The 54,100-nt window shown below is 63.5% G+C and carries 65 protein-coding genes (2 of these 65 running past the window's edge); 7 read left to right on the forward strand and 58 right to left on the reverse strand.

The annotated features are described in order from the left end of the window. The 8 genes from aroB to ACZY0R_RS35100 form a co-directional block, all read right to left on the reverse strand. On the reverse strand, positions 1–384 hold the start of the coding sequence (gene aroB, locus ACZY0R_RS35065; RefSeq protein WP_045238788.1) for a 3-dehydroquinate synthase. The gene continues 723 nt to the left of window position 1, outside the view; only the first 384 of its 1,107 coding nucleotides appear in the window; its start codon is at positions 382–384; its stop codon lies beyond the left edge, outside the window. Continuing rightward, positions 371–946 (reverse strand): shikimate kinase, encoded by a 576-nt coding sequence (locus ACZY0R_RS35070; RefSeq protein ID WP_488866359.1) that lies wholly within the window; start codon positions 944–946, stop codon positions 371–373. Before ACZY0R_RS35070 ends, aroB begins: the two co-directional genes overlap by 14 nt. Before the next feature lie 278 nt (positions 947–1,224). Further along, positions 1,225–3,417, reverse strand: coding sequence for a type IV pilus secretin PilQ (locus ACZY0R_RS35075; RefSeq protein WP_488864977.1), 2,193 nt, complete (start codon positions 3,415–3,417; stop codon positions 1,225–1,227). Further along, positions 3,414–3,944: a pilus assembly protein PilP gene (locus ACZY0R_RS35080; RefSeq protein WP_488866361.1), complete on the reverse strand. Its 531-nt coding sequence runs from the start codon at positions 3,942–3,944 to the stop codon at positions 3,414–3,416. Before ACZY0R_RS35080 ends, ACZY0R_RS35075 begins: the two co-directional genes overlap by 4 nt. Further along, entirely contained in the window at positions 3,944–4,624 is a 681-nt protein-coding gene (locus ACZY0R_RS35085; RefSeq protein WP_488864979.1) for a type IV pilus inner membrane component PilO, read from the reverse strand. The genes ACZY0R_RS35080 and ACZY0R_RS35085 overlap by 1 nt, the downstream gene beginning before the upstream one ends. Positions 4,625–4,626: 2 nt before the next feature. Beyond that, positions 4,627–5,271 (reverse strand): PilN domain-containing protein, encoded by a 645-nt coding sequence (locus ACZY0R_RS35090; RefSeq protein ID WP_488864981.1) that lies wholly within the window; start codon positions 5,269–5,271, stop codon positions 4,627–4,629. Between the two features lie 18 nt (positions 5,272–5,289). Next, positions 5,290–6,360, reverse strand: a complete 1,071-nt coding sequence (gene pilM / locus ACZY0R_RS35095) for a type IV pilus assembly protein PilM (RefSeq protein ID WP_488864983.1) — start codon at positions 6,358–6,360, stop codon at positions 5,290–5,292. A gap of 72 nt (positions 6,361–6,432) precedes the next feature. After that, positions 6,433–6,612 (reverse strand): hypothetical protein, encoded by a 180-nt coding sequence (locus tag ACZY0R_RS35100; protein WP_488864985.1) that lies wholly within the window; start codon positions 6,610–6,612, stop codon positions 6,433–6,435. Positions 6,613–6,732: 120 nt separating this feature from the next. Between ACZY0R_RS35100 and ACZY0R_RS35105 the strand changes: the two genes are divergently transcribed. Further along, the gene (locus tag ACZY0R_RS35105) at positions 6,733–9,105 is read left to right on the forward strand and encodes a penicillin-binding protein 1A (protein ID WP_488864987.1); all 2,373 of its coding nucleotides are present in this window, start codon (positions 6,733–6,735) and stop codon (positions 9,103–9,105) included. Positions 9,106–9,180: 75 nt separating this feature from the next. On the opposite strand, the gene cyaY is transcribed toward ACZY0R_RS35105, so the two are convergent. Further along, a complete protein-coding gene (gene cyaY, locus ACZY0R_RS35110; protein WP_488864989.1) occupies positions 9,181–9,516 on the reverse strand; it encodes an iron donor protein CyaY in 336 nt (111 codons plus the stop codon). A gap of 197 nt (positions 9,517–9,713) precedes the next feature. On the opposite strand from cyaY, the gene lptM reads away from it, so the two are divergent. Then, on the forward strand, positions 9,714–9,965 hold the full coding sequence (gene lptM / locus ACZY0R_RS35115; RefSeq protein ID WP_045238781.1) for an LPS translocon maturation chaperone LptM: 252 nt from the start codon (positions 9,714–9,716) through the stop codon (positions 9,963–9,965). Positions 9,966–9,967: 2 nt separating this feature from the next. Beyond that, positions 9,968–11,236 carry a diaminopimelate decarboxylase gene (gene lysA, locus ACZY0R_RS35120; protein WP_488864991.1) on the forward strand — a complete coding sequence of 423 codons (1,269 nt, stop codon included), beginning with the start codon at positions 9,968–9,970 and terminating at the stop codon, positions 11,234–11,236. A gap of 105 nt (positions 11,237–11,341) precedes the next feature. Here the strand turns inward: lysA and msrQ are convergent, their stop codons facing one another. The 8 genes from msrQ to ACZY0R_RS35160 form a co-directional block, all read right to left on the reverse strand. Further along, positions 11,342–12,052, reverse strand: coding sequence for a protein-methionine-sulfoxide reductase heme-binding subunit MsrQ (msrQ, locus tag ACZY0R_RS35125; RefSeq protein ID WP_488864993.1), 711 nt, complete (start codon positions 12,050–12,052; stop codon positions 11,342–11,344). Then, positions 12,052–13,053, reverse strand: a complete 1,002-nt coding sequence (gene msrP, locus ACZY0R_RS35130; RefSeq protein ID WP_488864995.1) for a protein-methionine-sulfoxide reductase catalytic subunit MsrP — start codon at positions 13,051–13,053, stop codon at positions 12,052–12,054. The genes msrQ and msrP overlap by 1 nt, the downstream gene beginning before the upstream one ends. A gap of 208 nt (positions 13,054–13,261) precedes the next feature. Further along, complete coding sequence (locus ACZY0R_RS35135; RefSeq protein WP_488864997.1) at positions 13,262–14,086, reverse strand: anti-sigma factor family protein; 825 nt, start codon at positions 14,084–14,086, stop codon at positions 13,262–13,264. Further along, the gene (locus ACZY0R_RS35140; protein ID WP_488864999.1) at positions 14,083–14,628 is read right to left on the reverse strand and encodes an RNA polymerase sigma factor; all 546 of its coding nucleotides are present in this window, start codon (positions 14,626–14,628) and stop codon (positions 14,083–14,085) included. The genes ACZY0R_RS35135 and ACZY0R_RS35140 overlap by 4 nt, the downstream gene beginning before the upstream one ends. Positions 14,629–14,652: 24 nt before the next feature. Next, positions 14,653–15,096: a COG4315 family predicted lipoprotein gene (locus tag ACZY0R_RS35145; RefSeq protein WP_035870803.1), complete on the reverse strand. Its 444-nt coding sequence runs from the start codon at positions 15,094–15,096 to the stop codon at positions 14,653–14,655. A gap of 151 nt (positions 15,097–15,247) precedes the next feature. After that, the gene (ccsB, locus tag ACZY0R_RS35150; protein WP_045238776.1) at positions 15,248–16,456 is read right to left on the reverse strand and encodes a c-type cytochrome biogenesis protein CcsB; all 1,209 of its coding nucleotides are present in this window, start codon (positions 16,454–16,456) and stop codon (positions 15,248–15,250) included. A 29-nt stretch (positions 16,457–16,485) separates the two neighbouring features. Beyond that, positions 16,486–18,690, reverse strand: coding sequence for a cytochrome c biogenesis protein ResB (locus ACZY0R_RS35155; RefSeq protein ID WP_488865000.1), 2,205 nt, complete (start codon positions 18,688–18,690; stop codon positions 16,486–16,488). Between the two features lie 157 nt (positions 18,691–18,847). Beyond that, entirely contained in the window at positions 18,848–19,507 is a 660-nt protein-coding gene (locus ACZY0R_RS35160; RefSeq protein WP_045238774.1) for a c-type cytochrome, read from the reverse strand. Between the two features lie 570 nt (positions 19,508–20,077). Here ACZY0R_RS35160 and yihA point away from each other — a divergent pair. From yihA to ACZY0R_RS35175, 3 genes are all read left to right on the forward strand, one after another. Continuing rightward, positions 20,078–20,824, forward strand: coding sequence for a ribosome biogenesis GTP-binding protein YihA/YsxC (gene yihA, locus ACZY0R_RS35165; RefSeq protein WP_045238773.1), 747 nt, complete (start codon positions 20,078–20,080; stop codon positions 20,822–20,824). 331 nt (positions 20,825–21,155) lie between these two features. Next, positions 21,156–22,148, forward strand: a complete 993-nt coding sequence (hemB, locus tag ACZY0R_RS35170; protein ID WP_488865002.1) for a porphobilinogen synthase — start codon at positions 21,156–21,158, stop codon at positions 22,146–22,148. A 10-nt stretch (positions 22,149–22,158) separates the two neighbouring features. Continuing rightward, complete coding sequence (locus ACZY0R_RS35175; protein WP_488865004.1) at positions 22,159–23,502, forward strand: magnesium transporter CorA family protein; 1,344 nt, start codon at positions 22,159–22,161, stop codon at positions 23,500–23,502. 25 nt (positions 23,503–23,527) lie between these two features. On the opposite strand, the gene dsbD is transcribed toward ACZY0R_RS35175, so the two are convergent. The 34 genes from dsbD to ACZY0R_RS35345 all read right to left on the reverse strand — a co-directional run bounded on the left by dsbD (position 23,528) and on the right by ACZY0R_RS35345 (position 44,696). Next, positions 23,528–25,474, reverse strand: a complete 1,947-nt coding sequence (gene dsbD, locus ACZY0R_RS35180; protein ID WP_488866363.1) for a protein-disulfide reductase DsbD — start codon at positions 25,472–25,474, stop codon at positions 23,528–23,530. 125 nt (positions 25,475–25,599) lie between these two features. Next, positions 25,600–25,944 (reverse strand): divalent-cation tolerance protein CutA, encoded by a 345-nt coding sequence (gene cutA / locus ACZY0R_RS35185; RefSeq protein WP_035870744.1) that lies wholly within the window; start codon positions 25,942–25,944, stop codon positions 25,600–25,602. Between the two features lie 126 nt (positions 25,945–26,070). After that, positions 26,071–26,466 (reverse strand): 50S ribosomal protein L17, encoded by a 396-nt coding sequence (gene rplQ / locus ACZY0R_RS35190; protein WP_006160427.1) that lies wholly within the window; start codon positions 26,464–26,466, stop codon positions 26,071–26,073. Positions 26,467–26,627: 161 nt separating this feature from the next. Continuing rightward, a complete protein-coding gene (locus tag ACZY0R_RS35195) occupies positions 26,628–27,608 on the reverse strand; it encodes a DNA-directed RNA polymerase subunit alpha (protein ID WP_006160428.1) in 981 nt (326 codons plus the stop codon). Between the two features lie 182 nt (positions 27,609–27,790). After that, positions 27,791–28,414, reverse strand: a complete 624-nt coding sequence (rpsD, locus tag ACZY0R_RS35200; protein ID WP_035870746.1) for a 30S ribosomal protein S4 — start codon at positions 28,412–28,414, stop codon at positions 27,791–27,793. Between the two features lie 298 nt (positions 28,415–28,712). Continuing rightward, positions 28,713–29,114 (reverse strand): 30S ribosomal protein S11, encoded by a 402-nt coding sequence (rpsK, locus tag ACZY0R_RS35205; protein WP_006160430.1) that lies wholly within the window; start codon positions 29,112–29,114, stop codon positions 28,713–28,715. A 24-nt stretch (positions 29,115–29,138) separates the two neighbouring features. Continuing rightward, complete coding sequence (gene rpsM, locus ACZY0R_RS35210) at positions 29,139–29,504, reverse strand: 30S ribosomal protein S13 (RefSeq protein ID WP_006160431.1); 366 nt, start codon at positions 29,502–29,504, stop codon at positions 29,139–29,141. 19 nt (positions 29,505–29,523) lie between these two features. Beyond that, positions 29,524–29,640, reverse strand: a complete 117-nt coding sequence (gene rpmJ / locus ACZY0R_RS35215; RefSeq protein ID WP_006160433.1) for a 50S ribosomal protein L36 — start codon at positions 29,638–29,640, stop codon at positions 29,524–29,526. 31 nt (positions 29,641–29,671) lie between these two features. Beyond that, a complete protein-coding gene (infA, locus tag ACZY0R_RS35220; RefSeq protein WP_006160436.1) occupies positions 29,672–29,890 on the reverse strand; it encodes a translation initiation factor IF-1 in 219 nt (72 codons plus the stop codon). Positions 29,891–29,913: 23 nt separating this feature from the next. Beyond that, positions 29,914–31,257: a preprotein translocase subunit SecY gene (gene secY, locus ACZY0R_RS35225; RefSeq protein WP_006160437.1), complete on the reverse strand. Its 1,344-nt coding sequence runs from the start codon at positions 31,255–31,257 to the stop codon at positions 29,914–29,916. A gap of 48 nt (positions 31,258–31,305) precedes the next feature. Next, positions 31,306–31,740 (reverse strand): 50S ribosomal protein L15, encoded by a 435-nt coding sequence (gene rplO, locus ACZY0R_RS35230; RefSeq protein WP_488865010.1) that lies wholly within the window; start codon positions 31,738–31,740, stop codon positions 31,306–31,308. A gap of 22 nt (positions 31,741–31,762) precedes the next feature. Continuing rightward, positions 31,763–31,945 carry a 50S ribosomal protein L30 gene (rpmD, locus tag ACZY0R_RS35235; RefSeq protein WP_006160440.1) on the reverse strand — a complete coding sequence of 61 codons (183 nt, stop codon included), beginning with the start codon at positions 31,943–31,945 and terminating at the stop codon, positions 31,763–31,765. 13 nt (positions 31,946–31,958) lie between these two features. After that, complete coding sequence (rpsE, locus tag ACZY0R_RS35240; protein WP_006160449.1) at positions 31,959–32,477, reverse strand: 30S ribosomal protein S5; 519 nt, start codon at positions 32,475–32,477, stop codon at positions 31,959–31,961. A 21-nt stretch (positions 32,478–32,498) separates the two neighbouring features. Further along, positions 32,499–32,855 carry a 50S ribosomal protein L18 gene (gene rplR / locus ACZY0R_RS35245; RefSeq protein ID WP_043350338.1) on the reverse strand — a complete coding sequence of 119 codons (357 nt, stop codon included), beginning with the start codon at positions 32,853–32,855 and terminating at the stop codon, positions 32,499–32,501. Between the two features lie 11 nt (positions 32,856–32,866). Further along, positions 32,867–33,400 (reverse strand): 50S ribosomal protein L6, encoded by a 534-nt coding sequence (gene rplF, locus ACZY0R_RS35250; protein ID WP_035870753.1) that lies wholly within the window; start codon positions 33,398–33,400, stop codon positions 32,867–32,869. 10 nt (positions 33,401–33,410) lie between these two features. Continuing rightward, a complete protein-coding gene (gene rpsH / locus ACZY0R_RS35255) occupies positions 33,411–33,806 on the reverse strand; it encodes a 30S ribosomal protein S8 (protein ID WP_006160454.1) in 396 nt (131 codons plus the stop codon). A gap of 27 nt (positions 33,807–33,833) precedes the next feature. Continuing rightward, positions 33,834–34,139, reverse strand: a complete 306-nt coding sequence (rpsN, locus tag ACZY0R_RS35260) for a 30S ribosomal protein S14 (protein WP_006160456.1) — start codon at positions 34,137–34,139, stop codon at positions 33,834–33,836. Positions 34,140–34,148: 9 nt separating this feature from the next. Next, positions 34,149–34,691 carry a 50S ribosomal protein L5 gene (gene rplE / locus ACZY0R_RS35265; RefSeq protein ID WP_006160458.1) on the reverse strand — a complete coding sequence of 181 codons (543 nt, stop codon included), beginning with the start codon at positions 34,689–34,691 and terminating at the stop codon, positions 34,149–34,151. 25 nt (positions 34,692–34,716) lie between these two features. Further along, entirely contained in the window at positions 34,717–35,025 is a 309-nt protein-coding gene (gene rplX / locus ACZY0R_RS35270; RefSeq protein ID WP_035870755.1) for a 50S ribosomal protein L24, read from the reverse strand. Positions 35,026–35,034: 9 nt separating this feature from the next. Next, entirely contained in the window at positions 35,035–35,403 is a 369-nt protein-coding gene (gene rplN, locus ACZY0R_RS35275) for a 50S ribosomal protein L14 (RefSeq protein WP_017225233.1), read from the reverse strand. 276 nt (positions 35,404–35,679) lie between these two features. Then, positions 35,680–35,958, reverse strand: coding sequence for a 30S ribosomal protein S17 (gene rpsQ / locus ACZY0R_RS35280; RefSeq protein WP_006160462.1), 279 nt, complete (start codon positions 35,956–35,958; stop codon positions 35,680–35,682). Continuing rightward, positions 35,955–36,149 (reverse strand): 50S ribosomal protein L29, encoded by a 195-nt coding sequence (gene rpmC / locus ACZY0R_RS35285; RefSeq protein WP_020203850.1) that lies wholly within the window; start codon positions 36,147–36,149, stop codon positions 35,955–35,957. The genes rpsQ and rpmC overlap by 4 nt, the downstream gene beginning before the upstream one ends. 11 nt (positions 36,150–36,160) lie before the next feature. After that, positions 36,161–36,577 (reverse strand): 50S ribosomal protein L16, encoded by a 417-nt coding sequence (gene rplP, locus ACZY0R_RS35290; RefSeq protein ID WP_006160465.1) that lies wholly within the window; start codon positions 36,575–36,577, stop codon positions 36,161–36,163. A 2-nt stretch (positions 36,578–36,579) separates the two neighbouring features. Further along, a complete protein-coding gene (gene rpsC / locus ACZY0R_RS35295) occupies positions 36,580–37,386 on the reverse strand; it encodes a 30S ribosomal protein S3 (protein ID WP_035870762.1) in 807 nt (268 codons plus the stop codon). Positions 37,387–37,395: 9 nt separating this feature from the next. Continuing rightward, positions 37,396–37,725: a 50S ribosomal protein L22 gene (rplV, locus tag ACZY0R_RS35300; RefSeq protein ID WP_006160469.1), complete on the reverse strand. Its 330-nt coding sequence runs from the start codon at positions 37,723–37,725 to the stop codon at positions 37,396–37,398. Positions 37,726–37,734: 9 nt separating this feature from the next. Then, on the reverse strand, positions 37,735–38,010 hold the full coding sequence (gene rpsS / locus ACZY0R_RS35305; protein WP_035870763.1) for a 30S ribosomal protein S19: 276 nt from the start codon (positions 38,008–38,010) through the stop codon (positions 37,735–37,737). Between the two features lie 21 nt (positions 38,011–38,031). After that, positions 38,032–38,862 carry a 50S ribosomal protein L2 gene (gene rplB, locus ACZY0R_RS35310; RefSeq protein WP_035870766.1) on the reverse strand — a complete coding sequence of 277 codons (831 nt, stop codon included), beginning with the start codon at positions 38,860–38,862 and terminating at the stop codon, positions 38,032–38,034. A gap of 2 nt (positions 38,863–38,864) precedes the next feature. Further along, on the reverse strand, positions 38,865–39,179 hold the full coding sequence (rplW, locus tag ACZY0R_RS35315; RefSeq protein WP_006160473.1) for a 50S ribosomal protein L23: 315 nt from the start codon (positions 39,177–39,179) through the stop codon (positions 38,865–38,867). Beyond that, positions 39,176–39,796, reverse strand: coding sequence for a 50S ribosomal protein L4 (gene rplD, locus ACZY0R_RS35320; protein WP_010812396.1), 621 nt, complete (start codon positions 39,794–39,796; stop codon positions 39,176–39,178). Before rplD ends, rplW begins: the two co-directional genes overlap by 4 nt. Positions 39,797–39,807: 11 nt before the next feature. Next, on the reverse strand, positions 39,808–40,458 hold the full coding sequence (gene rplC / locus ACZY0R_RS35325) for a 50S ribosomal protein L3 (protein WP_035870770.1): 651 nt from the start codon (positions 40,456–40,458) through the stop codon (positions 39,808–39,810). Positions 40,459–40,758: 300 nt separating this feature from the next. Further along, a complete protein-coding gene (locus ACZY0R_RS35330; protein ID WP_488865020.1) occupies positions 40,759–41,250 on the reverse strand; it encodes a flavin reductase family protein in 492 nt (163 codons plus the stop codon). Between the two features lies 1 nt (position 41,251). After that, positions 41,252–42,493 (reverse strand): styrene monooxygenase/indole monooxygenase family protein, encoded by a 1,242-nt coding sequence (locus ACZY0R_RS35335; RefSeq protein WP_488865022.1) that lies wholly within the window; start codon positions 42,491–42,493, stop codon positions 41,252–41,254. Between the two features lie 54 nt (positions 42,494–42,547). Continuing rightward, on the reverse strand, positions 42,548–43,336 hold the full coding sequence (locus ACZY0R_RS35340; RefSeq protein WP_488865024.1) for an SDR family oxidoreductase: 789 nt from the start codon (positions 43,334–43,336) through the stop codon (positions 42,548–42,550). A gap of 124 nt (positions 43,337–43,460) precedes the next feature. Next, a complete protein-coding gene (locus ACZY0R_RS35345) occupies positions 43,461–44,696 on the reverse strand; it encodes a dienelactone hydrolase family protein (RefSeq protein ID WP_488865026.1) in 1,236 nt (411 codons plus the stop codon). Positions 44,697–44,978: 282 nt separating this feature from the next. Here ACZY0R_RS35345 and ACZY0R_RS35350 point away from each other — a divergent pair, with 282 nt between their 5' ends. Beyond that, positions 44,979–45,992 (forward strand): AraC family transcriptional regulator, encoded by a 1,014-nt coding sequence (locus tag ACZY0R_RS35350; RefSeq protein WP_488865028.1) that lies wholly within the window; start codon positions 44,979–44,981, stop codon positions 45,990–45,992. A 106-nt stretch (positions 45,993–46,098) separates the two neighbouring features. On the opposite strand, the gene rpsJ is transcribed toward ACZY0R_RS35350, so the two are convergent. The 7 genes from rpsJ to ACZY0R_RS35385 all read right to left on the reverse strand — a co-directional run. Then, on the reverse strand, positions 46,099–46,407 hold the full coding sequence (gene rpsJ / locus ACZY0R_RS35355; protein WP_006160488.1) for a 30S ribosomal protein S10: 309 nt from the start codon (positions 46,405–46,407) through the stop codon (positions 46,099–46,101). 94 nt (positions 46,408–46,501) lie between these two features. Beyond that, positions 46,502–47,692 carry an elongation factor Tu gene (gene tuf, locus ACZY0R_RS35360; RefSeq protein WP_488865032.1) on the reverse strand — a complete coding sequence of 397 codons (1,191 nt, stop codon included), beginning with the start codon at positions 47,690–47,692 and terminating at the stop codon, positions 46,502–46,504. A 77-nt stretch (positions 47,693–47,769) separates the two neighbouring features. Next, the gene (gene fusA / locus ACZY0R_RS35365) at positions 47,770–49,872 is read right to left on the reverse strand and encodes an elongation factor G (protein WP_045243150.1); all 2,103 of its coding nucleotides are present in this window, start codon (positions 49,870–49,872) and stop codon (positions 47,770–47,772) included. 117 nt (positions 49,873–49,989) lie between these two features. Next, positions 49,990–50,460, reverse strand: a complete 471-nt coding sequence (gene rpsG, locus ACZY0R_RS35370) for a 30S ribosomal protein S7 (RefSeq protein WP_035876146.1) — start codon at positions 50,458–50,460, stop codon at positions 49,990–49,992. Positions 50,461–50,683: 223 nt separating this feature from the next. After that, positions 50,684–51,061, reverse strand: coding sequence for a 30S ribosomal protein S12 (gene rpsL / locus ACZY0R_RS35375; protein WP_006162330.1), 378 nt, complete (start codon positions 51,059–51,061; stop codon positions 50,684–50,686). Between the two features lie 339 nt (positions 51,062–51,400). Then, a complete protein-coding gene (gene recQ / locus ACZY0R_RS35380; RefSeq protein WP_488865035.1) occupies positions 51,401–53,263 on the reverse strand; it encodes a DNA helicase RecQ in 1,863 nt (620 codons plus the stop codon). A gap of 180 nt (positions 53,264–53,443) precedes the next feature. After that, a protein-coding gene (locus ACZY0R_RS35385) for an IS1595 family transposase (RefSeq protein ID WP_488865037.1) crosses the window boundary here: on the reverse strand, positions 53,444–54,100 show its 3' portion. It continues 369 nt past the right edge of the window; only the last 657 of its 1,026 coding nucleotides appear in the window; the start codon falls outside the window, past its right edge — the gene reads right to left on this strand; the stop codon is at positions 53,444–53,446.

Consider the following 54,100-nt stretch of genomic DNA (forward strand, 5'->3'; position numbering starts at 1 on the left):
GGGCACCTGCACGAAAGGCACGCCACGCATGTAGCAGGCCGCGGCAAACCCGGTCATATCGCCCACCACGCCGCCGCCAAGGGCGATCAGCGTGGTCTTGCGGTCGGCGCCCGCCGTCAGCAGCGCGTCGAAGATCAGGTTGAGCGTTTCCCACTGCTTGAAGGCTTCGCCGTCGGGCAGGGTGACGGTGCGCACGGTCTTGCCAAGCGCCGCCAGGGTGGCCTGGACCCGGGTGGCATAAAGCGGCCCCACCGTCTCATTGGTGACGATAACAGCGTGCTGGCCACGCACATGGGGACGGAACAATTCGACCTGATCGAGCAGGCCGGTACCGATATGGATGGGGTAGCTGCGCTCCCCAAGGCTGACTTCAAGGGTGATCATCGTGTTTCTGGTCCTGCGCCGGAAGATTGTCCGCGCACGCACCGTCGCCCTCTTCGGGTTCCTCGGCGGCAACGGCAAAACCGGCCATCTCAAGTTGCATCAACACCATATTAGCAAGCTGCGCCACCGAAGGCTTGCCGGTTTCGATGATGAAATCCGCCACCTCGCGGTAAAGCGGGTCGCGCTCGCCATAGAGCGCTTCAAGCCGCCCCTTGGGGTCTTCGGTCTGCAGCAGCGGGCGATTGCGGTCGTGCCTGGTGCGCAGCCACAGGTCGTGCGGGCTGGCGCGCAGGTAGACCACGGTGCCGCGGGCCTTCAGGTGGGCCCGGTTCTCGGGCCGCAGCACCGCGCCGCCGCCCGTCGCCAGCACAATGCCGCGCCGCTGGGTCAGCTCGTCGATCATCAACGCCTCGCGGTCCCGGAAGCCGGACTCGCCCTCATGTTCGAAGATGATCGGAATACGCACGCCGCAACGCGCCTCGAGTTCGTGGTCCGAATCGAAGAACGGGTAGTTCAGGCGCCGGGCCACGGTGCGGCCAACGGTGGTCTTGCCGGCACCCATCAGGCCAACAAAGAAAAGGTTCGGGCGGGTGAATGTCACTGGCGTGTCGGGCGGGAGCCGGGTCTCTGGCCGGTCCTCGCGGTAGGAAACTGCATCATCTTCTTATGTTGGGGCGCTGCGGGCAAGTGGCGCGGCGCAATCGGCACAAGGCAACCCGCCTCGCGACCCGCCTTGCGCGCCTGCCATGCACCCTCGCGCCTGCTCGCCCGCCTGGGCAATAAAAAAGCCGCATCGGATCGATGCGGCCTGTCAGTCTACTGCATCCGGCGCGGCCGGGGCTATTTCAGCGACATGCTGTCGTTCAGCACGCGCGGCGTCAGGAACACCAGCAACTCGGTCCGGTTATTGACCTTGGCATTGTCCTTGAAGAAGTTGCCGAGTATCGGGATGTCGCCCAGCAGGGGCACCTTGTTCACATTGTTGGACTCGGTCTGGCTGTAAATGCCGCCGATCACCACGGTGCCGCCGTTCTCGACCAGCACCTGCGTCTGCACGTGCTTGGTGTCGATGGCGAACCCCGACGTGGTCTGGATACCCACGCTGTCCTTGTTGACGTCGACGTCCAGCAGGACGTTGCCCTCCGGCGTGATCTGCGGCGTCACTTCCAGCTTCAGGTTGGCCTTGCGGAACTGCACCGAGGTGGCGCCGCTGGACGTGGCAGCCTGGTAGGGCAGTTCCGTGCCTTGCTCGATCAGCGCCTTGATATTGTTGGCAGTGACCACGCGCGGGCTGGAAATGATCTTGCCCCGCCCGTCGGCCTCAAGCGCCGACAACTCCAGCGCCAGGAAACGGCCGGCCGTGTTGCTGAACAAGCTGACCGCGACCGAGCCCGGATTGACGCCGTTGATCGCAGCGGCCGGCAGGCTCAGTGCCGGGCTGCTATCCCAGGTGCCGCCCGTGAGCGGGTTCGTGATCGGGCTGACCACATTGGTGTAGTTGTTGCCGTAGCCGGCGCCAGCCGTCTTGGAGGCAAAGCCCAGCCTGACGCCCAGATTGCGGCTGAAGGTGTCGTTAGCCTCGACGATGCGCGCCTCGATGATCACCTGGCGCACCGGGATGTCGATCTTGCCGAGGAAGCTCTGCACCTCTTCCAGCTTGGTCGCGATATCGGAGACGAACAGCTGGTTGGTACGGGGGTCGGCTGTCAGCGAGCCGCGCTTGGACAGCATGCGCGTGTTGCTGGCCGCCGCGCCGCCCACTCCACCCACTCCACCCACCCCACCGACCCCACCGACCGCACCCACGCCGCCCAGCGCCCCGCCACCGACGCCGCCTGCGGCCAGCCCGAGCAGCATGCGCCGCACGTCCTCGGCGCGCTGGTAGTTGAGCTGGAACACCTGGCTGCGGATCGGCTCGAGGTCGTTGATCTGCTGCTGCGATTCGAGCTCGAGTTTTTCCTTGGTGGCCAGCTCCGCCTTGGGCGCAACCAGCAGCACATTGCCATTGCGGCGCGAGGCAAGGCCCTTGGCGTCGAGCACAATCTGCAGCGCCTGGTCCCATGGCACATCCTTCAGCCGCAGCGTCAGATTGCCCTGCACGCTTTCGCTGGTGATGATGTTGAGGTTGGTGAAATCGGCAAACACCTGGAGCAGAGAGCGGATGTCGATGTTCTGGAAGTTCAGCGAGAGCCGGTCGCCGCGGAAGCCCGTGCCGCTGATCAGCTTGGCCGGATCTTCCTTGACCGGGCGCACCTCCACCACGAACTGCGTATCGGTCTGGTAGGAACTATATTCCCAGTTTCCGCGCGGCTCGATGGTGAGGCGGGTGTTGCCGCTGTTTTCACTCGCCCGCATGCCCTGCACGGGGGTGCCGAAATCGGTCACGTCATAGCGCCGCCGCAGGCTATCGGGCAATGTCGTATTGAGGAAATCGACCACGACGTTCTGGCCCTGCTGCGCGATATTGATGCCGGAATCCCGCGACGACAGGTCCACCACGATCCTGCCCGCGCCATCCTGGCCGCGGCGGAAGTCGATATTGCGCACGGTCGACCGGTTCGACGGCGCCAGCGGCGCTTGCGCCGAACTTGGGGCGAACGTCGGCACCGCCGCCCGTGCCGTCTGGGCGACGTTGTCGAGCATCACCACGAACAGGTTGCCGCGCACTTCGGTACGATAGGTCGCCACGCGGGTCAGGTCGAGGACGACGCGGGTGCGGTCGCCGATCTGCACCACGTTGGCGCGTTTGAGCAACTTGCCGCCGAGGTCGTACTGGGCCCGTCCGGCCGCAAAGCCGGTATCGATGAAATCGATGGCGAGCTTGGGCGGGTTCTGCGTAGTGAAGTCGGCCGGCTTCTGCGATGGCGGCCCCTGCAGCTCGACTGTGAAGACAGTCTGCTCGCCCACCGTCGTGGCATCCACGCGCTTGACCGCATTGCCCGTTGTCGATTGCGCCTGCGCAGCCGGCGCGCCCAATACCAGCACCATCACCGCGGCGCCAGCAAGCGCGCGGTACCAATGACCGATGATCATGCCGACCCCTCCAGCTTCAGGCTGGTGATTTTCTCTTTCCACTCGGCTACCCCTTCCCGGACCAATTCGCGCAACACGATCTCCTGATCGCTGATGCGGACCACCCGGCCGTAGTTCTGGCCGAGATACTGACCCACCTTGACGTGGTGGATCTTGTTATCTACCTGCACGACGCCGTAGGTCTCGCCGCTCTTCTTCATGGCGCCCAGCATCTTGAAGTTCTCCAGCGGGTAATCCTCCAGCGGCTCTCGCCGCCGCCCGGACTCCGGCGATTCGGACAGGACACGGTTAAGGTCGCCGATCTTGTTCTGGGCAAAGGGCTCAGGCGCGCTGCGTGCCGCGTACTCGCGCGCCGCATAGGGCTTGGGCTCGGGCAACGGGGCCGGCGGCGGCACCTTGGCCGCCTGGGCTTGCGCCATCCACTGGCGCAGGCTGTCTTCCTCGCTGCCGCCGCAGGCCGCCAGCAACGCGGCGCCAATCAGCGCGCAAGCGCAGGCACGCAGGCTCGGGGCCTGGATCACAGGCATCATTTCTTCACTCCCGCAGCCGTCTTGGCCGCCGCGGCTTCCGCCTTGCGCTGTGCCGCCTGTTCATCGGGATCAAGCGTGCGATAGGCCATCGCCACGGCTTCCATCGCCAGGCCACCATCCTTGCCGGTAGTGAACTGCAACCCCTGCATCGACACGATGCGGGAAAGCGCAGCCACGTCGGCATTGAACTGCGCCACGTCGTGGTAGCGCCCGGTGACTTTCAGATTGACCGGGATCTCGGCAAAGTAGGGCTTCATCACGGCGGCCTGCGGCTTGAACAGCTCGAACTGCAGGCCCCGCGCCACGCCGGCGTGATTGACATCGGCCAGCAGCGCATCCATCTCGGTCTTGTTGGGCAACTGGCGCTCGACCAGCGCCACGCGCTGCTCCACTTCCGCCTTCTGCTTGCGCAGCGCGTCCAGGTTGGCCACCTGCGCCACCTTGCTCAGATAGGACTGCTTCAGGCTGTCCTGCTCGATATGTTTGCGATCGAGGTCGTCGAGCTTGCCGCTCCAGTAGAACTGCCAGCCCAGCACCAGCACCAGCACCGCCGCCAGCACAGCGAACAGCAGGCGCGGGGCGGTTGGCCAGGTTTCCGGCTCATTGAGGTTGAGGCCACGGAACTGCGCGCCGAGGTCGTTCAGTGTGGCCATCGAGATTTCGATATCACGTGCCATGGTCAGCCCTTTCCGCCAACGACGGCGCTTGCGGCCGCCGGCCCGGATTTGCCCTTCTTGCCGTCGTCCGGCACTTCGGCCGCACGGTAGGCGAAACGCATCGAGAAATCGAACAGGCGGCGCTGCTCACGCAGATTATTGGTCATCATCACGGCCTTGGATTCGACCAGTTCGGCCTTGTCCAGCCACTGCACCTGGCTGAGGTTGCGCAGCAACTCCGAGACGCGCTCGTTCGACTGCGCGACGCCGCTCACGGTGAACGACTCGCCGGTCTGCTTGAGCGTGGTCAGGTAGACGCCTTCAGGCACCTGCCGCACCAGTTCCTCCAGCAGTTGCACTGGACGGTTGCGCTCGTTCTGCAGGCCTTCGATGGCCTTCTGCCGCTGCAGCAGGCCTTCGATGTCCTTGCGCAACGTATTGACCTCTCGGATCTGCCCGTCCATGCGGCTGTTCTCGGCGGCGAGCACCTGGTTCAGGCTGGCGACGGCATCGATGCGGTGATCGATATACATGCCGCCCAGCAGCACCACCAGCGCGCCGGCGCCTGCAGCCCCGCCCAACAGGGCGTAGACCTTCTTGCGCCGCGATGCCTTGCGGGCTTCGTGGTAAGGCAGCAGATTAACTGTCGGGATCGTATTGGTAGACATGCGGCTTCCCTCGCTGGCTTACTGCAGGCCGCGCAGCGCAAGCCCGGCGCTCACGATATAGGCCGGCAGGTCGCGCTGCAGATAGCGCTCATTGACCTTTCCGGCTGTCATCATGTTGGCGAACGGGTTGGCCAGCGTGGTGGTGATCTCGGTCTGTTGCTCGATGGCCGCCTGCACGCCGACCAGCGAGGCGTGGCCGCCCGAGAGCAGGATCTCGTCGACCCGGCCAACGCTCGAAGCAGACAGGAAGTTGCGCACGGCCCCATGCACCTCCGCCGCCAGCGCCTCCAGGGAGGGGCCGAGCAACTGGGTACGCCAGGATTCCGGCAACGTGTTCTTGCGCTTCTTGATCTCGGCCTTGAGCGCGTCCAGCGTGAACATGCGCGCGGCGCTCTGCGTGAGCTGGTCGCCGTAGCTGTTGAGCGATTGCTCGTAGAGTTCTTTCCAGCCTTGGTAGAAGATCGCCTTGGAGCGGCTGCCGCCAAGGTGGATCACCGCCACCACGGGCAACTCCTTGGCGTCGGTCGCACTGATGTCGGCCGATACGCCCAGCATCTGCACCACGGAGCGCTGTACCGCGTATTCCTCGACGTCCATCACGTGCGGCTTCAGCCCGGCCATTTCGGCCGCGGTGACGCGTTCCTGCACGCGGTCGCTGTTGGCGGCGGTAACGCGCACGCCGATGCCCCCCTCGGTTTCGCTGGGGCCGATCACGGCAAAATCGAAATTGACGGCCTGCGACGGCGGATAGAGGCGATGCGCCTCGGATTCCACCTGGACGTAAAGCTCGTCCTCGGACAGGTTGTCCGGCAGGCTGACGGTCTGCGATTCGGTCAGCATCGACGGCACTCCCAGCACGACCTCTTTCGTGCGAATCCCGGCCTTGCCGAGCGCACGCTTGAGGGCGATGCCCACCGCTTCGATATTGACCACGTTGCCATCGGCAACGGCATTGCGATCCAGCAGTTCGCTGGCGCATTTTTCCAGCCGATAGTCGTTCTTGCCGCTGCCCACTGACAGCTCGACTACCTTCACGCTGGACGACCCGATGTCCACGCCGACCGTCGTACGGCGCAACAACCCCGACAAGATTCCTCGCCGCAAGGTGACCCCCTGACCGTTGAACTCGCCTTGGCTTGGTTGCTCTAATTTGGCGAGTCTTTATTGTTTCTTGGATGAAACGTTTTGCTCTTTTGGTTGATGGATTCTCACCAAAAATCGGGGCGCTGGCAATGTGCCGGTTTGACCACGATTGCTTTTAATGAGCGCCCCTTGCAAAGCGTTGCCAAAATCCCACGGTAGCGCTGCTCCTCCCCCGGTCCGCTCATCTTTTCGTTTCATGCAGATCTCAATCCCATTACATCTTGTAACAGCGCGATAGCGGCGCGCACGCCACAACGCGCCGGGCCCCGCGGATCCCGGGAGATATAATCCCGGCACCTCTAACTAGGTATTTCCCATATGGCCACAGCACAACAAAAGCCTGCCCTACCCGCCCGGCGTCCGATCTGGATGCGGCTGACCTTTTGGGCCCTGGGCCTGCTGGTGGCCGGGATCGTGGCGGTGGCGCTGCTGGTGGGATATGCGCTGCTGGTGGCCGCGCCCAACCTGCCATCGCTGGATACCATCACTGACTACCGGCCGAAGATTCCGTTGCGGATCTATACCGCGGATAACGTGCTGATTGGCGAATTCGGTGAGGAACGGCGCAATTTTGTGCCGATCACCGAAATACCCGACGTGATGAAGAAGGCGGTGCTCGCCATCGAGGACGACCGGTTCTACGAACACGGCGGAGTCGACTTCGTCGGCGTGCTACGCGCGGGGCTCGCCAACCTGCGCGGCGGGCTGTCGCAGGGTGCGTCCACGATCACCATGCAGGTGGCGCGCAACTTCTTCCTCTCCAGCGAGAAGACCTACACCCGCAAGCTGTATGAAATGCTGCTCGCCTACAAGATCGAGGCCAACCTCTCGAAGGACCAGATCCTCGAGCTCTACATGAACCAGATCTACCTGGGGCAGCGCGCCTATGGCTTCGCCAGCGCGGCACGTGTGTATTTCGGCAAGTCGATCAAGGACGTGACGCCGGCCGAGGCCGCCATGCTGGCCGGCCTGCCCAAGGCGCCCTCGGCCTACAACCCGGTGGTCAACCCGAAGCGCGCCAAGGTACGCCAGGAATATATCCTGCAGCGCATGCGCGACCTGCGCTACCTGACGCCCGAGCAGTACGACCAGGCTATCCACGAAGAACTGAAGGTGCGCGGCGAAGGCAATGAGTTCTCCACGCATGCCGAGTACGTCGCCGAAATCGTGCGCCAGCTTATGTATGCGCAATACCGCGAGGAAACCTACACCCGCGGCCTGACCGTCTACACCACGCTCAACAAGACCGATCAGGACGCCGCCTATGAGGCCGTGCGCTCGGGCATCATGAATTACGAGCGCCGCCACGGCTACCGCGGGCCCGAGGCGTTTATCGACCTGCCCGCCAGCGTGGACGAGCGCGAGCAGGCCATCGACGACGCACTGCTGGAGCACCCGGGCAGCGACGACCTGCGCTCGGCCGTGGTCACCAGCGTGACCGCCAAGCAGGTGCAGGCCACGCTGCTGTCGGGCGAAGTCGCCACCATCGAAGGCCAGGCGCTGCGATTCATCGCACCGTCGCTCGCGGCCAACGCGCAACCCAAGGCCAGGATCCGGCCGGGCGCGATCATCCGCGTGACGCAGGACGAGAAAGGCGCGTGGACGGTCACGCAGTTGCCAGAAGTATCCGCGGCCTTTATCTCGCTCAATCCGGAAGACGGCGAGATCCGCTCGATGGTCGGCGGCTTCGATTTCAACCGCAACAAGTTCAACCATGTGACGCAAGCCTGGCGCCAGCCGGGATCGAGCTTCAAGCCGTTCATCTACTCGGCGGCACTGGAAAAAGGATTCTCGCCCGCCACCGTGATCAACGACGCGCCGCTCTCGATCAGCGACAACGGCGGCCAGGTGTGGGAGCCGAAGAATTACGACGGCAAGTTCGAAGGCCCGATGACCATGCGCCGCGCGCTGGCCAAGTCCAAGAACCTGGTGTCGGTGCGCATCCTGCGCGCCATCGGCACCCAGTACGCCCAGGATTACATCACGCGCTTTGGCTTTGACGCCGACAAGCACCCGGCTTACCTGCCGATGGCGCTGGGCGCCGGCAGCGTCACCCCGCTGCAGATGGCTGGCGCCTACTCGGTCTTTGCCAACGGCGGCTACCGCGTCAATCCCTACCTGATCCAGAAGGTGGTCGATGCGCGCGGTAATGTGATCTCCGAAACCAAGCCCCAGCGCGCCGGCGCGGATGCGGTACGCGTGCTGGATGCCCGCACCGCCTTTATCGCCGACACCATGCTGCGTGAGGTCGTGCGCAGCGGCACGGCCAACAGCGCCAAGCAGCGCCTTGGCCGCAACGACCTGGCCGGCAAGACCGGCACCACCAACGATGCCGTCGACGCCTGGTTCGCCGGCTACACAGCCAAGCTGGTGGCGATCGCCTGGATGGGCTACGACCAGCCCAAGAGCCTGGGTGTGCGCGAGACCGGCGGTGGCCTCGCGCTGCCGATCTGGGTGGGCTACATGGGCAAGATGCTCAAGGGCGTGCCCGAAATGCCCGAGCGCCAGCCCCCGGAAGGCGTGATCACGGTCGGCGGCGACTGGACCTTCGAGGAAAACGCGGGCGGCGCCGGCGTGGCTTCGGTTGGCCTGGGCGATCCGTGGCCGGGCAAGCCGGACGAGAGCACGCAATCGCCGGCCGATACCGAGGCCGAGAAGAAGCGCATCCTGGAAATGTTTGGCGGCGGCTGATCCCCGTCGTGGGATGCTTCCCGCCAACGAAAAAGCCGGCCTTCGAGCCGGCTTTTTCGTGCCTGGGCGCCGCGCTCAGGCCAGCGCCAGGGTGATCCCGGCCTGCTGGCTCACGTAGCCGGACAGTGCCGCGTACAGTTCGCCGCCGCCGCGCGTATCGATCCAGCGCTGGCCATCATGGCGGAAATGGAATCCGCCCGCGCGCGCGGCCACCCACAGTTCCTGCATCGGCGCCTGGCTGTTGACGATGATCTTGGAACCGTCCTCGAACTCAAGCTCGATGAGGTTGCCGGCACGGTTGATCTCGATATCTGCGTCGGCCGCGTCGGCGGCGGTTTCCACCGCGCTCTCCAGCCGGTCCAGCTCTTGCTGGGCCAGCGCCAGGAACTCACTTTCACTCATGGGGGGCATGCTAAACTCCAAGGCCGCCGGCCAGCGCCATTTGCAGCATTCCGCGGCATTCGGCCGGTAGCGTATTGAAAAAGTACTTCGTATTTCCGTGGGTCCCGCCGCCCCCCGCTTGAGGGACTGCCCGGGACCGTCCGGGACGACTCTGGACGTCTCGTTGGACTCTTAGCCTCTTAGACTCTTTAAGTAAGGACGACCCGATGTTGCGTCGTGTTGCGATTGTATCGGCGATTGCCGCCAGCCTTGCGATGCCCCTGTTGTCCGGATGTGGCATCCGCGGCCCGCTGACAATGCCCAAGCAGCCTCCCGCACCGGCCCAGCCCGGCGTACCGGATCCCGGCCTGGGCAATCCGGCCGTCCCGAATCCGGCGGCCATCCAGGGCACCGCACCGGCAGCGGCGTCCGCCACGGCACCGGTTGCAGTGCCGGCCGCCACCCCCACCGCCAAATAACCATGAACGCCTTCTTCCATCGCCACGACGGCGCGCTAGCCGTCGAGCACGTGCCGCTCGCGCGCATTGCCGCCGAATACGGCACCCCCACCTATGTCTACTCGCGCGCCGCGCTGACTGCCGCCTACCAGGCCTACGCCGCAGCGTGCCAGGGGCGCCGCGCGCGCGTGCAGTACGCCATGAAGGCCAACTCGAACCTGGCCGTGCTGCAGGTTTTCGCCAGGCTCGGCGCGGGCTTCGACATCGTCTCCGGTGGCGAGCTGCAGCGCGTACTGGCAGTGGGCGGAGATCCGCGCAAGGTGGTGTTCTCGGGTGTGGGCAAGACCGCTGCCGAGATGGAACTGGCGCTGACGCACGATGTGCTGTCGTTCAATGTCGAGTCGATCCCCGAGCTGGACCGCCTCAATGCCGTGGCCGGCCGGCTGGGCAAGCGCGCGCGCGTATCGCTGCGCATCAATCCGGATGTGGATGCCAAGACGCATCCATATATCTCCACCGGGCTGAAGGGCAACAAGTTTGGCGTGGCGTTCGAGGACGTCCTGCCCACCTACCGCGCCGCCGCGGCGCTGCCCCACCTGGAAGTGGCGGGTATCGACTGCCATATCGGCTCGCAGATCACCGAGGTGGCGCCCTACCTGGAAGCGCTGGACAAGGTGCTGGACGTGGTGGAAGCGCTCGAACGCGAAGGCATCAAGCTCGAGCACATCGACGTGGGCGGTGGCCTTGGCATCACCTATGACGATGAAACGCCGCCGGACATTACCGGCTTTGCCCGCACGTTGCTGGACCGCGTGGCCGAGCGCGGCCACGGCCATCGCGAGGTGCTGTTCGAGCCGGGCCGCTCGCTGGTGGGCAACGCCGGCGTGCTGCTGACCCAGGTCGAGTTCCTCAAGCCGGGCGCCGCCAAGAACTTCTGCATCGTCGATGCGGCCATGAACGACCTGGCCCGCCCCGCCATGTACGAGGCCTATCACCGCATCGAACCCGTGCAACTGCGCGAGACGGCGCAAGCCGCGGCGCTGACCTACGACGTGGTGGGCCCCGTGTGCGAATCCGGCGACTGGCTTGGCCGCGATCGCGCGCTGGCGGTGCAGCCGGGCGACCTGCTCGCGGTGATGTCGGCCGGCGCCTATGGCTTTGTCATGAGCTCCAACTACAACACCCGCCCGCGCGCGGCCGAAGTGATGGTCGACGGCGACGACGTGCACCTGGTGCGCGGCCGCGAGCGCGTGGAAGACCTGTTCCGCGACGAGCGCCTGCTGCAAGGCTAAGCCTCTCCCCCGCCCCCATCGCGCCCATGCCCGGCAGCGTCCTGATCCTGGGCGGGCGCGCGCCTGTCGCGCTCGATCAGATCACGCTCCATCTCTGACGCGCCCTCAGCGCCGTAGCGGCTGCATCCCGGGCTTGCGCCACCACCACCAGGCACGCACCGCCAGCAGTCCGAACACCACCGCGGCGTAGATCGAGACCGTGCCGAAATCATGCTTGCCGGCCTTGTGCCACCAATAGTGCACGATGGCCAGCACGGCGACGGCATACACGGAACGGTGCAGCCATTGCCACCGCTTCCCGCCCAGGCGCTTGACCATGGCATTGGCGGAGGTTGCCGCCAGAGGAATCATCAGCATGAAGGCGGCAAAACCCACCGTGATGAACGGCCGCTTGGCGATGTCCTTGACCATGTACGCGACATCGAAGCCACGGTCCACGCCAAGCCACAGCAGGAAATGCTGCAGCGCGTAGAAGAAGGCGAACAGCCCGAACATGCGCCGCAAGCGAATCAGCCAGTTCCACCCTGTGAGACGGCGCAGCGGCGTGACCGCCAGCGCGACGCAGAGCATCACCAGGGTCCAGGTACCGGTCGAGCGCGTGACGAACTCCAGCGGATTGGCGCCGAACTGGTCGGTAAAGCCGAGGTACAGCAAGCGCAGGAAAGGCAGCATGGCAAGCAGCCACACGGCCAGCTTGACCGTGCGCACGCGCCCTGGCGTGAGCGTCGCGAGACCAGGCTGCACGCTCGCCCGCGCCGGGCGTGCGCCGGCGGCCGGTCCGCCCGGGCGCGGCGGCGAGAGATCCTGGGGGGCCATCAGAAGAACTTCCTCAGGTCCATGCCCTGATACAGCGACGCCACTTGCTGGCCATAGCCATTGAAAGGCAGCGTCTTGCGCTTGGGCGCGAACAGCGCGCCAAAGCCGCCGCCCTTGTCTTCGCCGATGCGGCGCTCCGTGGCCTGGCTCCAGCGGGGATGGTCCACGTCCGGATTGACATTGGAATAGAAGCCGTACTCCTGAGCCGCAGCCAGGTTCCAGCTGGTGCTGGGCTGCTTGTCGACAAAGCGGATCCTGACGATGGACTTGGCGCTTTTGAAACCATACTTCCAGGGGACCACCACGCGCACCGGCGCACCGTTCTGGTTGGGCAGCACCTCGCCGTAGAGGCCAAAGGCCAGCAAGGTCAGCGGATGCGTCGCCTCGTCCATGCGCAGGCCCTCGGTGTAAGGCCATTCCAGCACGCGGGCGCTGACGCCAGGCATCTGTTTCTTGTCGTTGAGCGTGACGAATTCCACGTACTTCGCGCCGGCTTGCGGCTCAACGCGGCGAATCAGTTCGGCCAGGGAATAGCCGCTCCAGGGAATCACCATCGACCAGCCTTCGACGCAGCGCAGCCGGTAGACCCGCTCTTCCATCGGCATCAGGCGCACCAGTTCGTCGATATCGTAGACCTTGGGCTTCTTCACCAGGCCTTCGACGGCAACCTGCCATGGACGCGTGCGCAGCGTACCGGCGTTGCGCGCGGGGTCCGACTTGTCGGTGCCGAACTCGTAGTAGTTGTTGTACGTGGTGACGTCCTCGTACGGCGTGCGCTTTTCCGTCACTACGTAGGCATTGTTGGGCGCGGCCGGCAGCTTCTGGCCGTGCGGGGCCTGGGCCAGCGCATCGCGCGCGAACCACGGGGCCAGCGTGCTCCCGGCAGCACCCGCGGCCGCCATGGCCAATAGGCTGCGACGCGACTCGAACACACCGCGCGGGGTGATCTCGCTGGCAGCAATATCGTCGCCGCGCAGCCACTTGGGAGAGGGAATCAGCATCGTTGTTCCTCGTTGCATGCCATGGGTAAGAATCGATCCGCCGTTCGTGCCCGGCCCTTGACGGCCCCGCTTGCACGATTGGACTCCGGCTTGAGTCGGATGGCGCATGCGAATCCTGACATCTTTTTTTGCCTGGGCGCCACGCCTGCACCGGGGTGCCTTTATCAGGCAGGGGGCCCGGCCGGGCCGGACAGCATGGCTGGCGGCCTCAGCCGCCTTGGTATTGCCGGTAGACGGACTGCGCCAGCGCCAGCAGCGGCGCCCTCTCAAGCGGTCCGGCCAGCGCGAAGCCGATATCCCGGTCCACCCAATAGAAAGCCATGGTGCCGGCGGCGGCGGCCGGACGATCTCCCGGACCCGTGCTCATCCGCTCCAGCCGGAAGCCTGTGTCCGGCGTATCCCGTGCCATGTGCCGTAACTGCAGCGACAATCGGGTTCCATCGTCGGTCTCATACATCAGGATGGCCGACGGCCCGCCCTCGGCGACGCCCAGGCGCCCGCCAATCAGGTGGAATCCCTGGGCACGCAGATCGGGGACCCGCAAGGGCGCGCCGAGCCGCTTTGATAGCCAGGCCACCAGATGGGCTTCATCGGTAGCGGCCACCTCGACCGGATGGCGCACTTCAGGTGCGTAGACCACGTGGCTGGCCAGCGCTTCGCGCGCGAACCGCTCCACCGAGGGGACGCGCGCCGCCAGGGTGTCCGTGCGCCCATGGGCGAACCAGCCGATCGCGCCGCCCAGAGCCAGCGAAGCCATGCTGGCCGCCAGTGCCATGCCCCACCCCGCCGGGCCGCGCACCCGATCAGCGGCGCCGCCGCGCAGCCGTGGCGGAAGCGCATTCAGCGGCACAGGTTCATTGAGCACGCCGTCGAACGCAGCATGCAGTTCACTTGCCTGCCGCCGCCAGCTACCGACCTGCTCTCCGGCATCGGGATGGGCGGCCAGGTACGCCTCCACCTCGGCACGGCGGGCGGGATCCAGCTGGCCATCGGCGTAGGCGTGGAGATCGGCTTCGTTGACTGGGGACATCATTTGACTCGCTGCAGTCCGGCCGCCCGGCCGGAGGCCTGCGGGTTCGCCTCGGACGCTCCGTCCATCAGCAGGCGCATCTGCTCGCGGGCGCGTGCCAGGCGGGACATCACCGTGCCCACCGGCACCTCCAGCACCTGCGCCGCCTCGGCATAAGTGAGTTGCTCCAGGCCGACCAGCAGCATGACCGCGCGCTGGGCTTCGGGCAAGCGAGCCAGCGCCCGTACCAGGTCCAGGCGCAAGCCGGGCTCCGGCGCAGCACTGGGTACGTCGGGAAGCGTGTCGGTGAAGGTCACAAGATCGGCACGCCGGTACGCATTGATGCGCAGCCGGTGCATTATGGTCAGCAGCCAGGACAGCAGACCATCCGCGCCGTCGCCCCACCAGGCGCCGGCGCGCAGCCGGAAGCGCCAGCGGTAACGCAGCGCGCGTTCCAGCGTGTCCTGCACCAGGTCGTCGGCCGATGCCGCATCCCCGGTCAGGCCACGGGCGTGGCGCCGCAGGCGCGGCGCCAGCGCCACCAGCTGGCGGTCGAAGCCGTCCATGCCGTCAGGCTGCCCGCACCCGGATCAGGGAGCGGCCACGTGCCAGACGTTGTTGAAGTTATCGCCCATGCGGTCACCCGGTTTGGCATCCTTGGCGAAACGATAGAGCGGCTTGCCGCGATAGGCCCACTGCTTGGCGCCGTCGTCACGAGTGATGACGCTGTAGTCCCCCGTGGGGCTGGTGCCGGGCGCTGCCATCAGGGGCGGCCAGTTGGTGGCGCAGGGACCGTTGCAAGCGCTCTTGCCACCCGCGTCACGGTCGAAGGTGTAGAGCGTCAGGCCCTGGGGATCGGTCAGCGCGCCGCCGGCGACTTTCACCGTGGGCGGCATATTGCCCGCACTGCTGCCACCCATGCCGCCCATGCCAGAACAGGCAGACAGCAGCACTGCGGCAGACGCCAGCGCGAGAACAGCGGGACGGGACAGCGATGCGAGGGAAGCGGCTGCGAAGGGACGGGAAAGGGCCATGATGTCGATCTCCATGCGATGCGGCGCCGCCAGCCGGCACCGTCCCTTCAGTAAACACCGAATGTGACGGCTTTATTCCATCTGGACAAAAAAAAACCTGCCGCGTCGGACCGACGGGGCAGGTTTTTCTTTTTGCGGCGCAACATCCGGATCAGAGTTCGCCGTAGCTATGCAGGCCCGAGAGGAACATGTTGACGCCCAGGAAGGCGAAGGTCGTGACCAGCAAACCCACCAACGCCCACCAGGCCGCCATGGTGCCGCGCAAACCCTTCATCAGGCGCATGTGCAGCCAGGCCGCATAGTTGAGCCAGACAATCAGCGCCCAGGTTTCCTTCGGGTCCCAGCTCCAGTAGCCGCCCCACGCTTCCGCCGCCCAAAGCGCGCCCAGGATGGTGGCGATGGTGAAGAAGGCAAAGCCCACCGCAATCGCCTTGTACATTACATCGTCGAGCACTTCGAGCGAGGGCAGGCGCTCGGCCAGGATGCCACGCTCCTTGAGCAGGTAAGCCACCGAGACCATCGCGGCCAGGGCGAAGGTGCCGTAGCCGATAAAATTGGCCGGCACATGGATCTTCATCCACCAGCTCTGCAAGGCTGGGACCAGCGGCTGGATCTCGCTCGCATCGCGGCTGACCGTGTACCACAGCAGGAAACCGACCGCCGCCGACACCACCAGCATCACGAACGGCCCAAGCGCGCGGGTCTGGTAGCGGCCTTCGTAGTAGAGGTAGAACAAAGAAGTGATCAGCGTGAACAGTACAAATACTTCGTACAGGTTCGAGATAGGAATGTGGCCGATGTCGGCGCCGATCAGGTAGGACTCGTACCAGCGCACCAGCATGCCGGTGAAGCCCAGCACCACTGCGGCCCACGCCATCTTGCTGCCGATCTGCAGCCCGGTCTCCGAGCGCGCCAGCAGGCCGCCCCAATAGAACAGGGTGGACAGGAACACCAGCGCGCTCATCCACAGGATGGCCGACTGGCTCGACAGGAAGTATTTGAGGAAGAATGCCTGCTCGGCGCGCGGCAGCTGGCCCTGGTAGAGCTGGATCGCGAACAGCGACAGCACCGCCAGCAGCACCATCAGCAACCGCACCGGCTTCCAGTGCCATCCCAGCAACGCAAAGGTGGGCACCGCTGCGATCAGCACGCCTTTGTCGTAGACGTTCATCCACTCGCCGTAGCGTGCCAGCGCGAAGCCCGCGCCCGCTGCCAGCAGCAAGGCAAAGACCCAGTCGACCCAGCCCAGCCGGCGAAGGAACGGCGGCTCCAGGTAGGCCTGCTCCGCACCACCGGCACCTCCGGCGGGAGCCGGGCTCGCCTGCATGGGCGGCCTGGCCTGATTCACATTCGAGGACATATTGATTCCTGCATAATTGCCGGCCGCGTTCAATGCGTGGCCGGGTCCGGCGCGCCCTTGCCGGCCGCGTCGAGATTGCCGGCGGCTCGGCCTACATCGTCGCGCAGAGCGACAAATTCCTTCTCGAAATCCAGTGTACGCCGCTGCGTGGACATGGCCATCAACACATGGCTGGCAGCACCGCCGCCCTCGCTTCCGGCCGATCCGCCGGCAGGGTCCCGGACCCACAGCCAGACGCGGCGCTCGCGGATGTAGAACATCGAGAACACGCCCAGCACCAGCAGCAGACAGCCAAGATACACGATGTTCTTCCCTGGCGCACGGGTCATCTGGAACACGCTGGCCTTCACCTCGGTGAAGTCGTCGAGCTGCAGGAAGACCGGCGCGGTGTAGAAGAAACTGTCTGATAGCGCATTGATGGCCTGCTGCAAGAAAGCGCCGCTCTGGGCACTATTCGGCACCACCGGCAACTTATCCTGCGCGCGCGCCAGCTGCCAGAGTTCCCACATCGAGCCGTTGAGGATCTTCAGCAGCACGTCGGCGGCCTTCTGCTGCTCGGCCTGCGGCACGGACTTTTCCAGGAAGGCGGCGATTGCAGTGAAGCCGCCAGGCGGCGCTTGCGGATTGCTTCGTGCGGCGCCAGCGAAGAGATCAAGCGCGCGCAGGGCGCTCTCGGCAAGCTGGCCGCGCAACACCTCGCGATCCTCGCCCGGCATCGAGGCCAGGGCAAAGCGGCGTGCGGCTTCGGCCCGCAGCGCGCGGTCCTGCAGCGCGGCGCGCAGGCGCATCCAGTCGGCTACGCTGTTCTGCTCGTCGGCGGGGATGCGCAGGTAACGGAACGGCTCGCTGGGAGAATCGCGCATGCCGGCAAGGAAGACCGACTGCCCATCGAGCTGCACGGGCACCATGTAGTTGTTGAACTCGCGCGCCTGGCCATTGCGGTCGCGCAGCTTGTACTGCACCGACGGACCCACGTTGCGCAGTTCCTTCGCGCGATCAGGATTGACCGCCGAGCCCAGGTGGGATTCCAGCTTCTCGTTGAGCGATTTGCGCGCCACGCCGCGGGCATCGGGCTTGCCCGACGCGTCGGTGACGTTCTCGATATTCATCAGGCGGAAATCGCTGAACTCGACCGTCAGTCCCTCGGCGTCAGCGGCGCTGCCCGTGCCGGTCAGCGGCGAGTTGGCGCCCACCGTACCGGCGAAGGTGAAGGTCTTGTCATTGCCGCCCTGCATCGGGTAGCCGACGAACTTCAGCTTGGAGCCGCCATCCTCGAAACTCGACTGATAGATGGCGATGCCGTCCACCACCAGCGGTTCATTGACCTTGACCGTGGCTTCTGTCTTGCGGCCAGTGGTGCGGTCGGTGATGACCACATCGGAGGCGAACAGCTTGGGCATGCCGGTCGAGTAATGCTCGACGGTAAATTTCTTCAGCTTGATATTGAACGGCAGGTCCTGCACCAGCGCACCGTCCGAGATATTCAGGATGGCAGTGGAGACGGTCGCGCCTTCGGGCACGAAGGCATTGCCGCGAAAACCGGGGTTGTTGACCGACAAGCGATGCTGCGGCGGAATGTCGCTGATCACGGCATTCCCGGTAATCGGACTCTTGCCGCCAAACCACATCTGGGCTCGGATCAGCATGTCGCCGTCGAGCAGGCCCCCGATGCAGATCACCACGATGGCGGTGTGCGCCAGGATGTAGCCCAGCTTGTTGACCGCGCCCGCCTTGGCCGCCAGCAAGGTGGCGCCTTCATGGGGCACGGTCTTGATGCGATAACCGCGATTGGCCAGCAGCGCAGTGAGCCGCGTCACCGCATCGGCGCGCGGGCGCCCTGCATCGAACTCGGTGCGGTGATGGAAGGCGCGCAGGCTGCGCTCGCGTACGTGGTCCTTCCACGAACGCATGTCCTTGATCATCTTGGGCGCGTTGCGCGTCAGGCACAGCGAAGTGGAGACCACCAGGAAAGCCAGGATCAGCAGGAACCACCAGGAGCTGTAAACCTTCTGCAGCGACAGCGTGTGGAACAGGTCGGCCCAGAAGGGGCCGAACTGGTTGACGTAGTTGGGATAAGGCTCGTTCTGCTTGAGTACCGTGCCGATCACGCTGGCGATCGCGATGACCGTCAGCAACGCGATGGCGAAACGCATCGAGGACAGCAGTTCCACCGCGTCGCGCAGCAAGCGGTGAGAAGTCTTCAGGTGCAGTCCTGACGTGGAAGCGGTCGACATGTGCAGTGGGGCCCTCGGCCTTGAAATGAAAAAGGGTGGACATGCTTGCGCAGGCCACCCTCTTCGATTGTTGCCGCGCTGCCTGGTTGCACCCCTGCGGTCCACCTCGCAACGGCGAGGCCCGCGTGGGCGCTCCGGCTACCCGGCGCTGAACGACTTAGCGAATCCCTGCGACGTAGTCGGCCACTGCCTTGATCTCGGCATCCGACATCTTGGCGGCAATGGTGGTCATCACGGGATTGTTCTTGCGGGTGCCCTGGCGGAACGCGACCAGTTGCGCCTCGGTGTATTCGGACCATTGTCCGCCGATGCGCGGATACTGGGCCGGGATGCCGGCGGCGGTGGGGCCGTGGCAGGCCGCGCAAGCGGGCACGCCCTTGGCGGCGATGCCACCACGGTAGATCTTCTGGCCGGCTTCGATGGTGTCCTTGCTCTTGGCGGTGGCAGGCTTCAGGCTCTGCTTGGCCAGGTAGGCGCCGACGTCCTTCATTTCCTGCTCGGACAAGGCTGCCGCGTAGGGCGACATGATGGCGTTGCTGCGGGCCTTGGCCTTGAAGTCGTCGAGCTGCTTGTGCACGTACTCGGGATGCTGGGCGGCCAGCTTCGGATTGGCGGCGCCGCCGCTGTTGCCGTTGGCGCCGTGGCAGCTCAGGCAAGCCGGAACATTGCGATCGGGAGCACCTTGCGTGTAGAGGGTTTCGCCTTTGGCCGGATCAGCCTTTGCGGCGGCCTGCTCTGCGGCAGATGCCAGACCGGTCATGGCAGTGGCCGGCAGAGCCAGCGCCACGACAGCCAGAAGTTTCGCAATGCGGTTCATTCGCACACCTTGTCTGAATTGTTTTGAAATCCATGGGGCACGCCGTTCAGCACCTTGCCCGCGGTGAGGACGCGCATGGGCTGGTACTTTGACATCGGAAATTCACCACGACGGACCGCCAGCCCCGCTGAAGCAAAAAAACGCCTAGGCGAGAGCCGAATGGCGGCACCGCCCCCATGCGAACGAGAGCGGCAGACCGTGCGAATATCCCGGTAGCAGGCCCAGACCCCCGGCTGGCCCTATTGCCGCTGCGCCAGGCAGGCGCTGCAACAGGCCAGACCGACAGGCTTGCTACCACGATGGAACGGACACGCAGAGCTTCCTGCTCAGATAAACGCAAGGCCAAGGATGCCGCGCGTCACCTAATCGGGAGGCCGTTAACCGCGTTATTGTACAATAAATCGTGTGCCGGATAGAGGATGTGCGCGCCGCGACGCGGCCAGACGCCAGCCCCGGCCATCCAGGCGGCAGCATGTGCCGCCCACCTCACTCACATCGGCGTGGTGACGCCGGCGGACCCGCCAAATGCAAGGCGGCGCCCCGCCCCCACCCGCCCCATCGCCCACGCGCATGTCCCTCCTACACCAGGCCCGCTTCTTCGTTACCGTCAACCACCTGCGCGACCTGCCTGCCACGGCGGTGCCGGAAGTGGCCTTCGCCGGGCGCTCCAACGCCGGCAAATCCACCGCCATCAACATCCTGTGCAACCAGAAGCGGCTAGCCTTCTCGTCGCGCACGCCGGGCCGCACCCAGCACATCAATTTCTTCGGGGTCGCACCGGTCAAGGCGCCGGATCCGCTGGCCTTCCTGGTCGACCTGCCCGGCTATGGCTATGCGCAGGTGTCGGGATCGGCCAAGTACCATTGGCAGACGCTGCTGAGCGATTATGTACAGACCCGTTCGCAGCTGGCTGGCCTAGTGCTGATGATGGACGCGCGCCGGCCCTTCACCGACCTGGATTGCCAGATGGTTGAATGGTTCCTGCCCACGGGCCGGCCCATTCACGTGTTGCTGACCAAGGCCGACAAACTGACCAACAGCGAAAACGCCCTGGCCCTGCGCGAAACCCGCAAGATCCTGGCCGGTTACGCCGAACAGCTCGACACGCCCGTGGCCCTGACCGCGCAATTGTTCTCCAGCCTGAAGCGCCGCGGCATCGAGGAAGCCCAGCGCGTGGTGGCAGGCTGGCTGGCGCTGCCGGAAGCACAGCCGCCCGTGGTGCCGGGCAGCGAGTCCGCCGCCGCGCCGCAGGAAAAGGCAAAGCCCGACCAGCCAGCGATTGTGCAAGACACACCGCCCGACGCGGCCGCGAACTGACCTTCCAGCCCCGCTGGCCGTACCCGCCCCTGCGGGTGCGGCGCGATAGCGAACCCGCGCATCCCCACGAATCGAACAGGCAAAAAAAACCCCGTTGCAAGCAACGGGGGCGAACTTTCCCACCGGTTGAGGGTGGGTACCCGCTCAGGGAGGAGTAGCGGGGGACGCTGCATCACGCAAGCGCAATGCAGAGTGTCCGCGAGTATGATAGCGGGCGCGATCAAAAGTTTAGTTTTTCTTTCGGAGCGGTCTGCTGGATTACTCGCCAGCCACATCGCGCGCCAGCAACCCGGCAAACTTCCGCACTCCCTCAGATTCTCTCCCTCAAGCCATGTCCTCTTTCCCCGAATACCGTCCGCGCCGCATGCGCCGCGATGATTTCTCGCGCAGGCTGATGCGCGAACACCGCCTGTCGCCGGACAACCTGATCTACCCGGTATTTATCGTCGACGGCCACAACCAGCGTGAAAGCGTGGCGTCCATGCCCGGCGTGGAGCGGCTCTCGGTCGACCTGCTGCTGCCGGTAGCGGAGGATTGCGTCAAGCTGGGCATCCCGGTCATCGCGCTGTTCCCGGTGATCGATCCGGCGCTGAAGACGCCCGACGGTATCGAGGCCACCAATGCCGACGGCCTGATCCCGCGTGCCGTGCGCGCGCTGAAAGACCGCTTCCCCGAGCTCGGCGTGCTGACCGATGTGGCGCTGGACCCCTACACCAGCCACGGCCAGGACGGCGTGCTGGACGCCGACGGCTATGTGATCAACGACGTTACCGTGGAGATCCTGGTCAAGCAGGCGCTGACGCAGGCCGCGGCCGGGGTGGATATCGTGGCGCCGTCGGACATGATGGACGGGCGCATCGGCGCGGTGCGCGCCGCGCTGGAGGACGGCGGCCATATCCATACGCGCATCATGGCCTACTCGGCCAAGTACGCGTCGGCCTTCTATGGCCCGTTCCGGGATGCGGTAGGATCGGCGGCCAACCTGGGCAAGGGCAACAAGATGACCTACCAGATGGACCCGGCCAATACTGACGAGGCCTTGCGCGAAGTGGCGCAAGACATCATGGAAGGCGCCGACATGGTGATGGTCAAGCCCGGCATGCCTTACCTGGATATCGTGCGGCGAGTGAAGGATGAGTTCCGTTTCCCCACCTACGCCTATCAGGTCAGCGGCGAATACGCGATGCTCAAGGCGGCGGCCCAGAATGGCTGGCTGGATCACGACAAGGTCATGATGGAGTCGCTGCTGGCCTTCCGCCGCGCCGGCGCTGACGGCATCCTGACCTACTTCGCGCGCGACGCTGCTCGCCTGCTCACGCGCTGAACCGGCCCGGATGCAGCTGTTAGGTTTTTCCGCCAGCCAGGTCCATCCGCTCGCCTCGCTCGACGAGGCGCGCGAGTTTCTCGCGGGCAATGCGGCGGCCCGCTTCGTCTGGGTCGATACGCCGATCGAGGAAGTCAGCGCCGCGCCGACGGCCTGGCGCGACAGCGTCCAGGCCCTGACCGGCGCCCCGGTGCTGGATCTGCACCTGATCGATGCCACCAACCCGTCGCATCCTTCGTATTTCGATACGACGCATGCCTACGACATGGTGATCTTCCGCAAGCTCACCTTCGAAACGAGCCGGCTGATTGCAGAGGCCGGCGGCGAAACGGCGGCGGCGTCCGGAGCGACAGCAACTGTGGCAACCGCGGCAGCCACCGCACCGGATATGCCAACGATCCCGGGTGCCTCCACGGCTTCCGCTACGGTTTCTGCTATGGCTTCGGCTACCGCGACAACCAGCCAGCGGCCCGCTTCAAAAACACAGGCTCTGGCCAAACCGCGCCGCTACCCACCAGGCTTTCTGCCTGCACTGGCCAAAATCGATACCCAGCCGGTCACTTTCTTTGTCTTCGACAATGTGCTGCTGACGGTCCGGCCTGCGCAGTCTCGCACACTCGACCAAGTACGCCAGCGCCTGCTTGAGCTATGCCAGGCGCCACGGCCGCAGTCGGCCTCAAAGACCCGGCCCAACGGGCACGCCGCCGCGCTGGTACATGGCATCCGCCCGCCGACGCGCCCGGAAGACCTGATGCTGCGCCTGCTCAACGCGATGGTCGACCGCTACCTTGACCTGCGCGCGCCCCTGACGCGCCAGCTGGACCGTTGGCAACGCGCGCTGCTAAACGCCCGGCGCAGCTTCTCCAGCTGGGAAGGCTTGCTCGATGCCCGCATCGAACTGCGGCGCCTGGAGCACCTGTGCGAGGAACAGCACGATGCGCTGCAGGAATTCCGCGACAGCCTGCTCGACAACAGCTACAGCGTGCAGAGCGAAGGGACCGCAAACGCGGCAGGCCGCGACGATGCCTTGCTGGTGCGCATCAACGACGTGATGGAACACATCTCGCGCGTGCTCGCGCACGCGCGCCGGCTGGAGGACTCGATCGAGTCCGCGGTGCAGATTCATTTTTCATCGGTGGCGCATCGCACCAACCGCACCATGCGTACCCTGACGCTGATCACCGCGCTGTTCATGCCACTCACGCTGATCACCGGCATCTTCGGCATGAACTTCGAGCGCATGCCGTGGCTGCGCGAGCCGCAGGGCTTCTGGTGGTCGCTCGGGCTGATGGGGGCGGTGGTGGTAGTGCTGGCCGCGGTGTGGGGGCTGGGACGCCAGCTGGAGAGAAGCTAGCCGACGCCTGCGTAAGCTGGGGGGGTCAGGTGCTAGCTTTGGCGTCCAGGGCGCGCGCGAGCGTGTCAAGGAAACGGGCGGCGGGTTGGTAGCCGATTGCGCGAACCGGCCGCTCGCGCCCGTCAGGACCGAACAGGATGATGCCCGGCGGGCCGAACAGGCCGAAGCGCTTGAGCAGTGCCCGATCGTCGGCGTTGTTCCGGGTGACGTCCGCCTGCAGCATCACCACCCCGGCAAGCCGGGCCCGCACTCGTTCGTCGTTGAACGTAAAGCGCTCCATCTCCTTGCAGCTCACGCACCAGTCCGCATAGAAGTCGAGCAGCACGGGCTTGCCCGCGGCGGCGGCCTGCGCCACGCGAGCATCGAGTTCGGCTATCGAGCGGACCCGCTCAAAGCGCACTGTGGTCGAGTCGCTGGCCGCCGCGTCTGGCGCGGTGCGACCTGCACCAAGATGCGCCAGCGGTTGCAAGGGATCCCGGCCACCGGACGCGAGCCCCACCAGCAAGATGGCTCCCGCCAGCGCGGCAAGCAGGCCCAGGCCCTTGCCCACCCTGGCCAGGCCATGCGCCTCGGGGCCAAGTGACTCGAAGGCGCTCAGGAAAACCGCGCCCACCAGCAGCAGCGCGGCCCAGCCTGCCATCAGCGCCCATGCCGGCAGCACCGGGCTGACCATCCACAGCGCCACGCCCAGCAGCAGGAAGCCGAAGAAGCGCTTGGTCATTTCCATCCACCGTCCGGCACGCGGCAGCAGGTTGCCCGCGCCCACGCCCACCAGCACCAGCGGCACGCCCATGCCGAGCGCCATCGCGAACAGCGCGCCGCCACCGGTTACGGCATCGCCAGTGCGTGCGATATAGGCCAGCGCGCCGGCCAGCGGCGCCGTCACGCACGGCCCGACGATCAGCGCCGAGATCGCGCCCATGGCCGCGGCGCCGGCCAGTTGCCCGCCCTGGCGGCGGTTGGACGAAGCGGTCAGCCGCGTTTGCCAGTGTTGCGGCAGCTGCAGCTCATAAAGGCCGAACATTGAGAGGGACAAGGCCACCATCAGCAGCGCGAAAGCCGTCAGCACCCATGGCGACTGCAGCGCGGCGGACAAGCCCTCGCCAAGCAGGCCGGCCGCCACGCCAACGGCGGTGTAAACCACCGCCATGCCTAGCACATACGACAGCGACACCAGCAAAGCGCGGCCGCGCGTGACGTGCTCACCCACCACGATCGATGACAGGATTGGCACCATGGGCAGCACGCACGGCGTAAAGGTCAGGAGCAAACCGAGGCCAAAGAACAGCGCCGCGATCACGCCGAGGTTGCGACTGGCCAGCGCGCCGGCAATGCGGTCGTTCTCGTCGGCAGGCCCAGCCAGTTGGGCAGGGGAGGGGCCGGCAGATGCCGCCGCCCCGGCCGCGTCGCGGCTTTCGGCGGCCGGGCCACTGCCGATGGTGCTGGAATCCGCCGGCGCCCGCTTGCCGAACAGCCCGTCGAGCACACCGCCGCCGGCCTTGAAAACGCTCTCCATCGGGGGATAGCACAGGCCCTTGTCGGCACAGCCCTGGGAAGTCACCACCAGCGACCATTTGCCGTCCGCCGGCGCGGACGCCACCGGTACGCGGATAGTCACGCCACCATGGTAGGTTTCCATCTCCTTGCCGAAAGTCTCGTCGAACTTGACCTTGCCCGGCGGGAATACCGGAGCGCCAAGCTTGACGGAGGCCGGCTGCGCGGCGAAGGCAAAGCGCTCGCGGTAGAGGTAGTAGCCGTCGGCTACATCGAAGCGCACTTCGATGGTCTGCGCGTCGACCTGGCGCGCCGCGAAACGGAAGGCCTGGTCCGGCGGCAGGAAATCGTCGTCGGCCGCGTGCGCGGCGCCGCCGAGGCACAGCCACAATGCTGCGAGCAGCAAGATCAGGAGCCGCGCTGCGGCACTATGCCGCACTGCCCCCGCTGCCGACCCGCAGCCCAAAGCGCCCGACATCACTCCGAAACCCATGCCCCATCCTTGAATTGTCATTCGTCGTATCCGTACCTCGAACGCCTCGCGGCGCAGGTTTCCGCCGCAGCACCCGTTAGCCGCCGAAGGACGGTCATCCTTGCGTGTGCTTACGCGCTGTCATCGTCAGCGTCTGGCGTCCGCGTCTCTTGCGCCACCCAGGCCAGGTAAGGCGCAAAGCCGGCCACAACCGGCAATGCCACGATCTCCGGCACCTCATAGGGATGCGCCAGGCGAATCGCAGCTTCAAGCGCCGTATAGCGATCCTGCGTAGTCTTGATCAGCAGCGGCCATTCCTGGGTGGTTTCGATCTCGCCACGCCACCAGTACTCGGACTCACATGGCGCCAGCCGGTTCACGCAAGCTGCCAGCCTGGATTCCAGCACTGCGCGGGTCATACGTGCGGCGGATTCGGCATCGGGCAGCACCGTCATTACCAATAGCGTCTCGCTCATCGCGCTTTCCTCATAAACCTGGCCCGGAAAACAAAAGAGCCAGGCATGCAGCCTGGCTCGATTGTAAGCGGTGTCCGTGTGGGTCGCCGCGACCAGTAGTCGCAGGCGGCCGGGACGATATCGACGTTATTCGCCTGCTTCTTCAGCCGGCGCTTCGGTGATTTCCGGACGATCCACCAGTTCGACCAGCGCCATCGGTGCGTTGTCGCCCTGACGGAAACCGAACTTCAGGATACGGGTGTAACCACCCGGGCGTGCGTTGTAACGCGGGCCCAGTTCGTTGAACAGCTTGGTAACCATGTCGCGGTCGCGCAGACGGGCGAAAGCCAGGCGGCGGTTGGCAACGGTGTCCTTCTTGGCCAGTGTGATGAGGGGCTCGACGACCTTGCGCAGTTCCTTGGCCTTGGGCAGGGTGGTCTTGATCAGCTCGTGCTGGAACAGCGAGTTGGACATGTTGCGCAGCATCGCGAGACGGTGCGACGAGGTGCGGTTCAGTTTCCGCAAACCATGACGGTGACGCATGATGATTCCTTTATTGCAATGTTTGACCAGCTCTTCTATCGCTCGGCCGGGATGCTCCCCGGTTCGGCGCGGGCCGGTAGTCTATTGGAGCGGCCGGCACATGCCGGTCGCCGGGATTACCGGCGCGGCAACGGGACCAGCCCGCCGCCGCGCCAGGCAAATTACTTCTCCAGCCCTGCGGGCGGCCAGTTCTCGAGCTTCATGCCGAGGGTCAGGCCACGCGAAGCCAGCACTTCCTTGATTTCATTGAGCGACTTGCGACCCAGGTTCGGGGTCTTCAGCAGCTCGTTCTCGGTACGCTGGATCAGGTCGCCGATGTAGTAGATGTTTTCGGCCTTCAGGCAGTTGGCCGAACGCACCGTCAGCTCCAGGTCGTCCACCGGGCGCAGCAGGATCGGATCGATCTGCGGCGTACGGCTCGAAGCGGCTTCCGCCGACGACTCGGTACCTTCCAGCGCTGCGAACACCGACAACTGGTCAACCAGGATGCGCGCCGATTGACGAATCGCTTCCTCGGGCGAGATCACGCCGTCGGTTTCGATGTTCATCACCAGTTTGTCGAGATCGGTGCGCTGTTCCACACGAGCCGATTCGACTGCGTACGAAACGCGGCGCACCGGCGAGAACGAAGCGTCCAGCACGATGCGGCCGATGACCTTGCCCGCTTCGTCGCCAAACTTGCGCACGTTGCCCGGGACATAACCACGGCCTTGTTCGACCTTGATCTGCATGTCCAGCTTGCCGCCGGCCGACAGGTGAGCGATCACGTGGCCGGGGTTGATGATCTCGACGTCGTGCGGCAGCTCGATATCGGCCGCGGTCACAACGCCTTCGCCTTCCTTGCGCAGCGACACCGTGACTTCGTCGCGGTTGTGCAGCTTGAAGACCACACCCTTCAGATTGAGCAGCAGGTTGACTACGTCTTCCTGAACGCCATCGATGGTGGAGTACTCGTGGACCACCCCAGCGATCGTGACTTCGGTCGGGGCATAACCGACCATCGACGACAGCAGCACGCGACGCAGGGCGTTACCGAGCGTATGGCCATAGCCACGCTCGAACGGCTCCATCACGACCTTGGCGTGATGGTCGCCGAGCGGCTCCACGGCAATAATTTTAGGCTTGAGTAGTGCTGTTTGCATTAGGTTGTCCTTTTCAATACCCTCGGCTCGTTACACCGATAAGGCTGACGTATGGAACCTGAAAATCCCATCGCACGATGGGCAATAAGCCCGACGCGCGGCAGCGCGTCGGGCTGAAAGTGAAGCTTGGCGGGAAACGCAAGCCCCTGGCCGTTCGATGGTGTCGGTCAGAATTCGTGTGATTAACGCGAATACAATTCGACGATCAGGCTTTCGTTGATGTCACCCGAGATATCGGCGCGATCCGGCACTTGCTTGAATGTGCCTTCGAACTTCTTCGCGTCCACGGCAACCCATGCCGGGAAACCCGATTGCTCAGCCAGCGACAGCGCTTCGGCGATACGGACTTGTTTCTTCGACTGCTCGCGGATGCTGATGACGTCACCAGCCTTGACTTGCGCCGACGGCACGTTCAGGGCTTGACCGTTCAGCAGGATCGCCTTGTGCGACACCAGCTGGCGCGCTTCAGCGCGGGTCGAGCCGAAGCCCATGCGGTACACGACGTTGTCCAGGCGCGACTCCAGCAGTTGCAGCAGCTTTTCGCCGGTGTTGCCCTTGCGGCGGTCGGCTTCAGCGAAGTAGCGGCGGAACTGGCGCTCGAGTACGCCATAGATACGCTTGACCTTCTGCTTTTCACGCAGCTGGTTGCCATAGTCGGAGGTGCGTGCACCCGAGGTGCGGCCGTGCTGACCCGGCTTGCTGTCCAGCTTGCACTTGTCTGCAAGCGAGCGGCGTGCGCTCTTCAGGAACAGGTCAGTACCTTCACGGCGGGATAGTTTGGCCTTCGGGCCGATATAACGTGCCACTTTATCTTCCTTCCTGATCGATCGCGGCGCCTTGTTCGACGCGCCGCGAGTCCGCCTTCTCCGCCCCGGATGATTGAGCGCATGAGTGGCAGACGGTGGGCTTATCCAGCGCGCTCCCAATCGGGCACGCGCAAAAGCATGACTAACTAGTGCGCCAGGCGACCGACAATAACGTCAATCCCACAAACGCAACACGAAAACCTGCTGCAAACAGATGCAGCAGGTCAACGTGCGATGGTACCACACCAGACTGCGCACAGGGAAGACCCCGCTTGCAGACTGGGTATCACATCGGCACTTAGATCCGACGGCGCTTCGGCGGACGGCAGCCGTTGTGCGGCACCGGCGTCACGTCTTCAATGATCGAGATCTTGATGCCGAGCGCGTTCAGGGCGCGCACAGCCGATTCACGGCCAGGGCCGGGGCCCTTGATGCGCACGTCCAGGTTCTTGATACCCTGGTCTTGCGCCACGCGGCCGGCATTCTCGGCGGCGACCTGAGCTGCGAAGGGAGTCGACTTACGCGAACCCTTGAAGCCCTGGCCACCCGAGGTTGCCCACGCCAGAGCATTGCCCTGACGGTCGGTGATCGTGATGATGGTGTTGTTGAACGAAGCGTGGACGTGCGCAATGCCGTCGGCAACGTTCTTCTTGACCTTCTTACGCGCGCGCTGGGCGGCGTTATTCGGACCTTTTGCCATTAGTTTCTTCCTCTGCCTTCGGCTTTACTTCTTCAGAGCCACGCCGGCCTTACGCGGACCCTTGCGGGTACGGGCGTTGGTGCGGGTGCGCTGACCGCGCATCGGGAGACCCCTGCGGTGACGGACGCCACGATAGCAACCAAGGTCCATGAGACGCTTGATGTTCATCGTGGTTTCACGACGCAGGTCACCCTCAACCGTGGCCTTGGCTACTTCGTCACGAAGCTTTTCCAGGTCGCCGTCGGTCAGGTCCTTGACCTTCTTGTCAAAGGGAACGCCGGTGGCCACGCAAATCTTGCGGGCGCGCGAGCGGCCGATACCGTAAATAGCCGTCAGGCCGATCTCGGTATGCTTGTGGTTCGGGATGTTAACCCCTGCGATACGTGCCATTCGTCAATCCTCTTTACGATTAGCCTTGGCGTTGCTTGTGGCGGGGATCCGACGAGCAGATCACGCGCACGACACCGTTGCGCTTGATAACTTTGCAGTTGCGGCAAATGCGCTTAACAGAAGCCAGCACTTTCATGATTTTCCTCTTCCTTCAATTCCTGTTCGCTTCACTTCGTCCGAAAGACGATGCGCGCGCGTGACAGATCATATGGAGTCAGTTCAACCGTCACCCGATCACCCGGAAGAATCCGGATGTAGTTCATTCGCATCTTGCCGGAGATATGGCCCAGCACTACATGGCCATTTTCCAGTTTGACGCGGAACGTCGCGTTAGGGAGGTTTTCCAGGACCTCCCCCTGCATCTGGATGACGTCGTCTTTTGCCATACCTAGCCTGTACCGACCCGGCTTCAGCGCAAGGTCAGATTACCCTTGAAATTCGCTTTCTTCAGCAGGGACTCATATTGCTGCGACATGACATAGGACTGGACCTGGGCCATGAAGTCCATCGTGACGACCACGATGATCAGCAATGAGGTTCCGCCAAAATAGAACGGAACGTTCCAGCGCAGTACCAGGAATTCCGGCAACAGGCAGACCAGTGTGATGTAGATCGCACCAGCCAGCGTCAGACGGACAAGAATCTTGTCGATGTAGCGCGTCGTCTGCTCGCCCGGACGAATGCCCGGAATGAAGGCACCGCTTTTCTTCAGGTTGTCCGCCACTTCCCGGCTGTTGTACACCAGTGCCGTATAGAAGAAGCAGAAAAATATAATTGCAGCAGCGTACAGCAGGATGTAGACCGGCTGTCCCGGCGAAAGCGTCGCAGCCAGGTCCTTGATGAACCGGCCGGCAGCGCTCGTCGAGTCAGACGTGAACCAGCCCGCGATGGTCGCCGGGAACAGGATGATCGACGATGCGAAGATCGGCGGAATCACCCCTGCCATGTTCAGCTTCAGCGGCAGGTGCGACGACTGGCCGCCATACACCTTGTTGCCGACCTGACGCTTGGCATAGTTCACCAGGATCTTGCGCTGGCCACGCTCGACAAACACCACGGCGAAGGTAACACCGGCGATGATTGCAACGATCAGGATCGATGCAATGATGCTCATGGAACCGGTGCGAACCAGTTCGAAGAGCCCGCCGATCGCGTTGGGCAAGCCCGCTGCGATACCGCCGAAGATGATGATCGAGATACCGTTGCCCAGACCCCGCTCGGTGATCTGCTCACCCAGCCACATCAGGAACATCGTACCGGTCACCAGCGTGATCACCGCCGTAGCCCGGAACATCAGGCCCGGATCGATCACCAGCCCCGGCTGAGATTCCAGCGCGACTGCGATCGACAGCGCCTGGAAGGTGGCCAGGACCACCGTGCCGTAGCGCGTGTACTGCGTGATCTTGCGTTGACCCGCCTGCCCTTCCTTCTTCAACGACTCCAGCTGCGGCAGCACGATCGTCAGCAATTGCATGATGATCGACGCCGAGATGTACGGCATGATGCCGAGCGCGAAGACGGTAAAGCGCGACAGCGCACCGCCCGAGAACAGGTTGAACATCCCGAGGATGCCACCTGACTGACTCTGGAAAAGCTTCGCAAGCTGTTCAGGATCGATTCCCGGCACCGGAATATGCGCTCCGATGCGGTAGACGATCAAGGCCAGCACCAGGAACATCAGCCGGCGCTTTAGGTCGCCGTACTTCGCCGTGTTCTTGGCTTGCGTGCTTGCATTGGGTTTCGCCGTGGCCAAACGATGCTCCGACTGTGACTCGCCTATGCTGCGAAATCTGCTGCTAAATTACGCCGCGATCTGACCGCCGGCGGCTTCGATCGCAGCCTTGGCACCAGCGGTGGCGCCCAGACCCTTGATCGTAACCTTGCGGGTCAGCTCACCAGCCTTGATGACCTTGGCGCTCTTGACCAGCTCAGCCACCAGGCCAGCTTGCTTCAGAACCAGCAGGTCCACCTCGGTAGCTTCCAGGCGCTCGATATCACGCAGGGTCACTTCGGCGTTGAAGACCTTCGTCAGCGACGTGAAGCCACGCTTCGGCAGACGACGATACAGCGGCATTTGACCGCCTTCGAAGCCGACCTTGTGGAAGCCGCCCGAACGCGACTTCTGACCCTTGTGACCACGGCCGGCAGTCTTGCCCAGGCCGGAGCCGATACCGCGGCCGACGCGACGCTTGGCGTGCTTCGAACCGTCAGCCGGTTTCAGGTTGTTGAGTTGCATCTTGCTCTCCGTGTCCCGGGACTCAGGCCAGAACCTTGACCAGGTACGAGACCTTGTTGATCATGCCGCGCACGGCGGGCGTGTCCTGCAGCTCCGACACCGAATTGATGCGGCGCAGGCCCAGGCCACGGACGGTGGCGCGATGATCCTCACGCGTGCCGATCAGGCTACGCACGAGTTGCACTTTTACGGTTTGTTGCGACATTTCGTCCGACTCCTTAACCGAGGATGTCTTCAACAGACTTGCCACGCTTTGCGGCGATCTCGCCCGGCGTGCTCATCTTTTGAAGACCGTCCAGCGTGGCGCGAACCATGTTGTACGGATTGGTCGAGCCGTGCGACTTGGTAACGACGTTGGTCACGCCCATCACCTCGAAAATCGCGCGCATCGGGCCACCAGCGATCACGCCGGTACCTTCCTTGGCGGGCATCATCAGCACCTTGGCGGCGCCGTGCTTGCCAACGACTTCGTGTTGCAGCGTGCCGTTCTTCAGCGAGACCTTGACCATCTTGCGACGGGCTTCGTCCATTGCCTTCTGAACTGCAACCGGCACTTCCTTAGCCTTGCCCTTGCCCATGCCGATGCGGCCATCGCCGTCACCAACCACGGTCAGCGCAGCGAAACCGAGAATCCGGCCACCCTTCACCACCTTGGTGACACGGTTGACCGAGATCATCTTCTCGCGGAGGCCGTCGTCGCGTTCGTCCTGCTGGACTTTTGCTTGCATTTTTGCCATGACGTATCTCTCTATGTGCGCTTAGAACTTAAGGCCGGCTTCGCGTGCTGCGTCAGCCAGTGCCTTCACGCGACCATGGAAGCGGAAGCCGCCGCGATCGAACGCAACGGTTTCCACGCCAGCCGCCTTCGCCTTTTCGGCGATGCGCTTGCCAATCAGGGTCGCGGCGGCTGCGGTAGCACCGCTGCCGGTCAGTTCCTTGCGCACTTCTGCCTCGGCGGTCGAAGCCGATGCCAGCACTTGCGTGCCGCACGGCGAGTAGACCTGGGCGTAAATATGCGAATTCGTACGGAACACGGTCAGACGGTTGATCTTCAACTCCGCGATTTTGGCGCGGGTCTGACGTGCACGGCGCAAACGAGCGTCTTTCTTGTTCATGATTGCACCCCTTACTTCTTCTTGGTTTCCTTCAGGATGACGCGCTCGTCCGAGTAGCGAACGCCCTTGCCCTTATAGGGCTCAGGCGGACGGTACGCGCGGACTTCCGCAGCCACCTGACCGACTTTCTGCTTGTCCGCACCCTTGATGATGATCTCGGTCTGCGTGGGCGTTGTCGCCGTCACGCCTTCCGGCATCGCATGGATCACGTCGTGCGAGAAACCAAGCTGGAGCTTCAGCGCAGTACCTTGCAGCTGGGCACGATAGCCCACGCCGACCAGGTTAAGCTTGCGCTCGAAACCGGCGGTTACACCCTTGACCATATTGGCCACCAGGGCGCGCATGGTGCCCTGCAGTGCGTTTGCTTCGCGCGATTCATCGACCGGAGCGAAGGTCAGCGTGTCGTTTTCGACATTGACCTTGACCAGGCTGTGAATCGGCTGCGTCAGCGTGCCGAGCGGGCCCTTAACGGAGAGCACGCCAGCCGCCACATTGACTTCTGCGCCTTTGGGCAGCGCGATGGGAGCCTTACCTACACGGGACATGGTCTACTCCTTACGCGACGTAGCAAAGAACTTCGCCGCCCACGCCGGTGGCACGTGCCTTGCGATCGGTCATCAGACCCTGGGGGGTCGAGATGATTGCGACGCCGAGGCCGTTCATCACTTGGGGGATGTCGCTGCGGCCCTTGTACACGCGCAGACCAGGCTTCGAGACGCGTTCAATGCGTTCGATGACCGGACGGCCAGCGTAGTACTTCAGACCGATGCTCAGTTGTGCCTTGCCGCCTTCTTCTTTCACGGCGTAGTCGTCGATGTAGCCTTCGTCCTTAAGGACCTTGGCGATTGCCACTTTCAGCTTCGACGACGGCATGACAACCGACACTTTCTGCACGCCTTGGGCGTTGCGGATGCGCGTCAGCATATCGGCGATAGGATCGCTCATGCTCATACTGTTTCTCCTGTAGCCTGTGCGTAATTACCAGCTGGCTTTCGTCAGACCCGGGATTTCGCCACGGAAGGCGATTTCACGGATCTTATTACGCGCCAGGCCAAACTTGCGGAAGGTACCGCGGGGACGACCGGTGATCGCGCAGCGGTTACGCTGGCGGGTCGGGTTCGCGTTGCGCGGGAGCTGCTGCAGCTCGAGACGCGCGCTATAACGCTCTTCTTCCGACTTCTCTTGGTCGTCGATAATGGCCTTGAGGGTCGCGCGCTTGTCGGCATACTTTGCCACGAGCCTAGCGCGCTTCTTCTCACGTTCAATCAGAGCCAATTTAGCCACGGTTACCCCTTAATTACGGAACGGGAACTTGAATGCTGCGAGGAGTGCCTTGGCTTCCTCGTCATTCTTCGCCGTCGTCGTGATGCTGATGTTCAGACCACGCAGTGCGTCGATCTTGTCGTACTCAATTTCGGGGAAAATGATCTGCTCTTTCACACCGATGTTGTAGTTGCCACGACCATCGAACGAGCGGCCCGAAACACCACGGAAGTCACGCACGCGCGGCAGGGCCACGGTCACGAGACGATCCAGGAATTCGAACATGCGTTCGCCGCGCAGCGTCACCATCGCGCCGATGGGATAGCCCTGGCGGATCTTGAAGCCGGCGATTGCCTTCTTGGCCTTGGTCACCACCGGCTTTTGACCGGCGATCTTGGTCAGGTCGCCCACGGCCAGCTCAATGACCTTCTTGTCATTGATGGCTTCGCCAAGGCCCATGTTCAGGGTGATCTTGGTGATGCGCGGCACTTCCATGACCGACTTGAAGCCGAACTGCTCGATCAGCTTCGGAACAACCTGTTCTTTGTAAAACTCTTGCAGACGTGCTGTCATGCTCAACTCCTCTTCGTGCCCAGAATCAAGCTGCCACGACGGCACCGGTGGTCTTCAGCACGCGCACGCGCTTGCCGTCTTCCACCTTGATACCGACGCGCGACGGCTTGCCATTGGCATCCACGAGCGCAACGTTAGAAATATGCAACGGCATGACTTTGTCGATGACGCCACCAGTGGTGCCCAGCATCGGGTTCGGACGTGCGTGCTTCTTGGCAACGTTGACGCCTTCCACCACGACCTTGTCGCCGAGCATGGCTTGCACGGTGCCGCGCTTGCCCTTGTCTTTGCCGGTCAGGACGATGACTTCGTCGCCTTTACGAATCTTGTTCATGGCGGCTCCTTACAGCACTTCCGGCGCGAGCGACACGATTTTCATGAAGCGCTCGGTACGGAGTTCACGAGTCACCGGCCCGAAAATACGGGTGCCGATCGGCTCGAGCTTGGTGTTCAGCAAGACAGCGGCATTGCTGTCGAACTTGACGAGCGAACCATCAGCGCGACGCACGCCCTTGGCGGTACGCACGACGACGGCATTGTAAATATCGCCCTTCTTCACGCGACCGCGCGGCGCTGCGTCCTTGACGGTCACCTTGATGATGTCGCCCACGCTCGCATAGCGGCGCTTGGACCCACCCAGCACTTTGATGCACAGCACTTCGCGCGCACCAGTGTTATCGGCTACTTCGAGCCGGCTTTCTGTCTGAATCATGGTGTTATCTTCCCAACTTAATCCACCGGGCAACGCCCGCCGGTCAGTCTTGGTCCCGTCAGCCCCTGGCTTTGCGCCAGCAACCGTTTGGGTTGATCAACTTTGAAGTCGGTAGTTACCAGGCGGCCTGAACATGGTTAATCAGGAGCCGCTCGGCCAGGTTCGCTTCATCGACTCGCCGGGGTGGTACAACTAAGGCGAATGCAACAAAGCGGAAGTCCAGGATTATAGCACATAACCCTGGACTCGCAAGCCAACCTAAAACCGTGTGGTTTTTTAGATGACGCGCGCAGCTTCGACCAGACGGGAAACCACCCAGGACTTGGTCCGCGACAGCGGACGCGTTTCCTGGATCTCGACCTTGTCGCCTTCCTTGTACTGGTTGGCTTCGTCGTGTGCGTGGTACTTCTTGGAACGCAGCACGTACTTGCCGTACAGAGGATGCTTGACGCGGTTTTCGATCAGGACCGTGACGGTCTTGTCCATCTTGTCGCTAACTACCCGGCCGACCAAAGTGCGGCGAAGCGACGATTCCGTTTGTGCAGTTTCAGTCATTTCGTGGTCGCCTTTTCGTTCAGCACGGTTTGCACCCGCGCGATGTCCTTGCGCACCTTCTTCAGCTGGCTGGTGTTCTGCAGCTGTTGGGTGGCCTTTTGCATGCGCAGGCTAAATTGGGCCTTCAGCAGCTCGGAGAGCTCCTGGTTCAGCCCGGCGGCATCTTTGCCGCGAAGTTCGGATGCTTTCATCCCTGCTCTCCTTACGTCCCGACCTGGCGCACCACGAAATTGGTGGCGATCGGCAGCTTGGCGGCCGCGAGGCGGAACGCCTCACGAGCCAGCTCTTCCGTCACGCCATCCATTTCGTACAGCATCTTGCCCGGCTGGATTTCTGCCACGTAGTATTCCGGATTACCCTTACCGTTACCCATACGGACTTCGGCGGGCTTCTTCGAGATCGGCTTGTCCGGGAAAATCCGGATCCAGATGCGGCCGCCACGCTTGATGTGACGGGTCATCGCACGACGTGCCGACTCGATCTGACGAGCCGTCAGACGACCACGGCCCATTGCCTTCAGGCCGAATTCGCCGAAAGACACGGCGTTGCCACGGGTAGCCTTACCCGTGTTGCGGCCTTTCTGCTCCTTGCGGTATTTTCTGCGCTTAGGTTGCAGCATCGTTATTCTCCACTCTTCGCATCTGCGCCAGGAGCGCGGCGACCTGCACCGGCACCCGCGCCACCGCGGCGGTTGCCACCCGGACGGCCGCCTTCGCCTTCACGGCGACGACCATCAGGACGACCGCCCGGGCGACGACGACGCTCGTCTTGCGGCTCTTCCACCACCGGCGCATCGTTGCGGCCGAGGTGATCACCCTTGTAGACCCACACCTTGACACCGATGATGCCGTAGGTGGTTTCTGCTTCGGAGAAGCCGTAGTCGATGTCAGCGCGCAGGGTGTGCAGGGGCACACGGCCTTCGCGATACCACTCGGTACGAGCGATTTCGATGCCGTTCAGACGACCGGCGCTCATGATCTTGATGCCCTGGGCACCGAGGCGCATCGCGTTCTGCATCGCGCGCTTCATGGCGCGGCGGAACATGATACGGCGCTCGAGCTGCTGGGTAATCGAGTCGGCGATCAGCTGCGCATCGGTTTCCGGCTTGCGGATTTCCTCGATGTTCACGTGCACGGGCACACCCATGCGGCGTTGCAGCTCGGCCTTGAGCAGTTCGATGTCCTCACCCTTCTTGCCGATCACCACGCCCGGACGCGAGCTATAAATGGTGAGACGTGCATTGCGGGCGGGGCGCTCGATCACGACGCGGCCTACCGAAGCGTTCTTGAGCTTCTTCTTCAGAAACTCGCGAACTTCGATGTCTTCCTTCAGCATGCCGGCGAACTTCGTGTTGTTGGCGTACCAACGCGAAGCCCAGTTACGGCTGACGGCCAGACGGAAGCCAGTCGGATGAATCTTCTGTCCCATCGTGACTCCTTAGTTGCCGAGCGTCACAGTGATGTGACAAGTTTGTTTCTCGATGCGGTTGCCGCGGCCCTTTGCTCGTGCCGTGAAACGCTTGAGCGAGGTTGCCTTGTCGACGAAGATGGTCTTGACCTTCAGTTCGTCGATGTCGGCGCCTTCGTTGTGCTCGGCGTTGGCGATGGCCGATTCGACCACCTTCTTCACGATGACGGCAGCCTTTTTCGGGCTGAACGTCAGAACGTTGAGCGCGCGCTCGATCGGCAGACCGCGGATCTGGTCAGCGACCAGGCGCGTTTTCTGGGCGGAGATGCGGGCACCGCGATGAATCGCTTTCACTTCCATGATGGCACCTTACCTCTTCGCTTTCTTGTCAGCCGCGTGGCCCTTGAACGTACGCGTGAGCGCAAATTCACCGAGCTTGTGGCCAACCATGTTTTCCGAAACATACACCGGCACGTGTTGACGGCCGTTGTGTACGGCGATCGTCAGGCCGATGAAGTCCGGCAGAATGGTCGAGCGACGCGACCAAGTCTTGATGGGCTTCTTGTCCTTGCCGCCTGCAGCTGCTTCCACCTTTTTCAGCAGGTGGGCGTCACAGAACGGACCCTTTTTTGCGGAACGTGTCATGTCTAGGCTCCTACCTACCGATTAACGCTTGTGGCGGCGCTGCACGATCATGCTGGCAGTGCGCTTGTTGCTGCGGGTACGGTAACCCTTGGCCGGGGTACCCCACGGCGAAACGGGGTCACGACCAGCAGCGGTCTTGCCTTCACCACCACCGTGCGGGTGGTCCACCGGGTTCATCACAACGCCGCGAACCGTCGGGCGGATACCGCGCCAACGATTTGCACCGGCCTTGCCGATGACGCGCAGGCTGTGCTCTTCGTTACCGACTTCACCGATGGTGGCGCGGCATTCGATGTGAACACGACGCACTTCACCGGAGCGCAGGCGAACCTGGGCGTAGATGCCTTCACGAGCCAGCAGCACGGCAGAACCGCCTGCGGCGCGAGCGATCTGGGCGCCCTTGCCCGGCAGCATTTCCACGCAGTGGATGGTGGTACCAACCGGAATGTTGCGGATCGGCAGGTTGTTACCCGACTTGATCGCAGCTTCCGAGCCGTTCATCAGCGACTGGCCAACTACCATGCCCTTGGTGGCGATGATGTAGCGGCGCTCGCCGTCGGCGAACAGCACCAGCGCGATATTGGCGCTGCGGTTCGGATCGTATTCCAGGCGCTCGACCTTGGCGGGAATGCCGTCCTTGTCGTTGCGCTTGAAGTCGACCACGCGATAGTGGTGCTTATGACCACCGCCCTTGTGGCGGGTGGTGATATGACCGTTGTTGTTACGGCCCGACTTCTGGAATTGCTTTTCCAGCAGCGGAGCGTGGGGCGCGCCCTTGTGCAGGTTGGCGTTAACCACCTTCACCATGGAGCGACGGCCCGGGGACGTCGGCTTGGTCTTGACGAGTGCCATGATTACTTGGCCTCCGCTTCAAAATTGATTTCCTGACCCGGCTTGAGCGAAACGTAAGCCTTCTTCACGTGGTTGCGACGCCCCATGAAACGGCCAAAACGCTTTTGCTTGCCCTTTTGGTTCAGGATCTGAACGGACTGCACCTCGACCTTGAACAGCAGTTCGACTGCCGCCTTCACGTCTGCCTTGTTGGCATCGCGAGCGACTTCGAACACGACTTGTTCGTTCTTGTCGGCGACCAGGGTTGCCTTTTCGGAAACCACCGGCGCGAGCAGCACCTGCATCAAACGATGATCGTTCTTGGCTACTTGCGTCATTTCAGCAACTCCTCGATCTGCGCGACGGCTGCCTTGGTCACCAGCACCTTCTTGTAGTGCACGAGCGACAGCGGGTCAGCCTGGCGCGGCTCGACAACTGCCACGTGCGGCAGGTTGCGCGAAGCCAGGTAGAGGTTCTCGTCGAGGCTGTCGGTGATGATCAGCACCGAGTCCAGGCCCATGGCCTTGAACTTGTCGGCCAAGAGCTTGGTCTTGGGCGCATCGACGGTGAAACCGTCCACCACGTTGATACGACCTTCACGTGCGAGCTGCGAGTAAATCGAGCGCATACCGGCACGGAACATCTTCTTGTTGACCTTCTGCGTGAAGTTCTCTTCCGGCGAATTCGGGAAGATACGGCCGCCCCCGCGCCACAGCGGCGAGGAAGACATACCGGCACGGGCGCGACCCGTACCCTTCTGGCGCCAAGGCTTCTTGGTCGTGTGCTTGACCTCTTCACGATCCTTCTGCTTACGGTTACCGCTGCGAGCGTTAGCCTGGTAAGCGACGACGATCTGGTGAACGAGGGCTTCGTTGTAGTCACGGCCGAAGACTTCGGGCGAAGCGTCAACGCCTGCGCCGATCTGGCCATTGTCCTGGAGGAGCTTGAGTTCCATTGATTCGCTCCTTAAGCTTTGGCTTTGGCCTTGACGGCCGGGGTAACGATAACCTTGCCGCCCTTGGAGCCGGGAATGGCGCCCTTGACCAGCAGCAGCTTGCGCTCTGCGTCGATCTTGGCGATTTCCAGGTTCTGGACGGTGCGGGTGACGTCACCCAGATGGCCGGTCATGCGCTTGCCGGGGAACACACGGCCCGGATCCTGCGCCATACCGATGGAACCCGGCACGTTGTGCGAACGCGAGTTACCGTGGGTGGCACGACCCGATGCGAAATGGTGACGCTTGATGGTACCGGCGTAGCCCTTACCGATGGTCACGCCCTGGACGTCGATCTTTTGACCGACTTCGAACAGGTCAACCGACAGCGTGCCGCCGGGTTGCAGTTCGCCAGCCTTAGCGGCATCGATGCGGAATTCGCGGATGATTTCACCAGCCTCAACACCAGCTTTGGCAAGGTGACCTGCCAAAGGCTTGGTGACGCGGCTAGCGCGGCGTGCGCCGAAAGTGACTTGAACCGAGGTATAACCGTCGGTCTCGTCCGTCTTGATTTGTGTCACGCGGTTGTCGCCGACCTCGACCACGGTAACGGGAATTGAATCGCCGTCGTCCGTGAAAATACGGGTCATGCCAACCTTGCGACCTACAAGGCCAAGGCTCATGGTTTGCTCCATTCCCAGCTGCGATTGGCCGGGGCTGATTAATACACGAAAACAGTGTTTGCAGTGCGGGGCTTGCGCTGAAGAAGACTGCGCGCGGCCAAGCTGGCCAGCCCACTACCCATAGACAAACGGGTAGCCTTACACTATATCGCAGCGGTTTGGAAAGAGCAAGAGCGCTTTCGGAAGTTAGGCCATGCGCGGTGGCGCGGGTGTTGTTTTGTGGCGTTGACTAAGTTGCGGGGCGCTGGCACTGCGCATCTTGATGGCAAAAGTGGCAATTTCGGCACCGGATCGGAAGCCTTACCTTCCTACCTTCACGAACTCCCCACCGAAAAACACCAGCGGTTCGCCCTCCCCCACTTCAAACCCCCGCACTTCGCCAACGATCAGTAGATGATCTCCTACCGCGTCCGCGCGCTCCACCCTGCACGCCAGCGTGGCCAACGCTTCATCGAGATAAGGTACGCCGCGCTCACAGCGCCGATGGGAAACGCCGGCAAACTTGTCCTCGGCAGGCGTGGCAAAACGGCGCGCCAGTTCGCCGTGCCCCGCCTGCAGGATGCTGACGCCGAAGTGCTTCCCCACTGCAAAATGCGCGGCGCTTGGCGAGTGCAGTGCCAGACTCCACAAGATCAGCGGGGGCGCCAGGGATAGCGAGGCGAAGGAGTTGATGGTCAAGCCAATCGGACGGCCCTCGGCACCGCAGGCGCCGATGACCGCCACGCCGGTAGCGTAGCGGCCACAGGCCCGGCGCAGCGCCCTGGTATCCAGCACAGCGCAAGCGGCTTCCATATCAGGCCGCCTGAGGCAGATGCTGGTCGATCAACTGCTGGCAGGCAGCGGAATCTGACCACCAGGGGAAGAAGTCCGGCGGATTATCGAAGCCATTGGCAATGCGGGCGGCCAGCTCTGGCGCTTGGCCTGCCGCGCCCAGCAGCGACAGGATATGCGCTGGCGGTGGCGTGAGCAGGGAGTTGGTCCAGTTCACTACGTCGCCGGCGTACTGCCAGTATCGCGCGAACGTCTGCGCCATCCAGTCCGCGTCGAAACCGCGGTCGCCATGCGCAACGATGGCATCCAGATATACCTTGCAGCACTTGGCCGCGTTGTTGGAGCCCTGTCCGGTAATGGGATCGTTGACGACGACAGCGTCGGCCATGCCGAACACGAGCCGGCCCGAGGGCAAGGTCATCACCGGCCGGCGCACGGTCGGGGCGAAGCGGCCGGCGAGAATGCCTTGCTCGTCGGTCAGGGTCACCGCATCGCAGCGCTCCGCCTCCCACGGCAGCCAGGTGCGCAGGATGCGCAGACTCTCGGCGAGGTGCTGCTCCGGCGTACGCGCATCGGCCCAGCGGTCCATCGGGCCACCCGGTATGCCCTCGAACACCATGATCTCGCAGGGGCCGGATAGCGTCAGGGCCGGGAAGACGAAGTATTCGCCAATGCCGGGAATCAAGTTGAAGCAAACCCGCGAGAACGGGGTGCGCGGCGTCATGGCGTTCACATAGGTCAGGGCGAGCGAACGCTGCGGCGCGCTGAAAGGACTGCGCGTGGCGTCCCGCTCGAAACGGCTGACGATCTCGCCCTTGCCAGCCGCAAGCAGCACAAGATCATGCTCGCGAGTCAGCGCTTCCAGTTCATCGACGCCGGCATCCGCGATGCGCAGGTCGCCACCGCGTTGCGCGAAGGCTTCCATCCAGGCCGGCATCTTGAGTCGCTGGTCCACCGCTTGGGCCGGATGGTCGAGCCGGGCAGCCCAGTCGATCAACCTGGCGCCAGGCTGCTCCGGATGCGGAATCGCCAGGCCGATCCCTTCCACCGGCGGGCACGCATCGTCCCACCAGTTCAAGCCCAGCTCTCGCTCCGTCTGCAGCGCGCGATCGAACATGCACTGGCTGGACATGACCTTGCCCGCGCGGACCTGGTCCGGCGTGCGATTGGTCAGCAGCGTGACCCGGTAGCCCTTGGCTTGCAGGCCCAGGGCCATCTGCAGGCCGGACTGGCCCGCGCCGACGATGGCAATGCGTTGGCTCATGGCAATCTCCTACTTGAAGGTTCAGCGTGGAAGTCGAAATCCCGCATCGCGGTTTCAGCCGGCCAGGCGCGGGATGGCGGGCACGTTTTGCTCCGGGCCCATCGCCGAGTAGCCGCCGTCCACCGCGTAGTCGGCGCCGGTGACAAAGCTGGCATGGTCCGAGCAGAGAAACAGCACCACCTGAGCCACTTCATCGGGCTCGCCCACGCGGCCCAGCAGGTGGAAGTCCGCCGCCACGCGATCGGTACGCTCGCGGTTGCCACCGCTGACCTCGTCCATCAGCCGGCACCAGGTCCAGCCCGGCGAGACAGCGTTGACGCGGATATGATCGGGCGCGAGGTCCATCGCCATGCTGCGGGTGAGCTGCCGGATCGCGGCCTTGGAGGCCGGATAGAGCCAGCGCCCCGTCTGCGCCACATTGGCCGAGATGCTGGTGAAGTTGACGATTGCGCCACCGCCGCGCGCGCGCATTCCCTCGTGGACGGCCTGGGCCAGCATCACGCTGGAGACCACATTGACGTCGAGTGCGGTGAGCCAGTCACGGCGGTTCGATTTGAGACCGTCATCGAGATAGGTGCAGGCCAGGTTGACGAGGTAATCGATGCCGCCGAAGTGCCGCGTGACCTGCGACACGGCCGCGGCCACCTCGGCGTCGTCGGTGATGTCAGCACGAATGAAGAGTGCTCGTTCACCCAGTTCGCCAGCGACACGCTCGCCGCCGCCGGCATCGATATCGAGAATCGCCACTCGCGTGCCGGCCTCGACGAAGGCCTTCGCCACGCCCGCGCCGATAAGGGTGGCGCCGCCGCTGACGATGGCGACTTTGTCCTGCAGTCCTTTCATGACGTTGTCTCCTTGTATCGGTGCGTTGCCCATGCGCCGCAGGGACCAAGCGGTACCCGCGGCGCGTGCCGGGCACGCCCCTTTTGCTTTGATTTCGTCGATTGCCGGGGCAGATCCGCCCCGCCTACTTGCCTACGCTCTCCTGCCAGCGCGCCATCAGCCCGTTGGAGGGCAGCGTTTCATCGAGCAGCTTGCGGGCAGTCTCGATGCCGGCCACGGGCAGCCCGGCCGGATCGAGCTTGCCGATCTGCACCAGCACGCTGGCCTGGTCCCAGTAGATATGCTCGTGGTAGAGCTTGTCGCCACGGAACTTGACGATGGCGATCAGCGGAATCTCCACTCGCTTGCCCGTGGGTGGCACGCCCGGCAGCATCCAGTCAATCTCGCAGGTATGCGTGAAGCAGAACAGCAACTCGTCAACGATCTGGCTCGCGCCCACCGTGCGCGACAGCGGAATCAGCGTGGTGTCCGGCGGATTGCTGTGGACAAAGTGGTTCTGGTAGAAGCGCTTGAGCTGCCGGTAGCCGACGCCACCGGTCATGGTCGGGATATGGTTGACGTAGGGCTCCGCCACCATGGTCGCCATCGTGGCATCGACATCGCGGGTGGCGAATTCGTATTCGCAGTGCTTGTCCCAGAGGGCCGAGAAGTCGTAGTGCGGACCCATCTCTGCACGCAGCGCGCCAATCGACCGCTGGTGCGCCATCAGCGCGGACGGTCGGTCATAGTGCTCGCCGCCGGCGCGGGCAAATGCATGATCGACGCCGGGATAGATATATAGCTCGATGCCATCCTTGCCGCCCAGGGCTGCGCGGATCTGCGCTTGCGCCTCCGGCGGGCAGAAGCCGTCGCGCTCGGCCACATGCAGCACCAGCCGGCCCTTGATGTTGGCTGCCTCGGCCAGTGCATGCTCAATGCCGACGCCGTAGTACGCCACCGCGCAGGCCACCCCGTCCAGGCGGCAGGCGGACAGGTAGGCGAGCTTGCCACCCAGGCAAAAGCCGAGCACCCCGGTCTGACCCACGCACTCGGGACGCGCGCGCAGCGCTTCCAGCGCCGAATCCACATCCTTGACGCCGAGGGCCTCATCAAAGCGCTGATACAGCCCAAGGGCGCGCTGGAAGTCGTCGCCGCGGTCGCCCAGTTCAATGCCGGGGGCGATCCGCCAGAACAGGTCCGGCACCAGCACCGTGTAGCCTTCCTCGGCGTAGTAGTCCGCCACGGCGCGCATGGTGGCGTTGACGCCGAAGATTTCCTGGCACAACACGATGCCGGGCCCCTTGCCCGATGCGGGCGTGGCCAGGTAGGCGTTGAACGTGCCGCTGCCGTCGGCGGCGTGGATCTGGATAGTCTGGCTCATGGGCTGCGCTCCTTTGTTTTTGGGGGGGTGGGCTGCCGGGCTGGATTCCATCATGGGCGATCCGCACCGCAGCAAACTAGCCGCCGGCTGCAGCGGCTATCCGATTAGTGCAGGAAAATGGCGGGGCGGGCAAGTGGCGCGAGGAAGCGATCCACTATAGTGATGTGAAGGATTCCGTCCGCATGCCAGCGCGGTGCCAAAGCGGCAGCGCAGCGGCACGGTCCGCAGGCAGGCGGATCCCCCACCAGGAACGGCGCGCCAATGATGCCGAGGAGCGAGACAATGCCGCAGCCCCCCGCGGCCACGGCCACCGAGCCGCTGGCTGGCGCCCTGCTAGACGACCCTACCCGGCTGGTCTTCGCCTCGACCGACCAGGCCGAGACGCGGGCCGCCGTCGGCATGGTGTTCAAGCCGCACAAGCTCACCATCGGCGGCACCACGCTGGCGGCGCGCATGCATCATGCTCCCCTTGGCGCGGTCTCATTCAACCGGCTGGCCTATGGGGCCGAGGTGCAGATCGAGCCCGGGCCGCTCGACGACTTCCTGCTGGTGCAGATGCCCGTAGCGGGTCATGCGGAAATCCGCTGCGGCCAGCAGGAGATCCTTTCCGACCGGGAAACCGCTTCGGTGCTGACGCCCTGCGATCCGGTGCGAATGCGCTGGAGTCACGACAGCGACCAGTTGATCGTGCGCGTCGAGCGCGGCGCGCTGGAGCGGGTGTGCGCGGCGTACTTGGGCCATCGTCCCCAACAACCGCTGCGTTTCGAGCTAGGCATGCCATGGCGGCGCCTGGCGGCGTGGTACCAGATGGTGCATTACCTGGCGGATGTGATGGCGCTGGCACCGGATGCGGCCCGGCATCCGCTCACTGCCTGCCAGCTGGAGCAGCTGGTGATCGGCACGCTATTGACGGTGCAGCCCCACAGTCTCACCGAAGCACTGCGGGCGCGCGGCAAACCCCTGGCACCGCGTCATGTGAAACTGGTCGAAGAGTACATCCACGCCCATGCCAACGCGCCGTTGACGCCAGCCTTGCTGGCCGAAGTGGCCGGCGTCAGCCTGCGCGGACTGTATGCGGGATTTCGCGAGCACCGCGGCATCAGCCCGATGGCTTACCTGCGCGCAGTCCGGCTGGAACGGGTGCATCAGGACTTGTTGAACGACCGGGCCCTCGTTTCGGTTACCGCCGCAGCCTTGCGCTGGGGCTTCAGCCACCTGGGGCGCTTCAGCGTGGAATATCGCAAGAGTTTCGGCGAGCCCCCGGGGCAGACGCTCCGCCGACGCGGGCCCGCCTAGCCGGCCGCGCAACGGGGAGAAGGCGGCACAAAAACAAAAGCGGCGAACCGAAGTTCGCCGCTTTTGTTTGCGCAAAACCACCAGGGGCGGTCTTGTGCGGAATACCTTACACCTTGATTTCGACGTCGACGCCGGCCGGCAGGTCGAGCTTCATCAGTGCGTCAACGGTCTTGTCGGTAGGATCGACGATGTCCATCAGGCGCTGGTGAGTACGGATCTCGAACTGATCACGGCTCGTCTTGTTGACGTGCGGCGAACGCAGGATGTCGAAGCGCTGGATACGGGTCGGCAGGGGCACCGGGCCCTTGACGATCGCGCCGGTACGCTTGGCGGTATCCACGATTTCGGCTGCCGACTGGTCGATCAGGCGATAGTCGAAAGCCTTCAGGCGGATACGGATCTTCTGGTTCTGCATGATATTTCCTTAAAAGAGCGATGGGCGGCGAGCGCCCTGGAACAAGGGAACAGGCCGCCGGTATTGTACCGCCAGCCCGCTCCAGGAAGTTTGCTTAGTCGAGGATCTTTGCCACGACGCCGGCGCCGACGGTACGACCGCCTTCACGGATGGCGAAACGCAGGCCTTCTTCCATGGCGATCGGGGCAATCAGCTTGACCGTGATCGACACGTTGTCACCCGGCATGACCATTTCCTTGTCCTTCGGCAGCTCGATCGAGCCAGTCACGTCGGTCGTACGGAAGTAGAACTGCGGGCGGTAGTTGTTGAAGAACGGGGTGTGACGGCCGCCTTCGTCCTTCGACAAGATGTAGACCTCGCCGGTGAAGTGCGTGTGCGGCTTGATCGAACCCGGCTTGCACAGCACTTGGCCGCGCTCGACGTCTTCGCGCTTCGTGCCGCGCAGCAGCAGACCCACGTTGTCGCCGGCTTGACCTTGGTCCAGCAGCTTACGGAACATTTCCACGCCGGTGCAGATGGTCTTGACCGTCGGCTTGATACCAACGATTTCGATTTCTTCACCGACCTTGATGATGCCGCGCTCGATACGACCGGTCACAACCGTGCCACGGCCCGAGATCGAGAACACGTCTTCCACCGGCATCAGGAAGGTACCGTCGATGGCACGTTCCGGCGTCGGGATGTAGGTGTCCAGCGCGTCGGCCAGGGCCAGGATCGCCACTTCGCCCAGTTCGCCCTTGTCGCCTTCCAGGGCCAGCTTGGCCGAACCCTTGATGATCGGGGTGTCGTCGCCGGGGAATTCGTACTTGGACAAGAGCTCGCGCACTTCCATTTCGACCAGCTCGAGCAGCTCGGCGTCGTCGACCATGTCGCACTTGTTCAGGAACACGATGATGTAAGGCACGCCAACCTGGCGGGCCAGCAGGATGTGTTCGCGGGTCTGGGGCATGGGGCCGTCAGCGGCCGAGCACACCAGGATCGCGCCGTCCATCTGCGCTGCGCCCGTGATCATGTTCTTCACATAGTCAGCGTGGCCCGGGCAGTCAACGTGTGCGTAGTGACGGTTAGCCGTTTCGTACTCGACGTGGGCGGTATTGATGGTAATACCGCGTGCCTTTTCTTCCGGTGCTGCGTCGATTTCGTCGTACTTCTTGGCCGAGCCGCCAAACTTGGCTGCCAGCACCGTAGCAATCGCGGCCGTCAGCGTGGTCTTGCCATGGTCAACGTGACCAATCGTGCCAACGTTCACGTGCGGCTTAGTCCGCTCGAACTTTTCCTTTGCCATTTTTCAGCTCCTAATCGAAACCAGTATGTCGTGTTCATAGTGCCGCCGCGCACAGCGCGCGGCGGCGGATCTTTTACTTACTTGCCGCGAGCCGTGATCACGGCGTCGGCTACGTTCTTCGGAGCTTCAGCGTAGTGCTTGAACTCCATCGTGTACGTAGCGCGGCCTTGCGTGGCCGAACGCAGCGAGGTCGAGTAGCCGAACATCTCTGCCAGCGGAACTTCCGCGCGCAGGATCTTGCCGCCGCCGACCATGTCGTCCATGCCCTGGATAATGCCGCGACGCGACGACAGGTCGCCCATCACGTTACCCATGAAGTCTTCCGGCGTTTCCACTTCCACGGCCATCATCGGCTCGAGCAGCACCGGGCTGGCGCGGCGCATGCCTTCCTTGAAGCCCATGGAGCCGGCCATCTTGAACGCGTTTTCGTTCGAGTCCACATCGTGGTACGAACCGAAGAACAGCGTGACCTTGACGTCGACCACCGGGAAACCTGCCAGCACGCCGGCGTTCAGGGTTTCGGTAATGCCCTTGTCCACCGCAGGGATGTACTCGCGCGGCACCACGCCGCCCTTGATGGCGTCGACGAACTCGTAGCCCTTGCCCGGTTCCTGCGGCTCGAGCTTGAGCACCACGTGACCGTACTGGCCACGGCCGCCCGACTGCTTGACGAACTTGCCTTCGACTTCTTCGCAGACCTTGCGGATGGTTTCGCGGTAGGCAACCTGGGGCTTGCCCACGGTGGCTTCCACGCCGAATTCGCGCTTCATGCGGTCGACAAGAATTTCCAGGTGGAGCTCGCCCATGCCCGAAATGATGGTCTGGCCGGATTCTTCGTCGGTCTTGACGCGGAACGACGGATCTTCCTGTGCCAGGCGGTTCAGGGCGATGCCCATCTTTTCCTGGTCAGCCTTGGTCTTCGGCTCGACGGCCTGCGAAATCACCGGCTCCGGGAACACCATGCGCTCCAGGATGATGATGTGGTCCGGATCGCACAGCGTGTCGCCGGTGGTGGCTTCTTTCAGGCCAACCGCAGCGGCGATGTCGCCAGCCAGCACTTCCTTGATTTCTTCGCGCTGGTTGGCGTGCATCTGCAGAATCCGGCCCAGGCGTTCCTTCTTGCTCTTGACCGGGTTGTAGATGGTGTCGCCCGAATTGACCTTGCCCGAGTACACGCGGAAGAAGATCAGCTGGCCGACGAACGGGTCGGTCATGATCTTGAACGCCAGCGCGGAGAACTTTTCGTCGTCCGCGGCACGGCGCGACGTTTCCTTGTCGTCGTCGTCCACGCCGGTGACCGGCGGGATGTCGACCGGCGACGGCAGGAAATCGATCACGGCGTCCAGCATGCGCTGCACGCCCTTGTTCTTGAACGCGGTGCCGCACAGCATCGGCTGGATTTCGCAAGCGATGGTACGGTCACGCAGGCCCTTGATGATCTCGGCTTCGGACAGTTCGCCCTCTTCGAGATACTTGTTCATCAGGTCTTCGTTGGACTCGGCAGCTGCCTCGACCATCTTCTCGCGCCATTCGTTGCACGAGTCGGCCAGTTCGGCCGGGATGTCCACGTAGTCGAACTTGGTGCCCTGGCTGGCTTCGTCCCAGATGATCGCTTTCATCTTGATCAGGTCGACCACACCCTTGAAGGTGTCTTCGGCGCCGATAGGCACAACGACGGGAACCGGGCTTGCCTTCAGGCGGGTCTTCAGCTGGTCGTAGACCTTGAAGAAGTTCGCGCCGGTACGGTCCATCTTGTTAACGAAGGCCAGGCGCGGAACGCCGTACTTATTGGCCTGACGCCACACGGTTTCCGACTGGGGCTGCACGCCACCCACTGCGCAGTAGACCATGCAAGCGCCGTCCAGCACGCGCATGGAACGCTCCACCTCAATGGTGAAGTCCACGTGGCCCGGAGTGTCGATGATGTTGATGCGGTGTTCCGGGTAATTGCCGGCCATGCCCTTCCAGAAGGCGGTGGTGGCAGCGGAGGTGATCGTGATGCCACGCTCCTGTTCCTGCTCCATCCAGTCCATCGTGGCGGCGCCATCATGCACTTCACCGATCTTGTGGTTCACACCGGTGTAGAACAGGATCCGCTCGGTCGTGGTGGTTTTACCCGCGTCAATGTGAGCCGAGATACCGATATTACGGTAGCGCTCAATGGGAGTCTTACGAGCCACTTTAATCCTCTATTCGTCCGTGAGACGCCGGCATCTCATTGCCAACGCCCGTAACACAAACGGGCGAGCGTGTCATTACACAGCCCGCCCGGCAACCAACCGCGTAACTCGCGCGCTTTAGAAGCGGAAGTGCGAGAACGCCTTGTTGGCTTCGGCCATGCGGTGCACTTCGTCGCGCTTCTTCATCGCGCCGCCGCGGCCTTCCGCTGCTTCCAGCAGCTCACCTGCCAGGCGCAGCGCCATCGACTTCTCGCTGCGTTTTTTCGCGGCCTCGCGCAACCAACGCATCGCCAATGCCAAACGACGCGACGGACGGACTTCGACCGGAACCTGATAGTTGGCGCCGCCCACGCGACGGCTCTTCACTTCGACCACCGGCTTCACGTTGTTGATGGCAACGGAAAACACTTCTACGGGGGCCTTGCCTGCCTTCTTTTCGATCTGGTCGAACGCGCCATAAACGATACGTTCGGCAACCGACTTCTTGCCGTCCAGCATCAGGACGTTCATAAACTTGGCAACTTCAACGTTACCGAACTTCGGATCGGGCAGGATATCCCGCTTGGGGACTTCACGACGACGTGGCATCTTCTTTCCTTTAGATTCAGTTGAGAGCGCGGCTATTTCCCGCTCTCCGGCCACCAACTAGCTTGCCTCTCATTCAGGCAAATTCGCCGGGTGACCACTTACTCGACGGCACGGCGCATAAACGCTCCGTTTTACCGCCGCCTGGTGACAGCACCATGACGCAACCGCCACAGGCCATCGTTTGTTGCTTCGGGCTTTATGCCCGGCTTGCCTGGCGTTAGCCTTAAGCAGCTTTCGGACGCTTCGCGCCGTACTTCGAACGTGCCTGGCGACGATCCTTCACGCCTTGCAAGTCCAGCGAGCCACGGACGATGTGGTAACGCACACCCGGCAAGTCCTTCACACGGCCGCCGCGGATCAGCACGACCGAGTGTTCTTGCAGGTTGTGGCCTTCACCGCCGATGTACGAGATGACCTCGAAACCGTTGGTCAGGCGCACCTTGGCGACCTTGCGCAGTGCCGAGTTCGGCTTCTTCGGCGTCGTGGTGTACACACGGGTGCACACGCCGCGACGCTGGGGGCAGTTCTCAAGCGCCGGGCTCTTGCTCTTGACGACTTCAGAGACGCGCGGCTTGCGAACCAGTTGGTTGATAGTTGGCATTGTTCAATCCAGCTTGGTTTTACGGAAAAACACCCCTGGGGCCACAAGCAATGGGCCAAAGAGGCAACGACGGGTTTTGGGCGGGAAAGGTGAGCGAGCGCTCTTGAGACGGACCTGTGGAGGAACAGACTGGCCAAAGAACGCGAGCTCGCCTGGGATCCCGCTGCGACCACACCACCAGAGCATCACACGATCCCCTGGCGGGCTTGCCGATTGCGAACCGAAGGCCACAAATCTGACAGGCGAGCGAAATCCAAAGCCAAAAACTCGAATCTGCCATGCTAACAGCGCAGACGTAAACGGTCAAGCAGCTTCTGCCGCTTGCCGCGCAACCGGACATCAGAAGTCGGATACGGCACCCAGCGTTTCGAGGATGGCGTCGCCATAGCGCTCAAGCTTGGCGGCACCGATGCCAGGCACTTCGGCCATTGCTGTCAGCGACTCCGGTGCGCTGCGCGCCAGTTCGGCCAGTGTGGCGTCGTGGAAGATCACATAGGCCGGCACGCCGTGCTCCCGCGCCGTCTCGGTCCGCCACTTGCGCAGCGCCTCCCAGTTGGCCAGCGCCTCGGCGTCCATGCTGGCGGTATGGTCTGTCCGGGTGCCGGTGCCGCGCACCGCCCGCTCGCCGCTCTTGGCTGGCTTGCTGGCCTGGCGGCGCAGCGTAATCTGCATCTCGCCCTTGAGCACCGCGCGTGCGGACTCGCCCAGCAATAGCGCGCCGTGGCCGCCGTGGTCGATCATCAGCAGTCCGTGCGCGATCAGTTGACGGAAGATGGCGTGCCATTCGGATACCGTCCGGTCCGCACCGATGCCAAAGGTCGACACCTTGTCGTGCCCCCACTGCCGGATTTTTTCCGATGCATTGCCACGCAGCACGTCGATCATGTGGGTGGCGCCGAAATGGATGCGGCTGGCCTGCGCGGTGCGGTAGACGCACGACAGCGCCATCTGCGCCTCGCGCGTCCCGTCCCACGTCGCGGGCGGCTCCAGGCAAGTGTCGCAATTGCCGCAAGGGGCGCTGGCCTCGTCGAAATACCCCAGGATGCGGACGCGCCGGCATCCGGCCGTCTCGCACAGTCCGAGCAGGGCGTCGAGCTTGGCGGACGAGACGCGCTTGTGCGCTTCATCCGCCTCGGACTCGTCGATCATGCGTTTTTGCTGGACCACGTCGCCGAGGCCATAGGCCATCCATGCGTTGGCCGGCAACCCGTCACGACCGGCACGGCCGGTCTCCTGGTAGTAGCCTTCCATGCTCTTGGGCAGGTCCAGGTGGGCCACGAATCGCACGTCGGGCTTGTCGATCCCCATGCCGAAAGCGATGGTTGCCACCATGATCACGCCCTCTTCTTCGCGAAAACGGGCCTGGTGGTGCTGGCGCACGCCCGCATCCATGCCGGCATGGTACGGCAGCGCATTGAGTCCCTGGCCGCTGAGATAGCTGGCCATGTCCTCCACCTTCTTGCGCGACAGGCAATAGACGATGCCGCTGTCGTGGGTGCCGTCGGCGGCCAGGTGCTCGGCCTTGATAAAGGCCAGCAGCTGCTGGCGCGCATTGTCCTTCTCGACGATGCGATAGCGGATATTGGGGCGGTCGAAGCTGGAGATGAAAACGCGCGCATCGTGCAGCGCCAGCCGCTCGACGATTTCCTCGCGCGTGACCGAATCCGCGGTAGCCGTCAGCGCAATGCGCGGCACCTGCGGGAAGCGTTCGTGCAGCACCGAGAGCTGGATGTACTCGGGGCGGAAATCATGCCCCCACTGCGACACACAGTGCGCCTCATCGATGGCGAACACGCCGATACGGGTACGCTCGAGCAGGTCCTGGAAGCGCGGCGTCATCAGCCGCTCGGGCGCCACGTAGAGGATTTCGAGCCTGCCGGCGAGCAGGTCGCGCTCCACCGCTGAAGCCTCGGCGCCGCTGAGCGTCGAGTTCAGCACGGCCGCGCGCACGCCAGCCTCCGACAGGGCAGCGACCTGGTCCTGCATCAGCGCGATCAGCGGGGACACCACGATGCCGACTCCCTGGCCTGCCCGCTGCCGCATCAGCGCGGGAATCTGGTAGCACAGCGACTTGCCACCGCCGGTGGGCATCAGCACCAGGCAATCGCCACCGTCCGCCACGTGGTCGATGATCTCCGCCTGCCGGCCGCGGAAGGCGTGGTAGCCGAAAACATCCTTGAGGATCGCCAGGGCGCGCGACATATCTACAGCTTAAAAAAGAGGGTGGGACCGCGAAAGGCGTAACCATACCACCAAGGGGGCGGCCAACTGCTTCGTAGCGTGACGAATGTTCCCTGAAACCTTTCGGCCGGCGCGGCGCCAGTGCATTTGCCGGGAAGAATGCATGTGACGAATAACAATGTCGAAACCGTGCTTATCCGGTTAGCTCCCAAACCTACTAGATGTAGTGGGTAGCGATTTTTTTCCATAGAGCTCGGCATAGGTCGGCGCGGTGACGTCACCAGCGATGCCGAGCAGGGAGCGAAACGCGTTGAAGGGATAGAAACGGCGGTTGAAGCGGAAGGTGAATTCGTTGAGATAGGCTTGTAGGTGCTGCGGGCTGACACCGTGATGAATACCGCGCAGCCAGGTCTTGAGATTGGAGAACACAAGGTGAATGATCGGCAGGAAGGTTTCGGCCACTTGCATGTCACCGCGCTGCGCGATGGCGATATGGCCATAGCCGCGCTCGCCCAGCTTGGCATAACCGCCCCAGTCGTCGGTGATGATGGTTGCCCCGGGTGCAACGGTACGCTCGATGAATCCGCCCAGCGACCGGGCACTTCGGTCAGGAACCAGAGCGAGCCGAACTCGTCCGGCATACCGTCCGCTCTTGCGTTTGTTGCGGCTGCCGGAAAGCTTGCGTTGCCGAACCTCGACAGCGCCGGCCACAAGAACCATGTCGTGCACGCCCCTGCCTTTGCCGCGAGTACGCCCACCGACGTAGGCCTCATCGGCCTCGACGTGTTCCTCAGGCTTGCCACCAATCCGATCCTGGTCGGGGCGCACCATGCCGGCGCGCAACTTGTGGAGTATCTG

Source organism: Cupriavidus sp. F041 (assembly GCF_057814235.1).

What these genes read in the sequence shown, in the direction of transcription:
- ACZY0R_RS35070 (WP_488866359.1), bottom strand. Translation starts at nt 946, where the DNA reads ATGGGTGCCGGCAAGACCACCGTTGGCCGCACCGTGGCCCGGCGCCTG.
- ACZY0R_RS35075 (WP_488864977.1), bottom strand. Translation starts at nt 3,417, where the DNA reads ATGATCATCGGTCATTGGTACCGCGCGCTTGCTGGCGCCGCGGTGATG.
- ACZY0R_RS35080 (WP_488866361.1), bottom strand. Translation starts at nt 3,944, where the DNA reads ATGCCTGTGATCCAGGCCCCGAGCCTGCGTGCCTGCGCTTGCGCGCTG.
- ACZY0R_RS35085 (WP_488864979.1), bottom strand. Translation starts at nt 4,624, where the DNA reads ATGGCACGTGATATCGAAATCTCGATGGCCACACTGAACGACCTCGGC.
- ACZY0R_RS35090 (WP_488864981.1), bottom strand. Translation starts at nt 5,271, where the DNA reads ATGTCTACCAATACGATCCCGACAGTTAATCTGCTGCCTTACCACGAA.
- ACZY0R_RS35100 (WP_488864985.1), bottom strand. Translation starts at nt 6,612, where the DNA reads ATGAAACGAAAAGATGAGCGGACCGGGGGAGGAGCAGCGCTACCGTGG.
- ACZY0R_RS35105 (WP_488864987.1), top strand. Translation starts at nt 6,733, where the DNA reads ATGGCCACAGCACAACAAAAGCCTGCCCTACCCGCCCGGCGTCCGATC.
- cyaY (WP_488864989.1), bottom strand. Translation starts at nt 9,516, where the DNA reads ATGCCCCCCATGAGTGAAAGTGAGTTCCTGGCGCTGGCCCAGCAAGAG.
- lptM (WP_045238781.1), top strand. Translation starts at nt 9,714, where the DNA reads ATGTTGCGTCGTGTTGCGATTGTATCGGCGATTGCCGCCAGCCTTGCG.
- lysA (WP_488864991.1), top strand. Translation starts at nt 9,968, where the DNA reads ATGAACGCCTTCTTCCATCGCCACGACGGCGCGCTAGCCGTCGAGCAC.
- msrQ (WP_488864993.1), bottom strand. Translation starts at nt 12,052, where the DNA reads ATGGCCCCCCAGGATCTCTCGCCGCCGCGCCCGGGCGGACCGGCCGCC.
- msrP (WP_488864995.1), bottom strand. Translation starts at nt 13,053, where the DNA reads ATGCTGATTCCCTCTCCCAAGTGGCTGCGCGGCGACGATATTGCTGCC.
- ACZY0R_RS35135 (WP_488864997.1), bottom strand. Translation starts at nt 14,086, where the DNA reads ATGATGTCCCCAGTCAACGAAGCCGATCTCCACGCCTACGCCGATGGC.
- ACZY0R_RS35140 (WP_488864999.1), bottom strand. Translation starts at nt 14,628, where the DNA reads ATGGACGGCTTCGACCGCCAGCTGGTGGCGCTGGCGCCGCGCCTGCGG.
- ACZY0R_RS35145 (WP_035870803.1), bottom strand. Translation starts at nt 15,096, where the DNA reads ATGGCCCTTTCCCGTCCCTTCGCAGCCGCTTCCCTCGCATCGCTGTCC.
- ccsB (WP_045238776.1), bottom strand. Translation starts at nt 16,456, where the DNA reads ATGTCCTCGAATGTGAATCAGGCCAGGCCGCCCATGCAGGCGAGCCCG.
- ACZY0R_RS35155 (WP_488865000.1), bottom strand. Translation starts at nt 18,690, where the DNA reads ATGTCGACCGCTTCCACGTCAGGACTGCACCTGAAGACTTCTCACCGC.
- ACZY0R_RS35160 (WP_045238774.1), bottom strand. Translation starts at nt 19,507, where the DNA reads ATGAACCGCATTGCGAAACTTCTGGCTGTCGTGGCGCTGGCTCTGCCG.
- yihA (WP_045238773.1), top strand. Translation starts at nt 20,078, where the DNA reads ATGTCCCTCCTACACCAGGCCCGCTTCTTCGTTACCGTCAACCACCTG.
- hemB (WP_488865002.1), top strand. Translation starts at nt 21,156, where the DNA reads ATGTCCTCTTTCCCCGAATACCGTCCGCGCCGCATGCGCCGCGATGAT.
- ACZY0R_RS35175 (WP_488865004.1), top strand. Translation starts at nt 22,159, where the DNA reads ATGCAGCTGTTAGGTTTTTCCGCCAGCCAGGTCCATCCGCTCGCCTCG.
- dsbD (WP_488866363.1), bottom strand. Translation starts at nt 25,474, where the DNA reads ATGTCGGGCGCTTTGGGCTGCGGGTCGGCAGCGGGGGCAGTGCGGCAT.
- cutA (WP_035870744.1), bottom strand. Translation starts at nt 25,944, where the DNA reads ATGAGCGAGACGCTATTGGTAATGACGGTGCTGCCCGATGCCGAATCC.
- rplQ (WP_006160427.1), bottom strand. Translation starts at nt 26,466, where the DNA reads ATGCGTCACCGTCATGGTTTGCGGAAACTGAACCGCACCTCGTCGCAC.
- ACZY0R_RS35195 (WP_006160428.1), bottom strand. Translation starts at nt 27,608, where the DNA reads ATGCAAACAGCACTACTCAAGCCTAAAATTATTGCCGTGGAGCCGCTC.
- rpsK (WP_006160430.1), bottom strand. Translation starts at nt 29,114, where the DNA reads ATGGCAAAAGGTCCGAATAACGCCGCCCAGCGCGCGCGTAAGAAGGTC.
- rpsM (WP_006160431.1), bottom strand. Translation starts at nt 29,504, where the DNA reads ATGGCACGTATCGCAGGGGTTAACATCCCGAACCACAAGCATACCGAG.
- rpmJ (WP_006160433.1), bottom strand. Translation starts at nt 29,640, where the DNA reads ATGAAAGTGCTGGCTTCTGTTAAGCGCATTTGCCGCAACTGCAAAGTT.
- infA (WP_006160436.1), bottom strand. Translation starts at nt 29,890, where the DNA reads ATGGCAAAAGACGACGTCATCCAGATGCAGGGGGAGGTCCTGGAAAAC.
- rplO (WP_488865010.1), bottom strand. Translation starts at nt 31,740, where the DNA reads ATGCAACTCAACAACCTGAAACCGGCTGACGGTTCGAAGCACGCCAAG.
- rpmD (WP_006160440.1), bottom strand. Translation starts at nt 31,945, where the DNA reads ATGTCGCAACAAACCGTAAAAGTGCAACTCGTGCGTAGCCTGATCGGC.
- rpsE (WP_006160449.1), bottom strand. Translation starts at nt 32,477, where the DNA reads ATGGCAAAAATGCAAGCAAAAGTCCAGCAGGACGAACGCGACGACGGC.
- rplR (WP_043350338.1), bottom strand. Translation starts at nt 32,855, where the DNA reads ATGAACAAGAAAGACGCTCGTTTGCGCCGTGCACGTCAGACCCGCGCC.
- rplF (WP_035870753.1), bottom strand. Translation starts at nt 33,400, where the DNA reads ATGTCCCGTGTAGGTAAGGCTCCCATCGCGCTGCCCAAAGGCGCAGAA.
- rpsH (WP_006160454.1), bottom strand. Translation starts at nt 33,806, where the DNA reads ATGAGCATGAGCGATCCTATCGCCGATATGCTGACGCGCATCCGCAAC.
- rplE (WP_006160458.1), bottom strand. Translation starts at nt 34,691, where the DNA reads ATGACAGCACGTCTGCAAGAGTTTTACAAAGAACAGGTTGTTCCGAAG.
- rplX (WP_035870755.1), bottom strand. Translation starts at nt 35,025, where the DNA reads ATGAACAAGATTCGTAAAGGCGACGAAGTCATCGTCCTGACCGGCAAA.
- rplN (WP_017225233.1), bottom strand. Translation starts at nt 35,403, where the DNA reads ATGATTCAGACAGAAAGCCGGCTCGAAGTAGCCGATAACACTGGTGCG.
- rpsQ (WP_006160462.1), bottom strand. Translation starts at nt 35,958, where the DNA reads ATGACTGAAACTGCACAAACGGAATCGTCGCTTCGCCGCACTTTGGTC.
- rpmC (WP_020203850.1), bottom strand. Translation starts at nt 36,149, where the DNA reads ATGAAAGCATCCGAACTTCGCGGCAAAGATGCCGCCGGGCTGAACCAG.
- rplP (WP_006160465.1), bottom strand. Translation starts at nt 36,577, where the DNA reads ATGCTGCAACCTAAGCGCAGAAAATACCGCAAGGAGCAGAAAGGCCGC.
- rpsC (WP_035870762.1), bottom strand. Translation starts at nt 37,386, where the DNA reads ATGGGACAGAAGATTCATCCGACTGGCTTCCGTCTGGCCGTCAGCCGT.
- rplV (WP_006160469.1), bottom strand. Translation starts at nt 37,725, where the DNA reads ATGGAAGTGAAAGCGATTCATCGCGGTGCCCGCATCTCCGCCCAGAAA.
- rpsS (WP_035870763.1), bottom strand. Translation starts at nt 38,010, where the DNA reads ATGACACGTTCCGCAAAAAAGGGTCCGTTCTGTGACGCCCACCTGCTG.
- rplB (WP_035870766.1), bottom strand. Translation starts at nt 38,862, where the DNA reads ATGGCACTCGTCAAGACCAAGCCGACGTCCCCGGGCCGTCGCTCCATG.
- rplW (WP_006160473.1), bottom strand. Translation starts at nt 39,179, where the DNA reads ATGACGCAAGTAGCCAAGAACGATCATCGTTTGATGCAGGTGCTGCTC.
- rplD (WP_010812396.1), bottom strand. Translation starts at nt 39,796, where the DNA reads ATGGAACTCAAGCTCCTCCAGGACAATGGCCAGATCGGCGCAGGCGTT.
- rplC (WP_035870770.1), bottom strand. Translation starts at nt 40,458, where the DNA reads ATGAGCCTTGGCCTTGTAGGTCGCAAGGTTGGCATGACCCGTATTTTC.
- ACZY0R_RS35330 (WP_488865020.1), bottom strand. Translation starts at nt 41,250, where the DNA reads ATGGAAGCCGCTTGCGCTGTGCTGGATACCAGGGCGCTGCGCCGGGCC.
- ACZY0R_RS35335 (WP_488865022.1), bottom strand. Translation starts at nt 42,493, where the DNA reads ATGAGCCAACGCATTGCCATCGTCGGCGCGGGCCAGTCCGGCCTGCAG.
- ACZY0R_RS35340 (WP_488865024.1), bottom strand. Translation starts at nt 43,336, where the DNA reads ATGAAAGGACTGCAGGACAAAGTCGCCATCGTCAGCGGCGGCGCCACC.
- ACZY0R_RS35345 (WP_488865026.1), bottom strand. Translation starts at nt 44,696, where the DNA reads ATGAGCCAGACTATCCAGATCCACGCCGCCGACGGCAGCGGCACGTTC.
- ACZY0R_RS35350 (WP_488865028.1), top strand. Translation starts at nt 44,979, where the DNA reads ATGCCGCAGCCCCCCGCGGCCACGGCCACCGAGCCGCTGGCTGGCGCC.
- rpsJ (WP_006160488.1), bottom strand. Translation starts at nt 46,407, where the DNA reads ATGCAGAACCAGAAGATCCGTATCCGCCTGAAGGCTTTCGACTATCGC.
- tuf (WP_488865032.1), bottom strand. Translation starts at nt 47,692, where the DNA reads ATGGCAAAGGAAAAGTTCGAGCGGACTAAGCCGCACGTGAACGTTGGC.
- rpsG (WP_035876146.1), bottom strand. Translation starts at nt 50,460, where the DNA reads ATGCCACGTCGTCGTGAAGTCCCCAAGCGGGATATCCTGCCCGATCCG.
- rpsL (WP_006162330.1), bottom strand. Translation starts at nt 51,061, where the DNA reads ATGCCAACTATCAACCAACTGGTTCGCAAGCCGCGCGTCTCTGAAGTC.
- recQ (WP_488865035.1), bottom strand. Translation starts at nt 53,263, where the DNA reads ATGTCGCGCGCCCTGGCGATCCTCAAGGATGTTTTCGGCTACCACGCC.